This is a genomic window from Myxococcus sp. AM011, assembly GCF_013372595.1.
Taxonomy (GTDB): Bacteria; Myxococcota; Myxococcia; order Myxococcales; family Myxococcaceae; genus Myxococcus; species Myxococcus eversor.
In genome coordinates, this window is the sequence record NZ_JABXEM010000043.1 from 1 (window position 1) to 51775 (window position 51775).

Below are 51775 nucleotides of genomic sequence, written 5' to 3' on the forward strand. Positions count from 1 at the left end.
CCCCCAGCCCCCCGAGCCCCCAAATGGCTGCCTTCATGTCGTGCCTCCTGTTCGATTTTCGATGAACCCCATCCGGGGAACGTGAAGGCGCTCGTGCCGCGGTGCAGCAGCCACGGGACGGAGGCTCCAGGCCCCGAGGGGACGCTCGCCACCCCTGAGCCCATGAGGGCCCAAGGCCCTGCTTGAGACCTGTCCGGGGCGGTGCCCGCCTGCCCGGGCGTGCACAGGTTGAGCGGGCGGATAGACGACCTCTTCAGGAGCACCCCACGCATGCCGACGCAGCAACCGCCGATTCCCGGATTGCCCACGCCACTGCCGCCCACGCGCGAGCCGACACCCAACAACCCGGTGAAGGAGCCCGACCCGAGGACGCCCCAGCGGGAGCCGCCAGGCCGGCAACCGCCCGAGGAGGAGCCTCCTCAGCGCAATCCACCGGAAATCGAGCCGCCGCTCCCGCCGGACATCACCCCTCCGGGCATCCACGACCCACCGCCTCCAGGGCAGCCGGGGGGCATGCCCACCATCATCGCGAGCGACTCCGGCACCAAGGCCCCCTGACCGCCAGGCGGCCGTCCCGCCGGGAGCCCCTCGCGAAGGCGCTCCCGACGGGCGGACCTCGGGAGGCCCTCGCCCCTGCTCGTCCGACGAGCGGTGAGCGGGGCGGACCGATTCTCCCGCGCGCTTCGTGGCCAGCTTTGCCGGGAGAGATGTGCCAGGAGGCAGCAGACAAGGAGCTTCACATGCAAGGCCCTCTGTTCCAGGACCGCTTCACCGCGGGCCGAGTCCTCGCGGAGCGTCTCGCGCATCATGGCCATCGCCCGAACACGCGGGTGTTGGCCCTGCCACGCGGCGGCGTCCCCGTGGGCTACGAGGTGGCACGGATGCTGGGCGCGCCCCTGGATGTGTTCATCGTCCGCAAGCTGGGGACTCCCGGTCACGAGGAGCTCGCGATGGGCGCCATCGCCACCGGCGGCGTGCGCGTGCTCAACCCCGAGGTGATTGACGAGGCGGGCGTCCTCCCGGAGCAGATCGACGAGGTCGCCGAGCGAGAGGGCCTGGAGCTGCGGCGTCGCGAGGCCCACTACCGCCAGGGCAGGCCCGCGCTGGACGTGCGCGGACGCAACGTCATCCTCGTGGACGATGGACTCGCCACCGGCTCCTCCATGCGCGCCGCGGTGACAGCGCTCCGTCAGCTGGGGCCCGCTCGCATCATCGTCGCCGTGCCCGTGGCACCGCTGGAGACGTGCGAGTCGATTGAAGCGCTGGCGGACGAGACGGTGTGCGCGCGGACCCCGGAGCCGTTCTTCGCGGTGGGCCTCTGGTATCGACAATTCGAGCAGACCTCCGACGAAGAGGTGCGGGCCCTGCTGGAGCGCGCGGCGCGCGAGACGGGGATGCACCAGGAGCAGCCGGGTCCCGCGTGAGCCTGGCGGGCGCGGAGGACCCGCCCCCTTGCTCACCGAACGACGGAGGCACCCGTCCCCAGGCCTGGCGGCGCGGTGCCGAGCGCGATTCCGGTTAGGCTCGCGCTCCTCACACCCCCATGCACGAGTTCCCCACCCGTCGTCAGATGCTGCTGGCCGTCCTCATGGCCACCGCGCTCGCCGCCCTCATCGAATGGGCGTGGGCCAGCGCGGATGCGGCGAGTCCCCTTCCCCGCGTCCTCTCCACCGCGGCGCTTGTCATGGCTTGCGCCGGCACGCCCGCGCTGCTGCTCGCGCACGCCCGGGAACGCACCCGCCGCGAGCGCGACGCCGCCCTGCGCAGCGCCGGTGACTCCAGCGCCCTGCGCGACGCCATCATGGACGTCACGCCGGTGGGCTTCGCCTTCTTCGACCGCAACCTGCGCTACATCCACGTCAACGCGGCCCTCGCCGCGATGAACGGCCTGCCCGCGGGCGGACACCTGGGCCGTCACGTGACGGAGGTGATGCCGGCGCTGGGGCGGATGCTCGCGCCGCGGCTCCAACGCGCGCTGGAGACGGACGCGCCCGTCCAGGACACCTGCCTGGAGGTGGAGACTCCCGCCGCGCCGGGCGAGCCCCGCTTCTGGTTCGGCAGCTACTCGCGCGTGCGAGGCGCTGGCGGCGAGGTCCTCGGCGTCATCGCCGCGCTCTCGGAGCTGACCGAGCGCATGCGCGCCGAGCAGAGCCTCCAGGAACACGAGGGCCTCCTCGACGTCCTCACGCGCTCGCTGCCCGACTACCTGTGGGGCGGCAAGCTGCGCGACGGCGCGCTGCGCGAGTTCTACTGCACGCCCGTCATCGAGCGCACCACCGGCTACCCCGCCTCGGCCTTCGCCGAGCCCGGCCCTGGCGGAGGCCCTCCGCCGCTGTGGGCGGAGATGATCCACCCCGAGGACCGCGCTCGCTACCGCGCCCGAATCGAGTCTCTCGCGCCCGGCTCCGAGGTGGAGCTGGAGCACCGCCTCATCTGCGCGGATGGGCGCGTGCGCTGGGTCCGCAGCCGCGCGGCGGCCTCCGCGAAGGACAGCCAGGGCGAGCTGCACGTGGGCTGCGTCGTCACCGACATCACCGACCGCTACCTCGCGGACGAGCTGCGCCAGCGCCTCCACGAGAGCTTCCGTCGCTCCGCCCAGGAGTGGCGCCGCACGTTCGACGCCGTCACCTCGCCGCTCATCGTCCTCGGCGCGGACGGCACCATCCAGCGCCTCAACGCCGCCGCGTGCATCCTCTTCGGCGGGTTGGACCCGTCCGGTCAGCCCCTGTCCACCGTCGCCAGCGAGCCACCGTGGTCCAGCACGCTGCCGCTGGTGGAGGAGCTCCGCCGCACGCATGGCAGCCTCACGCGCGAGGTGAAGGACGCGCGCTCGCGGCGCACGTGGGAGCTGTCCGCCGCGTGGGTGGACGAAGTGGGCGGAGAGGACTCTCGCATCATCGTCGTCGCCACCGAGGTGACGCGCCTGCTGGAGCTGCAGGCCAGCCTGCGCCGCAGCGAGACGATGGCCGCGATGGGCGCCATCGTCGCGGGCGTGGCCCATGAAGTCAGAAACCCGCTCTTCTCCATCTCCGCCGTGGTGGACGCGGTGGAGGCCACCATCGGAGCCCGCACGGAGATGGCCCCGTACCTGGACGTGCTGCGCGGCGAGGTGCGCCGGCTCAACCACCTCACCCAGGAGCTGTTCGAGTATGGCCGCCCCACCCGGGGCGAATGGGTGGAGGGCCCCGTGCGGCCCGTCGTCGAGGAGGCGCTGGCCGCGTGCGCGCTCACCGGAGAGCAGTCCCGCGTGACGGTGACACGGACGCTCGATGAGACCCTGCCGCCGGTGCGCATGGACTCGCGGCGGCTGTTCCACGTCTTCCGCAACGTGGTGGAGAACGCCGTGCAGCACTCGCCCGCGGGCACCACGGTGAAGGTGGCCACCGCGCAGTTGGAGGAGGAGGGCCGCGCCTGGGTGCGCTGCACCGTGAGGGACGGCGGGCCGGGCTTCCGCGAGGAGGACCTGCCCCACGTCTTCGAGCCCTTCTTCAGCAAGCGCCGGGGCGGCACGGGACTGGGGTTGTCCATCGTCCAGCGCATCCTGGAGGAACATCAGGGCGTCATTCGCCTGCGCAACCATCCGGAGGGTGGCGCTGAAGTCACGCTGCTGCTACCAGCGGTGTCCTCGCCTTCCGTCAGCATGCACCTGGACTCTCTCGCCTCATGACTCGAACCCGCATCCTCCTCGTGGACGACGAGCCCGGCGTCCGGCTGGGCATGAGGGGCTACCTCACCGCCCACGGCTTCGACGTGGACGAAGCCCAGAGCCTCGCCGAGGCCCAGGAGGTCTTCCGCACGCACCGCCCCGACGTCGCGGTGGTGGACTACCGACTCACGGACGGCACCGCGCTGGAGCTGCTGCCCCGCCTCAAGGAAATCGACGCGGCCGTGCCGCTCGTCGTCCTCACCGGCCACGGCTCCATCGAGCTGGCCGTCCAGGCCGTCAAGGAAGGCGCCGAGCAGTTCCTCACCAAGCCCGTGGAGCTGGCCGTCCTCAAGGTCGTGCTGGAGCGACTGGTGGCGCAGCGCCGCGAGCGCCAGCGCCTGCGCGCCGACCTGTCCCGCACCGCCCGCGCCACGGTGGACCCCTTCCTGGGCACCAGCGCCGCAATCCAGGGCCTGCGCGCCGAGGCCGAGCGCATGCAGCACAGCGACAGCCCCGTGCTCGTCACCGGTGAGACGGGCAGCGGAAAGAGCGTGCTCGCGCGCTGGTTGCACGAGGGCGGCCCGCGCGCGGACGCGCCCTTCGTGGACCTCAACTGCGCGGCGCTGTCGAAGGACCTGCTGGACTCGGAGCTGTTCGGCCACGAAAAGGGCGCCTTCACCGGCGCGGTGGCCGCGAAGCAGGGTCTGTTGGAAGTGGCGGACCGGGGCACGCTGTTCCTCGACGAGATTGGCGACATGGACCTGGCCGTCCAGCCCAAGCTCCTCAAGGTGTTGGAGGAGAAGCGCTTCCGAAGGCTCGGTGACGTGCGCGACAGGCGCGTCGACGTGCGCCTCATCGCCGCCACGCATCAGGATTTGAACGTCGCCACGCGCGAGAAGCGCTTCCGCAGCGACCTCTACTTCCGCGTCAGCACGCTCATCCTCCACGTGCCCGCCCTGCGCGAGCGCACCGAGGACATCCTCGTGCTGGCCCGCCACTTCCTCGCGGAGATGGCCGGCGCGCGCGGACGGGGCGGCGTGGGACTGCAGCCCGACGCGGAGGCCGCGCTCACGCGCTACCCCTGGCCCGGCAACATCCGCGAGCTGCGCAACGTGCTGGAGCGCGCCGTGCTGCTGTCCGGCGGCGGCCCCCTGTCCCGGGGAGACCTGCGCTTCGAGGCCTCCACCGACGAGGCCCGCGTCGAGGACGACCTGACGCTGGAGGAGCTGGAGCGCCGCCACATCGAACGCGTGCTGCGCCGCGAGAATGGCCACGTCGAGCGCGCCGCCCTCCGCCTCGGAATCCCCCGCTCCTCCCTCTATGAGCGGCTGAAACGTTTGGGAATCAACAGATCTGGATTCCAGAAGTCGGATCCGTGATCTGGAAAACCCCGCCTCCGTTGGGGGGAGGTGGGCCCGCAAGTGCCGGAAAACTCGGCGAGGACGGGTGAAATGGACCCCTGGCCCCTGACTTGCTCACGGCCCGCGCGTGTCCCAGAACCTCCTCATCGTCGACGACGAATCCGCGCTGTGCTGGGTGCTGGGTCAGTTCTTCGCGAGCGCGGGGTATCGCGTGGACTCGGCGCAGGCGCTGGATGAGGCGCTGGGGCTGATGACGACGGGCCGCTACGACCTGGTCATCAGCGACTTGCGGTTGAGCGGCACGCAATCCGAGGAAGGTCTGGTGTTGGCGGATTTCGTGCGCCGCTTCACGCCGGACACGCGGGTGGTGCTGCTCACGGCGTTCGCCTCGCCGGAGCTGACGGCGCGGGCCCGGGAGTTCGGGGTGGACCTGGTGCTCCCCAAGCCGCAGCCCCTGCCCTCGCTGGCTCGCCACGTCTCGCAATTGTTGGCGGCACGTTGATGTGGCCCAGGCCCTTCTGGCACCGTCGGGCCATGCGAGTGCATTTTCACCCCCTCCCTCCCGCCTCTCGCGGGCGGAGCACGAGGACCCTGGCGCGGCGCGCGGCTGACGTCGGAAGTTCCCTGACGCTGGCGCTGCTCGGTGCCCTCCTCCTGACGACGGGCACGGCCCGAGCGCAGGTCCAGGCCTCCCAGGCCATCGACGTGCAGCAGTACAAGCCCGGGCCGGGCGCCTACGACGTGCTCGGCCTGCATGGCGCGCGCGTGGGCAAGCACCTGGATTGGAACCTGGGGCTGTCGGTCAACTACGCGGAGGATCCCCTCAACCTGTTGGATCCGCGTCGCGACGAATTCGTGTATCGCATCGTCGACAGTCAGCTCTCCGTGGACCTGATGGGCGCGGTGGCCCTGTTCGACCGGGTGGAGCTGGGCGTGTCGCTGCCCCTCACCACGACGACGTCGCAGCCCGCGACGGCCATCTCCCCCACGCTGGCGAACGGCGCCGCTGGCACGGGCGTGGGTGACCTGCGGCTGGTGCCGAAGCTGCGACTGCTGTCGACGGAGGGTGGCCTGCACCTGGCCCTCGTCGCCCCGGTGACGCTGCCCACGGCGGGCGCGGCGGACTACCTGGGCGCCAAGGGGCTCACCTTCCAGCCGAGGCTCGCGGCCGAGTGGGTGGGTGACTCGCTGCGCCTGCTGGCGAACGTCGGCGTGAATCTGCGCGGCGAGCAGCAGTTGCGCAACCTGCGCGTGGGCAATGAATTCACATACGGCGTGGGCGCGGAGGTGCCGCTCACGCAGAAGCTGTCCGTCGCCGCGACGCTGGCGGGCGCGCTGGGGCTCAAGGAGTCCAACTCCGAGGAGCGTCCACTGGAGGCGCTCGGCGCGGTGAAGTACCGCGTCACGAAGGAGCTGTCGGCGCACGTGGGCGCGGGACCGGGCCTCACGCGAGGCTACGGGACGCCGGGCTTCCGCCTGCTCGGAGGACTCGCCTGGACTGCCTCGTCGCCCGCGGCCACGTCCCCGTCCCATTGCGTGCTGGGGCCCGAGGACTTCGATGGCTTCCAGGACGACGACAACTGCCTGGACCCGGATGACGACAACGACGGCATCCTGGATGGCCCCGACGTGTGCCCCGGCGAGCCGGAGACGTTCAACGGCTATCAGGACGAGGATGGCTGCCCGGACGCGCTGGACGAGCACACCGCGCCCACGGGCACCGGCTCCACTCCGACGCAGAGCACCCCGCTGACGCTGGCGCCCCCGGCGGTGGACACCGATGGCGACGGGCTCATCGACACCGAGGACCGCTGCCCCATCGAGCCCGAGGACATGGACGGCTTCGAGGACACGGACGGCTGCCCGGACCTGGACAATGACCGCGACGGCGTGCCGGACGCGGTGGATGCCTGCCCGCTGGAAGCAGAGACCATCAACGGCGTGAAGGACGAGGACGGGTGCCCCGACAAGGGCAAGTCCAGCGTGCGGCTGGAAGGCTCGCGCATCGTCATCCTCGAGAAGGTCTACTTCGCCACTGGCAAGGACGTCATCCTGCCCAAGTCGTACAGCCTGCTCGCGCAGGTGTCCGCGGTCCTCAAGGCGAACCCGCAACTGGAGCGGGTGCGCGTGGAGGGACACACGGATGACCAGGGCTCGGACACGAGCAACCTGGACCTGTCCCAGCGCCGCGCGAACAACGTGCGCGAGTTCCTGGTGAAGTCCGGCACCGCGCCGGAGCGCCTGGAGGCGGTGGGTTACGGCGAGGCGAAGCCGGTGGAAAGCAATGCGACGACGCGGGGCCGGGAGAACAACCGCCGCGTCGAGTTCAACATCGTGAAGACCGCCGAGCCCTCGGCGCGAGAGGCCACGCCATGACTCGGACCCTTCCCTGGTTGATGGTGTTCGCCCTGTCGGGCTCCCAAGCCTGGGCCCAGGACGCGGCACAGGGTGACGCGTGCGGCGGCCTGCGCTTCGTCAACGGCCGCATGGAGCTGGGACGCAAGCTGGAGCCGAAGGGGCCCGCGACGGAGGCGTGCTTGAAGCACGTGGCGGAGGCCCTCGCGTCGCGACCCGCCATCCGCTCGGTGACGGTGGCCGCGCGGCTGCCGGACGCGGAGCGATTGGATGGACAGGGCCTCGCGGTGGCGAAGGCCGCGGCGGACGTGCTGGTGTCCGCGGGCGTGGCGCGCACGCGCGTGTCCGCGGTGGCACCTCCGGCGGTACCGGGAGAGCCGGGCCAGCTCCAGCTCGCCTACGTCGAGCGTCCCGCGCAGCCCCGCGTGGCCCAGGTGCGCGCGGCCAGTGGAGAGGTCTCCGCGGGCTCTGGCCCCGACAGTCTGCGGCCCCGAGGCGTGGGGGACTCGCTCTACACGGGGGAGCTGTTCCAGACGAGCAAGGACGCGAGCGCGGAGCTGGAGCTGGCGGACACCAGCCGGGTGCGGGTGACGGCGGACAGCCTGCTGCGCCTGGGTGCCATCGAGCTGGGCGCGAACTCGAAGCGCGTGGTGCGGCTGGAGCTGATGCGCGGCACGGTGGAGACGGTGGCCGCGCCGGGCGGCGAGGGCTCCGTGTTCGAGGTGCGCACGCGAGGCGCGGTGGCAGGCGTGCGGGGAACGCAGTTCCGCGTGTCGGCGCAAGAGGACGGCGGCAGCCGCCTGGAGACGCTCGAGGGCAAGGTGGCGCTGGGCGCGGACCTGGGCGAGGTCGAGGTGGCTGGAGGCCACGGCTCCCGCGTGCTGCCCGGTGCCGCGCCGGAGGCACCCCGGCCGTTGCTTACCGCGCCGCTGCTGAACGGGCCGCGAGGAGGCAGCTTCACCACGCCGCCGAAGCTGGAGTGGTTCACGGTGGCGGGCGCGAAGACGTACCGCGTGGAGCTGGGCCGGACCGCGGACTTCGCCGCGAGCGTGCGCACGTACGAGGCGCAAGGACAGGCGTTCACCGTGCCGACGGACCTCACGGGCAAGTGGTTCTGGCGCGTGCTTCCGGTGGATGCTGATGGTTTCATCGGCTTCCCCTCGAAGATCTTCGCGTTCGACCTCCGCCCCTGAGCCCACTGATGCCTCCGAGCCCCGAGTCACCCGCGCGTGGTGTCCGCCTCCCTCGCCCATCCCCCGCGATGTGGCGAGGACTGGCGGGAGTGGTGGGGCTCGCGCTGGCGGGAGTGACGGCGGTGACGGGGGGCGCGCCAGGGCTGTTCGAGCGCGCGCTGTATGACCAGGCCGTGAGTCGGCTCCTGCCGGGAGTCCCTCGGAGCGCGGACCTGGTGTTGGTGGAGGTGGATGACCGGGCGTTGTCCGCGCTGGGCGAGAGGTGGCCGCTGTCACGCGCGACGTGGGCCCGGGCCTTTCGCGCGATGGCGACCCAGCGTCCCGCGGCGGTGGCGGTGGACGTGGTGTTCGACCAGCCCGGCTCACGTGATGCGCTGGAGTTGGGCGAGGACGTGCTGGGGGCGCTGCGCGACTCGGGCCTCGCGGACCAGCCCGCGGGCGCGGCGCTGGTAGCGGACCTGGAAGCACGGCTGCATGCCCAGGACGGGGATGCCCGGCTGGCGGAGTCGCTCGCGGAGAACGGCACCGTCATCCTGGGCGCCGCCGCGCTCACCGAGGACGTATCGATGATGCCGCCGCTCGTGGACGGGGCGCTCGGCTCGCCGTTGCCGCTGCCCGTGGACTCGCTGCGACTGCAGGCCCTGGAGGTCGCTGGCAGCATCGCCCCGCTGCGGATGGCGGCGCAGGGCAGCGGCACATTGAACATGCTGGTGGACTCGGATGGCGTCATCCGCCGCTATCCCTACGTCGTCGGCGTGGACGGGCACGTCTGGCCCTCCCTGGCCCTCGCCACCGCGCTGCGCCTGATGCCCGAACAGTTCGAGTCGCTGCTGCGTCGGGCGACCGTCGACGACGGCGCGCCGCTGATGCGCCTGCCCGCGCCGGACTGGCTGCCCCGGGTGAGCCTGGCGGATGTGCTCCAGGCGGATCCGCGCTCGGTGGGACTGGACCTGGCGCTGCGAGGCAAGACGCTCTTCGTGGGAGTCACCGCGACGGGGCTCCATGGCCAGAGCACGCTCCCCGGGCAGGTGGCGGTGCCGGGCGTGGAGATTCACGCGTTCGCATTGGACAACCTGCGCGCGGAGCGGATGATGCGCTCGTCGGGGTTCGTGGCGCTGGCGGGCCTGTTGGAGACGGCGGTGGTGGTGCTGCTCTTCGGCTGGCGGTGTCGACGCGCGCGCACGCTGCGCGCCGTGGCCCTGACGGCGCTCGGGTTCGGCGTGCTGCACGTCGGGCTGGTGGGCTGGCTCGCGGCGGACTTCGGCTGGGTACTGCCGTTGATTCCGGCGTGCGTGGGGCTGGGGCTGATGCTGCTGGTGGACTCGGCGGCGCGCACGGAGGAACTGGGCCGTCAGCGGGGCGCGCTGCGTCGCCTCTTCGTCCGCTACCCCCAGGCCGCCCCCGTGCCTCCAGGAGAGTCCCGGTAGGTCCTCCTCCACTGATGACACCCGGGCAACCTGACGGGTGCGGGCCCTGTAACCGGTGAGCCGCCATCCGTGGCAGCATCCGTGAAACATGGCCCGCTATGCCCTCATCGCCGAGCCTGACCCACACCGAGCCGCTGGCCTGCTTGCCCTCGTCGCCGGAGAGGGATTGGAGGGTGTGCTCGCTCGGGATGGCGCGGAGGCGCAGGAGGTGGTGCGACAGCGCAGCGCCCCCGCCCTGCTCCTCACGGACCTGGCGCTGCCGCGTGTGGATGGCTTCTCGCTGTTGACCTGGCTGCGCGAGCGCCAGGACGCGGAAGCCACGCAGGTGGTGGTGGTGACGGCGTTCGACGAGCTGCGCGTGCGGGCGTGGCAGCTCAAGGACACGCTGGGCATCCACTCGCTCTTGAGCCGCCGTGCGCCCGTTGAGGCGGTGCGGGACACCGTGCGTCGCGTCCTCGCGGGCCAGCGGCCCCTGCCCTCCACGCCCGCGGAGAGTTCGACAGACGACGAGCGCCAGCGACTGGAGCGCATCGAAGCGATGCGACTGGTGGACGAGGGCCCGCCCGAGACGGAGCTCCAGGAGCTGGTCACCGAGGTGGCGCAGGCCTTCGCCGTGCCCGTGGCGCTGCTGACGCTGGTGCTGGGAGACCGGCAGTGGTTCAAGGCGCACGTGGGGCTGCCGCATGCGCTCGCGCGAGACAGGGGCACGCCCCGGGATTGGGCCTTCTGTCACCACGTGGTGATGGGCCGCGAGTCGCTGGTCGTCCCGGACGCCACGCGCCATCCCGTGTTTCGAGACAACCCGCTGGTGCGCGACGGCATCGTCGGCAGCTACGCGGGGGCTCCGCTGGTGACGCCGAGTGGAGAAGTCCTGGGCACGTTGTGCGTCATCGACACGCGGCCCCTCGTGCTCGGCACGGAGGACCTGGCCGCGCTGCGCGAGCTTGCCCGACGCGTGGCGGGAGACCTGGAGCTCAAGTCCCGCGCGCGGATGGAGGCTCGGGACCTGGGGCGCTCGCGACAGGAGCCCTCGCGCTCGGAGGTCGCCGCGCTGGCGCACATCCGCGACGCCATCCAAGCGCTCGACGTGGCGACGCTGCTGGTGGCGCCCGGACGGCAACCCTTCGCGGGCAACGCCGCGCTGTCGGAGATGCTGGGCCTGCCGCTAGAGGGCATTCCGAAGCTGACGTTCGACGCCTTCCGTCAACACGTGGCGGGACTGACGGCGGACCCCTCCGGCCGCTCGCTGCTGCTCGACCTCGCGTCGGAGTCCTCACGGGGACTGCACCTGACGCTCTCGCTGGAGCACCCGCGTCCGCGAAGGATTCGCTGGGTGGCCCGGCCCTTCCCCATTCCAGGCGGAATCGCGCAGCTCCTCACGCTCTCCGAGTTGGGGGGCACCTCGCCCCGGGATGACCGTGGGCGGATGCTGCGCGTGGATGCGCTCACGGGGTTGGCCACGCGGCGCGTCGGCGAGGAGCGCCTGCTGCGGGAGATTGGTCGCTGCCGTCGAGACGGCGCGCCGTGCGGTGTCCTCCTGGTGGATTTGGTGGGACTGGGCCGGCTCAACCTGCGGCAGGGCTTCGACGTGGGAGACAGCGCGCTGCGCGACGTGGCGCGGCGGCTGGAGGACGTGGGCGCGCCGACCGGCTTCGCGGTGCGCTGGGAGGGAGGCTCGCTACTCGTGGCGCTGCCGGGCCAGGATGCCGAGGCCACGGAGGCCGTGCGCGCCCGGCTCCATGAGGAGCTCGGGTCCTTCGAGCTCCACAGCGCCGTGGTGGCCGTCGCGGGTGAAGAGGACCCTCGCGAGACGCTGGCCCGAGCCCACGCGGCCCTGGCGCGAGCGAAGGCCGAGTATCGAGCCAGGGCGGGCACCCCGGGCTGAGCCGAGGGACAGGGGAACGGTGTAGAACTCCACCGCATGGCCCCTTCACCCGTGCCCGACCGGCTCCGACTGCCTCTCTCCTTCGATGCGGCGCGACTGCGGGACGAACTGGCGCGACTGCCCGCGGAGACGTGGGTGCCGCACTTCAACACCCGCTATTACGAGGGCGACTGGAGCGGCGTGCCGTTGCGCTCCGTGGGTGGCATGGAGGGACGGCTCTACCCCGACCCCACGGCACGGCAGAGCTACGAGGACACACCGCTGCTCGGGCGCTGCCCCGCGTTTCGCGAGGCGCTCGCGGCGTTCCAATGTCCCATCGGCTCGGCGCGACTGTTGAAGCTCGCGGCGCGGGCGAATATCCGCGAGCACACGGACTACAACCTGGGCTTCGAGGACGGCGAGGTACGCCTCCACATCCCCATCGTCACGCATCCCGACGTGGCCTTCGTCCTCGCGGGCCAGCGCGTGGACCTCCAGCCCGGCGAGTGCTGGTACCTGAACTTCAACCTCCCCCACCGCGTGGACAACTTCGGGGACACGGACCGCGTGCACCTGGTGCTCGACTGCGTGGTGGATGATTGGCTCCGTGAGGTCTTTGCACAGGCCATGGCTCCTGGCGGCGCCCGTGTCGCGTGAGGGCTTCGAGCGCTTCCGCCAGCACGTCCTGGAGGACCTGTCGCTCCAGGAGGCACTGCGAGCTCCAATGGAGGTATCGGCCTTCCTCGCGCTGGCGACCCGCCTGGGCGCGGAGCATGGCTGTCACTTCAGCGCGGAGGAGTTGAAGGACATCATCCGGGATGCGCGCCGGAGCTGGCTCGGAGACTGGGTATGAGCCTCGCGCCGGATGACGCGCGACTGGAGGGCTGGATTCCCGCGCGCATCCGTGTCGATGGGGAGGTGCCTCGCGTCGACTGGTGCCACCTGGGCGACAAGCGCTTCACGGACCCGTTCTTCGACGAGACGCTGGAGCGCAGGCTCCGCAACCCGTTCGCCCTGCTCTTCCGACACCAGACGTCGATGGAGACGCTGGTGGCGCGGCAGGCCGTAAGGCCGGGGTTGCCCCTCAGGGGCCTCGTGTTCCACATGTCCCGCTGTGGGTCGACGCTACTCGCGCAGCTCCTCGCCGCGCTGCCTCGCCACATCGTGCTGTCTGAAGCGAGCCCCGTGGACGTCGTCCTGCGCATGCACCTGCGGCTTCGACACGTCACCGACGCGCAGCGAATCGAGTGGCTTCGCGCGGTCGTCTCGGCGCTCGGTCAGCGGCGGAACCCCGAGGAAGAGGGCGTCTTCCTCAAGCTGGATGCGTGGCACGTACTGGAGCTGCCGCTGCTCCAGCAGGCGTTTCCCGGAGTGCCGTGGCTGTTCCTGTATCGAGACCCGGTGGAGGTCATGGCCTCACATCAGAAGCACCGGGGCGCGCACATGCTGCCCGGAGTGCTGGAGTCAGCGCGCTTCGGCCTGGACGCGGCGCGTCGTTCGGAGTTGTCGCTGGAGGAGTATGGCGCCCGAGTGCTCGCGCGACTCTGCGAAGCGGGGCTGCGGGCATATCGCGAACGCCAGGGGCCCGCGCGACTGCTGAACTACCGTCAGCTCCAGGACAGCGCCGTGTCCCATCTCGTGGACCTCTTCAAGCTGGAGCCAACGGCTTCCGAGTGTGCGCTACTGGCCGACGCCGCAGCGCGCGATGCGAAGAACCCCGTGGTGCCGTTCGAGGATGACACCCAGGACAAGGCCCGGATGGTATCCGACACCTCCCGCACGATGGCCGAGCAATGGGTTCGCGAGGTCTACGACTCACTCGAAGCCGAGCGCCTGCGCGACGCCGCCCCGCCCGACAGTCGTGCTCGTTGAGCGCATCAGACGGATAGGGGTGCTGAAGAGATACACGCGTGTCGCAACCGAAGGGATTGACTGACTCAACATGCTGTCAGTTGAGACCCGCTTCACCGTGGAGGGCGTTCGACTTCGGAGTGTGGGCTGTGCTCAATTGTGTCTGGGACAGACTCGCCGTGCGCCTACGGCGGCTGGCCCATCACCCCCACCACCGGAAAAATCCAATGAAACGGATAGGGATGGTCGTCGCGCTGCTCCTTTGCCTCAGCGAAGCCAACCAGGCGCGAGCCGCTGCCTTGAATTCAGCGGCGTTGCGCGAACGCATCAGCGTGTCGTTGGCCGCCGACAAACGCGAGCTGGCGCTGACTCTGGCGAAGCAGGACGCGGTGCTGCGACGGGACCTCGCCTCTCGCCTGAGTCGTGAGAACCTCGCGGTGGATTTGAAGCAATGGCTGAGCACGGCGTCGGCTCCGGCCTCTGTCTCGGCCGTGGTGGGGCGAGCGGACCTGACCATTCGCCAGCGCAAGGGCCTGGAGCGCGAGCTCGACAGCCTGTTGCAGCTTCGTCTCGCCAGTGCGTCCATGCTGGCGGCGCTGAAGCAAGGCGTTGAGCCCCTCTACGCGTACGAGCCGGATGGGAATGACTCCCAGTGGCGATTCATCGAGGCCTTCGACCGCAGTGGCGGCGTGCATCGCCTCGACGTGCGCCAGATGCCCGACCGACCGGTGCTGGTGGTGGACATCGACTCGCGCAAGGACCTGGCCGCCGGAGTGAAGCTGATGCGAGAGCGCCTCGTGGCCCTCGGCCAGCGTCCCATGCCGTCGCTCCAGGCCGCCAGCGCGTCGGCGACCAGCACGCCGGTGACGATGCTCGACCGCATCTACCTGAACGACGACGAGGAGCCGTGGATCTCCGGCGACGCGGAGGTCTATGCCATCGTCAACGGTGTTGACCCCAGCCGCGACGAGCCGCAATTGGATATCGTCGACATGCCCTATCTGGATACAGACGGGAGGACCTATTCGCCAAACCAGGTCCTGATCTTCTGGGACCGCTACCGCTGGGCGGCGGCGAACGTGATCCTCATGGAGCACGACGACAACACCAACTATCAAGAGCTGGTGAGCTATCTGTTCACGATCGCGAGCCAGATCCTGACGGCCGTGGGCCATCCGGAAATCGCCGCCCTGGTGGGCCTGGGCAGCGAACTGGTGAATCGCATGCCTGGTGAATGGTTCAGCAACGACGATGACTACGTCGATTCGTACTACACCCTGGAGAAGAACCATACTTACACCAACTACGGCGGAGCACGCGGCAACGCGGTGGTGTCTCTGAGACCGTATGAAATCGCGGGCCAGTAGCAGGGCGTAGGCAACGAGAGGCGAGCTGTCGCTGGCGGAGCCCCCTCCTCACCAGGAGACGGGCTCCGGAGACAGCGCCAGCGAGTCGATGCGCGCCATGAACGACACCACCTGATCGCGGTTGGGGAACCCAGACATGGCCCCCAGCCGCATGGTGGCCAGGGCCGCTGTCGCGTGAGCGAAGCGCGCCGCGTCGGTGAGCGAGCGCCGTTCGCCGAGGGCGACACAGAGGGCCGCGGAGAACGCATCCCCCGCGCCCGTGGTGTCCACCCAATCCACGGGCAGGTTCGGCAGCCACAGCTCGCTCCGGGTCCCCAGGAGCAGCGTCCCCTGGGGCGCCGCCACCACGGCCGTGCCCACGCCTCGGCGCAACAGGTTCTCCGCGGCCCTGCGCGCGGAGTCGCGGTCCACGACTTCGAGTCCCGTCAGCACCTCCGCCTCCGCGTCGTTGAGACGAATGACGTGAACCGCCTCCAGCAGCTCTTCCGGCAGGGTGCTGGGCGGCGCGGGGTCCAGGACGACATGCGTGCCGGCGGCGCGAGCGACGTGGACCGCCGCGATGACCGCGCCCAGCGGGACCTCCAGTTGGGCCAGCAGCACATCCGCGCTGGAGATGCGGTCCTCCGCGGCCAGCACATCGGCGACGGTGAGCCGCCGGTTGGCGCCCTCGGCGGAGAGGCTCTGCCTCCGTCCGCCCTCATCCACCATCTCCATGACGACGCCCGTGGAGAAGCCCGGGTCCCTGGCCACGGCGCCAGTCTCCACCCCTTCCCCCACCAACTGCTCCAGCAGCGCGAGCCCCCGGGCATCCATGCCCACGCGGCCCAACAGCGTGGAGCGAGCGCCCAGTCGGGACGCGGCCACGGCGGCGTTGGCGCCCTTTCCGCCCAGGCTCTCCAGGAAGAGATGCCCCTCCACGTTCTCTCCGACGCGCGGGAGCCGAGGCCCCTGGACGAGAAAGTCCGTGTTGATTCCACCGACCACGAGGATGTCAGCCTGTCGACGTGGAGCCATGACTGTCGTCCCCTTCCCCTATCCACCACCCCGGATGGCATCAAGGTACGCATCGAGTCAGGACCGTGTCCTGGCTGCGCGACCTGTCGCTCCAACCCCTGCCTGCCTCCACGAAAAGAGGCGGGCCCCGCAGCCCCGGAGCCCGCCTCGAAGTCATCACCCGCTCAGCGTGCTCAGCAGCCGCGACCGTGCGCCAGCATGAACACATCGTGGTCCGCGCGGTTCACCACGCCATTGCCGTCGATGTCCGCCGTCGCGTTGCCCGCGTTCCAGGCGCTCAGGAACGCCGCGCGGTCCACGCCGTCCACCACGCCATTCGCGTTGAAGTCCGAGGCGCAGAACAGCCGCAGGTTCACCGCCCACGAGCCTGACGCCGTGCCATGCCCCTGCTGGGCATCCACCAGGGCGGAGACGTCGCCCTGGAACGTGTACGGCCCCGCCGGCATCCAGCCCGTCTGCGACAGCGACTCCGTTTCACCCCCGCTGATGTCAATCGACAGCACCGGCGTCCCGCTCTCCATGTTCGCGATGTAGAGCAGGCTCGAGACACCGCCGAAGGGCTGCCCCGAGGTCGACGCCGTCGACGTCGCCGTCGCACGAGCGGTCACCACATAGCGCGCGCGGCGGTTCAGCTCGAACGTCAGGTACATGTCCGCGTTGCCCACGCCCTGCCCGCGCGCGGAGGAGTCGTTCGCCAGGCCCTCGGCGCTGGCGGAGACCGACGCTTCAATCTGCCGGTCGGTGATGCGCGAGGACTGGGCGCCACTGCCCTTCGCATTCACGCGGCTCGGAGAGCCCTCGTACTGGGTGTTCGCATCCAGCGAGATGTTCTCGTTGAAGGGCGCGAAGGCCGTCGTGTTGCGCGAATCCGAGTCCACCACGTGCGTCACCGCATCCACCGCGGAGATGCTCGCGGACACCGAACGGCTGCCCTCAATCGGGGTGATTCGCTGAGCTTCGGCCGACGTGGCGAACATCAAAGGAACGGCTCCAGCCCACAGCAGGGAGAGACGCATCGGGACCTCCAGGGGGTGTGACGAGAAGGTCCGCGACGTTAGGGCGCCTGCCCGACAACCGTCGCAACGAGCAGGTCGCTCCTTCCCCGAAGCTCCAGCTCACCCGCAACCCCCTGAAACTCCTGACGCTTCTCCGCTCGGCCTCCGCCCTACACGCCGCCACGCGCGTTGACACACTGCGTTTTCGCGTGCTACCTACCGGTCGGTAGGTCGTGGATTCGGGAAAACTTACAGTCCATCAAGACGAGGGACATGTGACGACGAGCGGACGGAAGCCGGATGAGGGCGAGCGCTACAAAGCCATCCTGGAGACGGCGGCGCGGCTCATCTGCGAGCGCGGCTACGAAGGCACCTCGATGCAGGAGATCGCCGCCGCGTGCCGGATGACGAAGGCGGGGCTCTACCACCACATCCAGAACAAGGAGCAGCTGCTCTTCGCCATCATGAACTACGGGATGGACCTGTTCGAGGAGCAGGTGCTCTCGCGCGTTCAGGACATCGCGGACCCGGTGGACCGTCTGCGCGCGTGCATGCGCCACAACATCCTTCTGGTGACGCGCGGATGGAGCAAGGAGGTCATCATCATCCTCCACGAGCACGCCACGCTCACCGGTGAAGCGCGCGCGTTCATCGACAACCGCAAGAAGCGCTACGTCGACTTCCTGGAAGAGGCCTTCTCGCAGGCCGCGCAGCAGGGACGCATCCGTCCGGTGGACCCGACCATCGGCGCGTTCTCGTTCCTGGGCATGGTGCTGTGGGTCTACAAGTGGTTCAAGCCCGACGGGCGCCTGTCGGACGAGCAGATCGCCGACGGCATGGTGGACCTCCTCTTCCCGCCCATCGTCGCCGCCGCGGTCGACGGGCAGCCCGGTGTCTCCTCGCTGCGAGTGGTCCCCCGCGCCGCCTCAGGCTCCGGCTCCGGAACGGAGGAGCCGTGAAGACCGCGCGCTGGTGTTCCCTGGAGGAAGCCGTCGCGTCGATTCCCGACGGCGCTTCGCTGGCCACGGGCGGCTTCATGCTCGGCCGCGCCCCCATGGCGCTGGTGATGGAGCTGATTGCCCAGGAGCGTCGCGGGCTGCGCCTCATCTCCCTGCCCAACCCGCTGCCCGCCGAGCTCCTCGTCGCGGGCGGCTGTCTGGCGCACCTGGACATCGCCTTCGGCGCGCTGAGCCTGGAGGGCCGCGTGCGCCCCATGCCCTGCATCAAGCGGGCGATTGAGCAGAACACCCTCTCCTGGCGCGAGCACGACGGGTATCGCGTCGTCCAGCGGCTGCGCGCGGCCTCCATGGGGCTGCCCTTCATCCCCGCGCCGGACGCGGATGTGTCGGGCCTCGCGAGCGCGGAGCCGCCGCGCACCGTGGTGGACCCATTCACCGGTGAGAGCGTCCCGGTGGAGCCCGCGTACTTCCCGGATGTCGCGCTGGTCCACGCGCGAGCGGCGGATGAGCGCGGCAACCTCTTCATCGAGGACCCCACCACGGACCTGCTCGTCGCGGGCGCCGCGCGGCGGGTGATTGCCACGGTGGAGGAGCGCGTGAAGCGCCTGCCTCGCGCGACGATTCCCGGCTTCCAGGTGGACCGCATCGTCCTCGCACCGGGCGGCGCACTGCCCACCGGCTGCACCGGACTGTATCCGCACGACGACGACATGCTGTCGCGCTACCTGGCGCTCGCGGAGACCGGCCGTGAGGCGGAGTTCCTCGCCTCGGTGAAGACGCGGAGGGCGGCATGAGCGCCACGTTCGACCCCACTCCCGCGGAGACCGTGGTTGCCCTGCTCGCGCTCCAGATTGAAGACGGCGCCGTGGTGGCCACGGGCGTCGCCTCGCCGCTCGCCATCCTCGCCATCGCCGTGGCCCGGGCCACCCATGCGCCAGACCTGACGTACCTGGCCTGCGTGGGCTCGTTGGACCCGGACATCTCCACGCTGCTGCCCTCCTCCGAGGACCTGGGCTACCTGGAGGGCCGCTCGGCGGAAATCACCATCCCCGACTTGTTCGACCATGCGCGGCGCGGTCGGGTGGACACCGTCTTCTTCGGCGCGGCCGAGGTGGATGCCATCGGCCGCACCAACATGACGGCCAGCGGAAGCCTCGCGCGACCCCGCACGAAGTTCCCGGGCGTCGCGGGCGCGGCGACGCTGCGGCAGTGGGTGCATCGGCCCGTGCTGCTGGTGCCTCGCCAGTCGCGCCGCAACCTGGTGCCGGAAGTCCAGGTGGCGACGACGCAGGACCCGCGCCGCACGGTGCGCCTCATCTCGGACCTGGGTGTCTTCGAGCTGGGCGCCTCCGGTGCTCGGTTGACGGCTCGCCACCCGTGGGCCACGGCGGAGGACATCGCCGAGCGCACCGGCTTCGAGTTCACCGTGGACGAGGCCCTGCCCGTCACGTCGCTGCCGGATGCCCGCACAATCACAGCCATCCGTGCGTTGGACCCTCGCGGATACCGCGAACAGCTCGTCGGTCGCTGACCCTCGACACCACTCGTGTCTGGAATTGCTCTCGGAGGTATGGAGATGAAGGCTGTTGTTCTGCGCAGTTTCGGTGAAGCCGGGAATTTGAAGATGGAGAACGTCCCGGTACCCACTCCGGGCCGGGGCGAGGTGCTGCTCAAGGTGCACGCATGTGGCGTCTGCTATCACGACGTCATCAACCGCCGAGGCAACCTGCCCCGCACCAGCGTCCCCGCGATTCTCGGCCACGAGGCCGCTGGCGAAGTCGTGGCGGTGGGTCCTGATACGCCAGGCTGGAAGACAGGCGACCGCGCGGCGACGCTGCAAAGGCTGTCATGTGGCGAGTGCGGGCTGTGTCGCAGCGGGCGAAACAGCTTGTGCAAGGGGGACAATCGCTTCTTCGGCGAGGAACTGCCCGGCGGCTACTCGCAGTTCATGGTGGCGCCCGTCGCGGGCCTGGGCCGGGTGCCCGCCTCGCTGCCCTGGGCCGAGGCGGCCACGGTCTGTTGCACCACGGGCACGGCGGTTCACACGCTGCGCACGCGGGGCAAGGTGCGGGCGGGTGAAACAGTGCTCATCACCGGCGCCAGTGGTGGCGTGGGCATGTCCGCCGTGCAGCTCGCCAGGCTGGATGGCGCGCGCGTCATCGCGGTGACGTCCGGCGAAGCCAAGGTGAAGCCGCTGCGGGATGCGGGTGCGGATGAGGTCATCCTCTCGAAAGGATTGGATTTCGCGGCGGAGGTGCGCAAGCGAACCAGCGGTGCGGGCGTGGACCTGGTGGTTGAAATCGTGGGCAGCGCCACCTTTGACCAATCATTGAAATGCATCGCACCCGGCGGCCGGCTCGTCGTGGTGGGCAACCTCGAATCGGGACTCGTGCAAATCAATCCCGGGCTTGTCATTGTCAAAGAGCTGGAGATCATCGGCGCGTACGCCACGAACCAGGCGGAGCTGGATGAGGCGCTCCGGCTGACCGCCACCGGTGGAGTGCGACAGTTCGTCACGGACACGGTGCCGCTGGCTGAAGCGGCCCGGGCCCATTTCCGGCTGGAAAACCGAGAAGTGGCGGGCCGGCTGGTGCTGGTCCCCCCCGAAGCCTGAGCAGCCGTCGAGACAGCAACCGGGGTTTGAGGCACGAATTGGAAGCGAGGAGTCTCATGAAGAAACGGGTTGGAATCGAAGCGCTGGCGGTGGCCGTGCCGTCCCGATACGTCGACATCGAGGACCTGGCGCGCGCGCGCGGAGTGGACCCCGCCAAGTTCACCGCGGGCCTGGGCGCGAAGGAGATGGCCGTCACGGACCCCGGCGAGGACACGGTGTCCCTGGCCGCGACGGCGGCGGCGCGGCTCATCCAGCAGCAGGGCGTGGACACGTCCCGCATCGGCATGCTGGTGGTGGGCACGGAGACAGGCATCGACCACTCGAAGCCGGTGGCCTCGCACGTCCAGGGCCTGCTGAAGCTGCCGCGCACCATGCGCACGTATGACACGCAGCACGCCTGCTACGGCGGCACCGCGGGGCTGATGGCCGCGACGGAGTGGATTGCCTCCGGCGCGGGCGCGGGCAAGGTGGCCATCGTCGTGTGCTCGGACATCGCGCGCTACGGCCTGAACACGGCGGGCGAGCCGACCCAGGGCGGCGGCGCTGTGGCGCTGCTCGTCTCCGAGCAGCCGGACCTCCTCGCGCTGGACCTGGGCCTCAACGGCACGTGCACCATGGATGTCTACGACTTCTGGCGGCCCATCGGCCGACGGGAGGCGCTGGTGGACGGGCACTATTCCATCAACTGCTATCTGGAAGCCCTGTCGGGTGCGTACCGGGGCTGGCGCGAGAAGGCGCTGGAGCACGGGCTGGTGCGCTGGTCGGGCGCCCTGCCCGGCGAGCAGCTCGCGCGAATCGCCTACCACGTGCCCTTCTGCAAGATGGCTCGCAAGGCGCACACCCAGCTTCGCCTCTGTGATTTGGAGGACGCGGTGGGTCCTGGGCCCGGCACGCCGGAGGCTCGCGACGAGGTGGCGAAGTCCGCGGCCAGCTACGACGCGCAGGTGGCCTCGTCGCTGGGGCTCAACGCGCGCATCGGCAACGTGTACACGGCGTCGCTGTACCTGGCGGTGGCGGGGCTGCTGCATCGCGAGGGCGCGCAGCTCGCGTCCCAGCGCATCGGCCTGCTGTCCTATGGCAGCGGCTGCATGGCGGAGTTCTTCTCCGGCGTCGTCGGGGAGAAGGCGGCGGAGCGGATGGCGCGCGCGGACCTGGACGGCGTGCTGGCCCGGCGCGAGCGCGTCTCCATCGAGGAGTACGAGCGGCTGATGAAGCTGCCCTCGGACGCTCCCGAGGCGAAGACGCCCGCGCCGGGGACGTTCCGGCTCGCGGAGATTCGCGACCACAAGCGCCTGTATGTCGAGGGCGGCGCGCTCTGACGGAGGCACCGTGACGGCGGGCCCCGGGCACACGACTCCCGGGGCCGCCGGCTCAGGGCGTGAACTCCTCCACGCCTCCCGACACACGTTGTCCCCGGTGCCACACACCCATGATGCGGTGGAGGTCCTGGATGTTTTCGGCCGGGTTTCCCTCCACGACGATGAAGTCCGCGCGCTTTCCGGCAGCGAGCGTGCCCCGGTCCTGGAGCTTCAGCAGCGCGGCCGCATCCCGCGTCGCATGGGTCAGCGCCGCGAGCGGTGGGAGTCCCGCCCGCACCATCAGCTCCAGCTCACGGTGCTCCGCGAACCCGGGGATGCGCAGGAGCGTTCAGCCCTCGACATCGCCCCTCGGTGGACCCTCGCGGCGCAAAGGCCCAGGTGCCTTGCATTCTCCCCTGCGCCCCCGAGCACGCCCCGCTACCTTCGCCGTTCCAGCAGACAGGAGCCAACACATGACGCAGATGACCTACCGTCGCCTTGGCCGCTCCGGCCTCACCGTCTCCGCCGTGGGATTGGGCTGCAACAACTTCGGCATGCGCATCGACGCGAAGCAGACGCGCGCCGTCGTCGATGCCGCCATCGACGCGGGCATCACCCTGTTCGATACCTCCGACTCGTATGGCACCTCGGAGGAGCTGCTCGGAGAAGCCTTGGGCACCCGCCGCCGGGACATCATCCTGGCCACCAAATTCGGCAGCGACGTGAAGGGTGAGAACGGCGCGGACTGGGGCGCGCGCGGCTCGCGGCGCTACATCCGGCGCGCCATCGAACGCTCCCTGCGGCGCCTGCGCACGGACTGGATTGACCTCTACCAGCTCCACTGGCCCGACCCCGCCACGCCGATTGAAGAGACGCTGGGCGCGCTCACCGAGCTGGTCCGCGAGGGCAAGGTCCGCTACCTCGGCTCGTCGAACCTCCAGGGCTGGCAGGTGACGGACGCGGAGTGGACGTCCCGCACGCGCGGCCTGGAGCGCTTCATCAGCGCCCAGAATGAGTACAGCCTGATTGGCCGGGGCGTCGAGCAGGACCTGGTGCCCGCGCTGCAGCACCACGGCATCGGCCTGCTCCCCTACTTCCCGCTCGCCAGCGGGCTGCTCACCGGCAAGTACAAGCGCGGCGCGGCGGCTGGGGAGAACACCCGCGTGAAGCACTGGAACATGGGCGGGCTGCTCACCGACGCCACGTTCGACGCCGTCGAGCGCCTGGAGGCCTTCGCTCGCGAGCGCTCCGTCTCCCTCATCGACGTGGCCATCGGCGGGCTCGCCTCGCGCCCCACCGTGGGCTCCGTCATCGCGGGCGCCACCTCCGCCGAGCAGGTCAAGACGAACGCCAGGGCCGGCACGTGGACGCCCACCGCCGAGGACCTCGCCGCGCTCGAGAAGGTCCTCCCGCGCGGACGCGGCATCAGCGTCAACGACGTGCTGTACAAGTAGCCCGCTGCCTGGAGGGACCGCGGGCTACAGCTTGATGACCTCGGTCCCCCGGCGCGGCAGGCTCACCCGGAACTCGGTGTAGGGGCTCGAGCCCGACTCCACCTCCACCTGTCCGTGATGGGCCTGGATGATTTGATGGACGATGTAGAGCCCCAGGCCCAGGCCGCCCGTGCGGCCTCGCCGCTGGGCTCCGCCCCGGAACGGGTCGAAGAGGTGGGCCTGGATGGCCGGCGGAATCACGCCCAGGTTCTTCACCGTGAGGCTCACCGCGTCCGCGTGCGTCCCATCCAACCGGAGCTGCACGGGCGCGCTCGTGTCCCCGTGCTGAATCGCGTTGCCGATGAGATTGGAGGCCACCTGCGCCAGCCGGTCCGAGTCCCAGTCCCCCACCAGGTCTCCCTCCAGGATGACCTCGATGGGAGGCTTGGGCGTGGCGGACTGGTGCTCCTGCACCATGCGCTGGACCAACACACCGAAGTCCGTCTCCCCGCGCCGCAGGGGGATTCCGCCCGCGAGCCGGGCGCGCGCCAGGTCCAGCACGTCCTCGATCATCCGGCCCATGCGCTTGCCACTCGCCAGCATGCGGCCCGCCGTCTTCTTCACGGCCTCGTCCTCGGAGCGCCGCTGGAGCAGGTCGGCCGCCGTGAGGATGGCGCTCAGGGGATTGCGCAGGTCATGCCCCAGCACCGCGGTGAACATCTCGTTGAGCCGCAGCGTCTCCGACAGCTCATCGAGCTGACGCGCGAGCTGCTGCTTCTGCCGGTGGAGCTGGAAGAAGACCTCCGCCTTGTTGCGCAGGACGAGCGGCTCCAGCGGCTTGTAGAGGAAGTCGACGGCACCGGTGTCGTAGCCCTTGAAGAGCCGTCGCTTGTCGCTGGAGCCCGCCGTCACGAAGATGATGGGGATGTGCCGGGTGCGCTCCATGCCCCGCATCAACTCCGCCAGCTCGAACCCGTCCATCTCCGGCATCTGCACGTCGAGGAACGCCAGCGCGACGTCGTCGTGCTCGAGCAGCAACTCGAGCGCGGCGCCACCCGAGCGCGCCTGGAGCACCTCCACGTCATCGCTGCGCAGCAGCGCCGCGAGCGCGATGAGGTTCTCCTCCAGGTCATCCACGAGCAGGCACTTCACCCGCGGCGCCGCATCCACTGTTTCCTTCCCGGGAGCGTTCAAGACGTCTACCCCTTCTGGAAGATGCGGTCGTCCCGGGAAACCACCGAGAACGCCGCTTCATGCTGGGAAAAGCGCAGGGACTCGCGGGCGCCCAGGCCCAGAAACCCCTTGCGACACAGAGAATCCTTGAACAAACCCAACACCCTCTCCTGAAGCTCCCGGTCGAAGTAGATGAGCACGTTGCGACAGGAGAGAAACTGGACCTCGGCGAACACGCTGTCGGTGGCCAGGCTGTGGTCCGAGAACACCACGTGCTTCTTGAGGGACCTGTCGAACACGGCATTGCCATACGCCGCCGTGTAGTAGTCCGACAGCGAGCTACGAGCCCCGGAGGCGATGTGGTTCTGCGTGAAGGTGGCGATGCGGTCCACCGGATACACCCCCGCCTCCGCCTTCTGGAGCGCGCCCGGGTTGATGTCCGTCGCGTAGATGAGCGTGCGCTCCAGCAACCCTTCCTCCCGCAGGAGGATGGCCAGCGAGTACACCTCCTCGCCGGTGCTGCACCCCGCCACCCAGAGCTTGAGGGACGGGTACGTGCTCAAGAGCGGCACGACGGACTCGCGCAGCGTGCGGAAGTACGTCGGGTCCCTGAACATCTCGCTCACCTGCACCGTGAGGTAGTCGAGCAGGGACGGGAAGATGAGCGGCTCGTGCAGCAGCCGGTCCTGGAGCTGCGACAGCGTCCGACAGCCGAAGTTCTCCGCCGCCAGTTGCAGGCGCCGCTGCATCGACACCGTCGCGTACTGCCGGAAGTCGTAGTGGTACTTCAGGTAGATGGCGTCGAGCAGGAGCTTCAGCTCGATGTCCTGGGCTTGGGAGTCCATGTGTGAAGCGATGACCTACGCCTTGGGCATCCAGACGCGGATGAGCGAGAGGAGCTTCTCCACGTCCAGCGGCTTGGCGATGTAGTCGTTCGCCCCCGCGGCCAGACACTTCTCCTGGTCGTCACGCATGGCCTTCGCCGTCAGCGCGATGATGGGCAGCTTCTGCCACTCGCTCCGCTTGCGAATCTCCCGCATGGCGGTGAGTCCATCCATCTCCGGCATCATGATGTCCATCAGGACCAGGTCCACGCCTTGCGACACCTGGGCCATGCTGTTCGCCAGCCGCTCCAGGGCCTCCCTGCCGTTGCGGGCGATCTCCACCTTCGCGCCCCGGGGCTCCAGCACGCTGGAGAGGGCGAAGATGTTCCGCACGTCGTCCTCCACCACGAGGATGCGCCGGCCATCCAGCGCCGCTTCGCGATCTCTCGCCACCTGCAACATGCGCTGCCGTTCCGGCGGCAGCTTGGACTCCACCTGGTGCAGGAAGAGCGAGACTTCGTCCAGGAGCCGCTCGGGCGAGCGCGCGCCCTTGATGATGATGGACTTGGAGTAGCGCCGCAGTCGCTGCTCCTCCTCGCGCGTGAGCGAGCGCCCCGTGTAGACGATGACGGGCGGGAAGGAGACCGTCTCCAGCTCCGCCATCTGCTCCAGCAACTCGTAGCCGCTGAGGTCCGGCAGGTTGAGGTCCATCACCATGCAGCCGAAGGTGTTCTGCTTGAGCAGCTCCAGCGCCTCGGTCGCCGTGGCCACCCCGTCGATGCGCACGTCCTCGCTCTCGAGCAGCTTCTCGATGCTCTCGCGCTGCCGGGTGTCGTCCTCCACGACGAGCACGCGCTGCACTCCCGGAGTCATCCGCGTCTCCAGCTTCCGCACGGCCTCCATGAGCTGCTCGCGCTTCACCGGCTTCACCGCGTAGCCCACCGCGCCGCGCTCCAGCGCCTCGCGCGAGGCGTCCGTCACGGAGATGACGTGCACGGGGATGTGCCGCGTCCTCGGGTCTCGCTTGAGCTGATCCAACACCATCAACCCGGACTGGTCCGGCAGGTTCATGTCCAGCAGGATGGCGCTCGGCTGGTAGGCGACGGCGGCCTCATACGCCACGCCGCCCCGGTCCGTCGCGACGCAGAGGAAGCCCAGCTCCCGCGCCAGGTCCCGCAGAATCTCCGCGAAGCGCGCGTCGTCCTCCACCACGAGGATGAGCCTCGCCCCTGGGACGAGCCGCTCCCGGTCATCCTCGATGGGCGAGTGGAGCGTCCTCATCGGCGCGTCCACGAAGTCCGGTGCCGGCAGCTTCGCCACGGCCTGGGCGGCCCGCTCCGTCGGCGTGGGGGCGACGAGCTCGCGCTTGGGGGACGCGGGCATGGGCGCGGAGGAGGCGGCGGAGAGCGCCACCGGCACCGTCACGGTGAAGGTGCTGCCCTGCCCCGGCTCGCTCATCACCGACACGTCGCCGCCCAAGAGGCGCGCCAGGTCGCGGGAGATCGACAGGCCCAGTCCAGAGCCGCCGTACTTGCGATGGGTGCTGCCATCCGCCTGACGGAAGGCCTCGAAGATGAGGCCCTGCAGGTGCGCGGGGATGCCGATACCCGTGTCCCGCACGGAGAAGGAGAGCAGCCCCGGGCCCGCGGGCGAGACGTGCAGCGACACCTCGCCCTTCTCCGTGAACTTCAGCGCGTTGGCGAGCAGGTTCCTGATGACCTGGCCCAGCCGCTGGGGGTCCGTCTCCAGCGACTCCGCGCTGGCCGGGTCCACCTTCGTGGAGAAGCCAATCTGCTTCTCGCGCGCCAGCACGTGGAAGGAGCGCGACACGTTCTCCACGAAGCGCGCGACGCTGACGACCTCGGGCTCTATCTCCACCTTGCCCGCCTCGATGCGGGACAGGTCCAGGATGTCGTTGATGAGCGCGAGCAGATCGTTGCCCGCCGACGTAATCGTCTGAGCGAACTTCACCTGCTCCTCGGTGAGGTTGCCCGTCTTGTTGTCGGCCAGCAGCTTCGCGAGGATGAGCGAGCTGTTGAGCGGCGTGCGCAGCTCATGGCTCATGTTGGCCAGGAACTCCGACTTGTAGCGGCTGGTGCGCTCCAGCTCCGTCGCCTTCTCCGTCAGCTCCGTCTGCGCCATGGTGAGCGAGTCGCGCTGCCGCTCCAGCAACTGCGTCTGCGTCTCCAATTGCGCGTTGGTCTGCTCCAGCTCCGCCTGCTGCTGCTCCAGGCGGCCCTGCGAGTCGCGCAGCACGCGGCTCTGCTCTTCAATCTCCTCGTTGGAGGCGCGCAGCTCCTCCTGCTGGGCCTGCAGCTCCTCGGACTGGCGGCGCGTCTCCTCCAACAACTGCTCCAGGCGCGTGCGGTCATTAGCCGAGCGCACCGCCATGCCGACGGACTCCGACACCCGTTGGAGCAGCTCCAGGTCCGATGCATGCACCGGGTGGAGGAAGCCCAGCTCCACCACCGCGTTCACCCTGCCGTCCACCACCGTGGGCACCACCAGCAGGTGCTTGGGCTTGCCTTGCCCCAGGCTGGAGTTGATGGGCAGGTAGCCCTCCGGGACATCGCGCAGGTGGAAGACGCGGTTCTCCTTGATGGCCTGCCCCACCAGTCCGTCACCGGGCCGCGCCTGCGCGCTCGGGTCCAGGAACGAGGGCGGCAGCGCATAGCCCCCGAAGCGGTGGAAGTGCTCCACGCTGTCCGCCAGGTAGATGGCTCCCACCTGGGCATCCAGGTACCGGGCGAGGAACTGGAGGACCTGGTCCCCGAGCTGCTCCAACCGGGGGCCACCTTGAATGCGCGTGGCCAGCAGCGTCTGGCCTTCCTGCATCCAGGCCTGGATGGAGCGCGCCCGGAAGTCCCGCGACGTCATGAACGCGGAGATGCCCACCAGCACCAGCAGCAAGGCGGAGCCCAGCCAGGTGACGACGAGCGACATCGTCGCTGTGCTCTGGAAGGCGCCGCTGCGGTCCGCCAGCAGCCGCCGCTCCTCGTTCTCCATCTGCTCGACGAGCAGGCGCATCCGGTTCATCAGCTCGATGCCTTCGTTGGTGCGCACCCGCGTGAGCGCGGCCTCGGACTGACCCGCCGTCTTGAAGTCGATGGTCGCCTGGAGCTCGGCGAGCTTCGCCTCGACGAGTGGCTTCAGGGCTTCCAGGCGCTGGAGCTGGGAGTCGTTGTCGGACACGAGCTCCCGGATGCGCTCGAGCTGCGCGGGGAGCGCGCGACTGGCGCTGGCGTACGGCTCCAGGTAGGTGCGCTCGCCCGTCAGCAGGAAGCCTCGCTGCCCCGTCTCCGCGTCCTTCAGCGTGGACAGCAGCGTCTTCATCCGCTCGCTGACCTCCATCGTGTGACGGACGAGCTCCGCGGCGCCCGAGTGCGACTCGAGCGAGCGGTAGGACAGGACGGCGATGGCGAAGATGGCGAGCGCGGCGACGATGAAGCCCGCGAACGTCCCGGGCGGAAGCGGCGGTCCGAAGCGCGAGGCGCGCGTGGGCCTGGCCTCGACGGGGGGCTGAGTCTGGAGAACACCTGTCATGAAGAGCGCGTCCAGGGCTGGGGGGCGAGACGCAACGCCGCTCACCTACCATGGCCTCCCAGCCACTTCGTGTTCACCCGGATGCGCCTGCGCACGCGATGTCGGTTTGTTTACGTTGTGCGACACCACCGGGCACACGGGCCCGGTCCGCATCGACTCCGGGTGTTTGCCGCTGTCGCACCCCGTGCAGCCGGGCGTCCCCGCGGTCGTTTCTCTGGACGCCTTGGGACTGGCATAGGCTGCGGGCCGATGAAACTCACCCAGCTGCGTGTCTCCGGCTTCCACTCGCTCCGAGACGTCGACCTGCGCCCGCCCAGCTTGTGTGTGCTGGTGGACACCGAGGAGACGGCGACGCGGGACATCGCCGCGCTGCTCACGCTGATACAGGCGATCTCGGAAGGAAGACTTCAACAGCACCTGCGCGCGTCCGGTGTGCTCGACGGCCTCCAGTCGACACAACCCCTGCGCGTGGAGCTGGACTTCGTCGACAACCAGTATGGCGTGGAGCTGCAAAGGCGGACGGACGGCGCCTGGCAGGTGACGTGGGAGTCGGTGGAGCTCAACGCCGGCGTGTCGGTCCTCCTCGTCGACCCGGACCGCAACGCGCCCCGGGCGGAGGCCTCCTTGCCCGAGTTCGCGCCGCGAGAGCCCTCCCCCAAGCACCCCGACGGGCTCGGTTCGTATGAGCAGGAAGGCTGGTACGTGGGCTACCTGGTGGCGAACTGGCTGTGGTGGATGCGGTGCTTCCTGCGCGACATCCAGTTCGACGACGGCCCGCGCCTGGACGCGCCGACCCTGCACTTCCGCGTGGAGCCCTCCAGGGACCCGCCTCCGAACGCCATCTGGGAACAGGTCCAGGCCGCGCATACCGCCGCGCGCCTGTCCCAGGTCGTGCTCTGCACGCCTTCGGAGTCACTGGCGGAGTCCTTCGACCTCCGCGAGGTCATCCGCGTGGACATGCACGAAGGAGCCGCGCGCTTCACGCCCCTCGCCCCCTCGTAGTCCACCTGAGCCGAAGCGGAGCCCAGCCCTCATGGCGTGAAGCGCCAGACCCGCAGCGCGCCATCCCGTCCGCCCGTGGCCACGAGGTTCCCCCCGGGCCCCCAGGACACGGCCGAGACGGTGTTGTCATGGAAGCCGATGACGGTGGCCGGCAGCGACGGCACGCTCGTGTCCCACACGAAGACCTGCCCGCCTGACCCACCTCCCGCGACGCGGCGCCCGTCCTCGCTCCAGGCGAGTGTCTCCGGCGAGAACGCGAACGGCGTCTGCGCGAGCTGCCTCCCCGTGGAGACCTCCCACAGGGACAAGCCTGGACGCCCACCGAAAGCGAGCTTCGTTCCATCCGGGCTCAAGGCCACGGCCAGCGACGTCATGTCCGCGACGGAAGCGACCGACGTGAGGACCTGCGTCACCGGATCCCACACGTCCCAGCTCTTGTCGAAGTAGGCGACCACGAGCCTTCCTTCCGGAGTCCACGCGACTGACAACACCTGCCGCGAGCCGTCCGGAAAGCGGAACAGCTCCGCGCCGCTCTGCACGTGGTGGACCCGGATGACACCGCGATGGGAGGCGACGGTGGTGACACCCATGGCGCTCGCCACGCGGACGCCATCGGGACTCGGCGCGACCTGGTAGACCTCGAGGGCCGGAGTCGTTTCCCGCCGGATGGGGAGCTGCGCGAGCGTCCCGTCGTCCGCGTTCCAGGCGTTGATGACCCCGTCGTCGCCCCCGGTGAACAGCCGCGTGCCGGCGGTGTTCCACGCCAGCGCGCGCACCGCCTGCCCGCCATGGCCATCGAGGGTCCTGAGCGAATCACCCGCGCGATTCCAGAGCCGCACCCGGCCCTCGTCACCGCTGGAGGCCAGCACCTCACCCGAGGAGCGCCACGCCGCCGCCCGGACCGTGTAGCGGTGCGACAGGACCTCGCGCCGGCTGTAGGACGCCTCACCCGAGTCCACCGTGAAGACGTCCAGCGTCTCCGGCAGGTCATCCACCACGACGAACTGGAGCTTCGTCGGATGGAAGCGAAACGCGTCATAGCCTTGCGCGTTGGGGTCCGTGGTCACCTGGCTGGCGTCCACCACCACTGCGCCCGTGCCCGCATCGAGCACGAACAAACTGCGCGCCGCGGACCCCGCCACGCCGAGCCAGCGTCCATCCGCGCTCCAGTCCACCTGGGTCGCCAGTCCCCAGGCTCCCGCATGGGTGGCCTCCACGCGATAGCCCGCGGTCGAGTACACCTTCACCTCGCCTTGGAAGCCCGCCGCGAAGCGAGTGCCATCCGGGCTCCAGGCGAAGCCCGCCGCGTCCGGCAGCAGCTCCTCCGGCCCTTGCGTGCCCACGACATGGAACTCCACCCACCGCGAGAGGATGCCCACCTGCATCGCGATGCGGACGCCGTCAGGGCTCCACGCCAGCCGACGCACCTTGTCCACCGCCGTCAGCGTCTGGCCCGCGCGCGCTCCGGTGGTGGGATTCCAGAAGTGGACCTCCTTGCTCGCATCCGTCGCCGTGGCCAGCCGTGTGCCGTCGGGACTCCACGCCAGCGCCCGCACGTTGCCGGCCTGCACGGTCCACTCATGAAGCGTGACGCCCGTCACCGCATCCAGCACGGCCACGCTGCCCGTCGACAGCCCCACGGCCACGACCGCTCCGCTCCCGGGCTTCCACGCCACCGAGGAGAAGCGCGCGGGCGCCACCGCCGCCGTCTGGCGCTTGACGCGGCCCTGCGTCGCATCCCAGACGCGCAGCATGCCCGGCGTCGACACACTCCCATCCACGGCGGCGAGCAACGTGCCATCCGGACTCCACTCCGGCGACGTCGGCAACTGCGCCCCCGTGCGCTGCCAGGACAACGCCGTGTCGAGGGCTGGCGCGAAGCGCACCGTGACGACCTTGTCGGCGTCGAGCAGCAGCTCACAGCTCCGGCCCGTCCCCGTACACGCGGAGGTGCCCAGCAGTTGCCAGCCCGAAGCGGGCACGGCCTCCAGCGTGAGCCTCGTCCCGGCGGAGTGCCGGACGGAGCAGGTGCCAGGGCAGTCCACACCCGAGGGCGTGCTCGTCACGCGCCCCTGCCCCACGACCTCCACCTGGAGCCCCCGGTTCCCGTCGGGTGGCGGCTCGCCGACGATGAAGGAGAGCTGGGGAGACCACGCGCCCACCGTGGTGGCCGTGTCCACCGCGCGGCATCGTGCCTGATAGGTGCCCTCCCGGGAGATGGGCACGTCCACGCCGGACGTCGTCCCGCTGTCGACCTCTGGAGACTGGGGCAGCGTTCCACCCTGCCCCCAATCGAAGACATAGACGAGCCGGTCTCCATCCGGGTCGTCCGCCGTGCAGCGCAAGCGCACCGGCACCCCGGGCGCCACCTGCGCGTTCTCTATCTGGAGCAGGGCCACTCCGGGAGCACGCGACGAGGGGCCCGGCGGCTTGTCGTCGGAGGTACACGCACCCAGGACACAGGTCAGGACGAGGGAGGCGAAGCGGGCGACGCGCAGGGAAACGAGACGCGAAGTCATGGGCATTCTCCCGCGCGTCCCGGCCCCCCAGATGCGCGTGAGGACCTTCCCTAATCTTCCACTCACGCGGTGTCAAAGCCTGACTGCCGCCCGCCCCGGAGAAGTCCTCTCCGGGAAACCATTGGCTGGCAGCCTCACGAGAAGTTTCCCACGAGCACCGCGACGAGGCTGTCATTGCGTGGTCATGTGGGGGCCCGACTCACGCCAGTCCTTGCTGACGGGAGCCTCCAGCGCCCTTGAAGTAGTCGGCGAGCTTGCCGCTCTCCGGCGACGCGCTGGGACTGCTCATGGCCACGGCGGGCTTGGGGCCGGTGACGACCTCCACGGCCTTCTTGAAGATGAGGGGCAGCGCGGCACCGAGCACCAGGTACTGCCGCATGGGAATCTCTCCGTCCCCCGCGAACCAGGCCCCCACCGCGACGCCCGAGCCGACAATCATCAAGGCGGTGATGACCCAATAGGGGGCGGACTTCATGAGCGCCTTGTAGCGCCCCGTGCCCAGGTGTTCCCGCAGTCCGTACCAGTGCAGCAGCTCTTGCAGCGCGCTGCCCAGCATTCCAATGAGGATGATTTGAATGGCGCTCATGTCGGCCCTCCCGAGGTCTGGTCTCCAAGTGGCAGGAGTCCTCTCCGCCGGAATGTGACCTGGAGCAGCCGGGCGCGCGGCCACCCCTCCGTTCGTCAGCCCTGGCGGGCACATCGCCTGGCACAGCTGGCACACGTGTGCCAGGCACCGAAGCCCGTGTGTCTCAGTCCTTTCAGGTGTTTGCCTTTGAGCGGCCTGGGGGAATGCGCGGCATTCGCGTTGCACATGCGGTCCTGGGCACCAAGACGGTGCTTCTCGTGAAAAAGGACCCGCTGAACATGAAGAAGACTTCACTTCGCGCGTTGTTCTCCGCGCTGCTGCCCGCGCTCCTGCTGGCCCCCTTTGCCTCGGCCGTCGCCGCCGAGCGCATGACCTCCACCTTCGCCTGCTTCCAGAGCACCGAGGACCGGCCCGAGGCGGACTTCGACGGGACGTCGCATGGCGTGCGCAACCGGTCGGAGGGCATCAACTGGCAGTGGATCGACCTGCGCTGCCCCGTCGTGACGGACGCGACGTTCGCGATGAACAACATCTATCAGGTCAACGTCCAGGGGTTCGACGGCCACAGCAGCCACGACGTCTATGCGATGGCCTGCACTTCCTGGAAGTGGGCCACGGGAGGCCGCTGCGGCAACTCCGTGCGCAGCGCGGCAACGGGCTACTACAACGTGACCATGACGAGCGGCTCGGGCGTGGACGCGCTGTACTACTGGCGGACGGCGCCGTGGGACTATCCCTACGTCCTCATCCAGCTCCCGGGCCGTGGCGACGTCGGGTTCACCTCGTCGGTGGGCTACACCCTCTACACGCCGTGAGCTGAGGGCCAGGCCATGAAGAATCGCACCGTCCCCTTCCTTTCCGGACGCGTGCTCCTCGCGCTGGCGGCATGTGCCGTCGGCGCGGCGGGAGCCACGCTCACCCTCCGCTCCACTTCCGCGGTGAGTCTCTCCGACGCGGCACCGCCCGCGGTCCGTGAGGAAGCCACCGTGCGACCTTCTCCGCCGGCCCCGAAGGATCCCGCCGAGGAGCAGCGGCGGGTGCTCGCCGAATACGCGGGTGAGCTCCAGCGACACGAGCTGGAGCCCATCCAACCCGGCTGGGCCGTCCCCACCGCGACGGGCCTCCGCGCCGACCTGGACACATTGCGCACGCGCCGCCCGTTCTCCGTGCTGGGCGTCGATTGCAGGACACGCACCTGTGTCATGACGCTGGAGTGGTCCAACTACGAGCGGGCCACGGAGACAGCAACGGCCCTGCTGCACCACCGCTTCGTGGTGCCATGTGCTCGCACGGTCCTGATGCCGGAGCCCCCCCAGCGGGACAAGCCCTACCGCACGCAGGTGCTGCTCGACTGCATGAGCGGGTGACGACCGCTGGGAGTCAGGCGCGCTACGCTGGGGGAGTCGGGAGCCAACACGCCATACTCCCCTGGCGCCGTCTCAGGAGTACAGCCCTTGACCGCCCAGATCACCGACACGGTCCTCTATCGTGAGCAGACCTTCAGCCTCACCGGGGTGAAAGGCACCGAGCTCTTCATCCCGGGGCGACATGGCCTCAAGCCGGTGGCGCAGTCGACCGCGTGCTTGCGCGGCTTCTTCTGCGGATACCGCGTCACCGAGGAAGGACTGTTCCTCGAGAGGCTCCATGTCGGAGTACACCCGGACGACACGCAGACGGTCCGGGACGGGCAAGGTGCGCCCTTGTTCGGCGATGCGCCCCGGTATGACCCGACGAACGACGAGTGCGCCGTGTACGAGCCGACGCGTGCACGAGTCCCCTTCACGGGGAGCCTGTTGATCGGCACCGACTTCATCCGCGAGCTGGCGGTCCACATGGGCTTCGCGCCCGCCTGGAAGTTGCGTGAGGTCCACGAGCTGACGTTCGAGGAGGGACACCTGACGAGTGCGCGGGACCACTCCAAGGCGATGGCCCACACCCGGGACCAACGCCTCGGCCACCCGCTCAGCCCGGGGTCGTCCGCCAGTCCTCAGGAGATCGAGGCGTGGATCGAATCGACCTTCCAGCAGGACTACGAGTAGCGCGCTCCCCTGAATTCACTCCACCGTGGGCGACGGCGCGTTCACGGGCTCCGGCGGCTCGATGGCCGGGCGGACGATGAGCTGGTCGATGGACGGCCGCTGGCGCCGCTCGAAGGGCGCGAGCTTCACGGCCCGCCCCGTGCGCGCGGACTCCTGGAGCGCGACAATCACCCGCAGGTCCGCCAGCCCCTCCCAGCCCGACGGCTCCGGCTCGCGGTTCTCCAGTATGCACTTCGAGAAGTAGAGCAGCTCCGGCGCGAACTGGTCCTGCTTCTCGAACGTCCGCTCCTCCGTCTTCCCATCGACGGTGATGAAGTGCTTGCGCTCGGAGTCGTACCCGAACCCCGGGTCCGCGCGCAGGTCACCCTTCTCGCAAACGACCCGGTAGCTGGAGACCGCCGACGCGGCATGGCTGATTCCGAACTGGCCCATCCGCCCCTCGGAGAAGCGCAGCAGCGCGAACGCCGTGCCGTCGACGCCCTTGAAGCGCGCGTCCGGGTCCTCTTGCGTGAAGCACACCACCTCCGTGGGCTCGGCCCCGAAGAGGTAGCGCGCGGCGTTGATGGGATACGGCCCCTCGTCGAGCAAGGCCCCGCCTCCCACGTCGGCACGCGTGCGGATGTCACCCGAGCGCGCCTGCTGCGTCATCACCGCGGAGAACATCCGAGCCTCGCCCAGCTTGCCCGAGCGCAACAGCTCGATGGCTCGCAGGTTCGCCTCCTCGAAGTGGAGCCGGTAGGCGACCATCAACCGGACGTCGTGCTCGTCCGCGACGCGAATCATCGCCTCGCAGTCCTCCACCGTCGTCGCCATCGGCTTCTCGCACAACACATGCAACCCCGCCCGGGCGGAGCGCTCGGTGAACTCGCGGTGCAACGTGTTGGGCAGCACGATGTAGACAGCGTCGACCTCCGCATCCCGGCAGACCTGCTCGAAGTCCTCGTAGCCCGCGCGGTGTTCAACACCGTACTGCTCACGCAGCGCCTCACGCTTCGTTCGGTCCGACGAGAAGATGGCCACCAGCTCGGAATTCTCTCCCGCGTTCTGGAATGCCGGGAGGATGGCCACCTGCGCGAGATTCCCCGCGCCCACCACCGCATAACGAATCCGCCGCGAGCCACGCTGAGCCATGGGCATACCTCCTCTGGAGGACACGCTGTGCGCCAGGGCGCGGGGCCACAAGTCCCCGACGAGGCTCCACGCTTTCCGCACGCCTGGTGGGTGGGCGGAACGACGACCAGGACACCGTGACGAAGACGCGGTGAGGGAAGAAAACGGGGCCATGCCGTTCAGCGAAGGCAGGCCTCGGATTTCGCGGCCCGGCTCCGCCGCTCGGGAGTGCCGTCTGTCGCTTTCGCACCTCCTTCCCCTGGACGACCCATGCTTGGAAACACGCGGTTGACCCTTGTCCTCTCCGTCGTCATGGCGGCGAGCCTCTTCGGCTGCCAGAGCGCCGAGCCCCCCGTGAGTCAGGAGCCCTCGGCGGAGGAGCGCGTCGTCACCTACGGCCACGGTGCCTTCCTCGGCGAGGGCGGAAAGGTCCTGACGGCCGACCTTGGACTGGTGCGGCGCACCCAGCAGGAGTTCCTGGAGATGCTGCGGCGACAGGCCCTGGAGAAAGGCGGCCTCGACCTCGACGGTCCGCGCAAGGTCATCACCAGCCAGGTGGACGACGAGGTCCTCGCCAACGCGCTGTACATCGACTGGCTGAACGACACCCTGCGCACCGAGGACTTCACGCGCATCCGCGCCCTCAACGGGGCCCTGCGCACGCACTACCTCAAGCATCTGAGCACGTCGAAGGTGGAGCGAGCCGAGCAGCACGAGACGAAGGGCGTGGGCGCCGACGTCGCGCGGAAGCTGGAGGCGCAGGGCATCAAGACCTTCTCCATCACCGAGAACAGCGGTGACGCCTACATCCGCGAGTGTGCCGCCGCGGGCGTCCCCATTCCTCCGCCCATGTTCTCCGCGGGCTGGGTCAACCGAGGCGTCATCGACGACGAGTTCATCAGCACCTCCGAGAAGGCGGAGCTGATGCACTACACCAGCACCAAGCCGCCGGGTGTCTGTCTCGCGCTGCCCCGCTATCTGCGCGACGACAAGTCCATCGACCTGCTCGGCGTCATCTGCCTCGGCACGCTCAGCAACAAGGCGTGCTTCTGGGACAACCCCGCGAGCAAGACCTTCATCCGGGGCGTGCAGGTGGACATCAAGGACTTCGTCGGAGGCTATGCCCTCGAAGCCAACGGCCAGGGCACCTGCTCGGACTGCCACGCGGGCGAGAATCCCTTCATCGTCCACCCCGAGAAGCCTCCCTTCATCGGCTTGGACCTGTTCGGGACGGGCTGGTACGAGCCCATCGTCCATCCGAACTGGCCGCAGAACCCGGGCCCTTCTTATCTGCTGGAGGCGGTGTCCTCCGAGGGCCGCTGCGACACCTGCCACCGCGCGGGCGGCTCCGGTCGCCGCTTCCCCGCGCTCTCCAAGGAGCTGCCCGGCTACTGCGCTGTCGTCCTCGAGACGGCGGTGAGCCCTCCGCTGCCCGGGACGATGCCGCCGTACGGCGCGGACCGCTCTCAGTACACCGCGCACGTGGATGCGCTGCGCAAGGCCTGCAAGGCGCCGAAGCCGACAGGCGCGACGGTGCCGGGCAACATCCCGGATGACACGGGCTATCTCTCGCCGCCCGTGGTCATCGACCCGCTGTATGCCTGTGCGACGCAGGTCGCGGTGCGCGGCGCGGTGCTCGACGCGAAGGTGACGCTGACCATCAACGGCACCGACGTGGGCTCGCTCATCGCGCGAAATCCCGACCACGAGGTGTTCAACGTTCCCGCGCTGGTCGTCGGCGACAAAGTCACGGCCCGGCAGGAGAGCGGCGCGGCGGTCTCCGGCCCTTCACCGGAGATCAAGGTCCGCGACCACAAGGTCGACTACCCCGCGGGCCTGCCCGCGCCCGTCATCGACCCGACGCTCATCTACGAGTGCGCGGAGGTCATCTCCGTGCGCCACGTCCCGGGCGCGAAGCTCACCGTCACGGTGAACGGCGGCTCGGCCGTCTCGTCGTCGACCAGCACCGACTGGACAGCCATCCGCCCGGGCAAGACGCCCTTCGTCGTGGGCGACGAGTACAAGGCGGTCATCGGCCTGTGCGGCGACAAGAGCCCGGAGTCCGCGCCCCAGAAGGCCGTGAAGGCGCCCGCGAGCATCCCCGCGCCCTCCTTCGACCCGCCGCAGACCTTCGCCGGCCAGCAGTTGGTGAGCCTGGGCTCGCTGACCAACGGCGCACGGACGAGCATCGACGTGCTGGGCGTGGGCTCCGCGGGCGGCTTCTCCACGCCCATCTCCTGGTTCCCGAACTACGACTTCGCCACGCCCCTGGGCCGGGCCCTGAACTCCGGCGAGGTCCTGGTCGCGCAGCAGAAGCTCTGCCAGGCGGGCCCGCCGAACCAGACGCCTCCGGCGGGGAGCTGCAAGGAGCTGCAAGCGCCGCGCATCCTCCAGCCGCTCGCGGGCACCAACTTCGTCATCGTGTTGCAAGCCATCCCCGGCGCGCGCATCCGCGTCTACGACAGCAGCAACAAGGAGATTGGCGACGGCAGCGGCAACGTCATCCTGCTGAGCCGGAACCTGGTGGCCACGGACATCCTCACGGTGGTCCAACAGGTCGGCAAGTGCACCAGCAGCACCGCCTACCGCATCAGCGTGCGCGGCGGGTAGTCACCCTTCGGAACGTGGGAGGCTCGGGTCTCGCCAGGCAACGGGCGTGGGCCGAGCCTCCCTGCTTCCCCGCCGAAAGCGCCGGGCAAGGCTCCTCTCTCCACGGGGGCATCCGTACCCTAGCCAGAACTGGCACCGAGGGGAGAGCAAGCCAATGCGTGAGCAAGGCCAAGCCAGGGCGGCCATCAACCAGGCGACCAGGGACTCGGAGAAGGGCGATACGCTCGAGCCCATCATCGGGACGACGCGGCCTGGCTGAGTCCCTCGCGTCACATTCCACGGAGGAGACGTCATGGCGGACACACCGATTGCCGTCACCGGCTGCACGGGCCGGCTCGGGGGACGCATCGCCCGTCGGCTCGCGGACCAGGGAGTCGCTCAACGACTCATCGTCCGCGACGCGAAGCGGGCCCCTTCCCTGCCCGGGGCCGAGGTCCACGTCGCGACGTATCGGGACCGGGACGCGCTCTCCCGCGCGCTGGAGGGCGTCCAGACGGCGCTCTTCGTGTCCGCGAAGGAGGCTCCGACGCGGCTGGAGGAGCACTTCGCGTTCATCGAGACAGCGGCGGCGGTGGGCGTGGAGACGCTCGTCTACACGTCGTTCTACGGGGCGGCCCCGAACGCGACCTTCACGTTCGCCAGGGACCACTGGGCCACCGAACAGCGCCTGCGCGAGCAGCGCTTCTCCTCGGTGATGCTGCGCGACAACCTCTACCTGGACTTCCTCCCGATGATGGCCGGGGATGACGGGGTGATTCGAGGCCCCGCGGGCAATGGCCGCGTCGCCGCCGTGGCGCAGGAGGACATCGCCGACGTCGCCACGGCCGTGCTGCTGAATGCGCGGGAGCACCGGGGCCGCACGTACTCGCTGACCGGCCCTCAATCACTGACGCTCGAAGAGGTCGCCGCCGTGCTCAGTCGCAAGCTGGGGCGCCCCATCCGCTACCACGCGGAGAGCATCGAAGAGGCCTATCGCTCTCGTGCCCGCTACGGCGCGGAGCCGTGGCAGGTGGACGCGTGGGTGAGCACGTACACGGCCATCGCGGCGGGCGAGCTGTCGGAGGTGACGACCGACGTGGAGCGGCTCGCGGGACATGCGCCCACGCGACTGGAGGACCTGCCTGTGACGTAGGGCTACTTCGCGGGCTTGTGAGCCTTCACCACCTTCCGCAGCTCCTCGGTGATGCGTTCGAACTTGCCCACCTCGTCGAAGCCCTCGCAGGTGGGGCGGTGCTCGACCTCCTTCGCGCCAGGGCTCGGGATGCCCCAGAGTCTCGTGCAGTCACAGCGCAGCCCGGCGAGCAGCTTGCGTCCCTTCTTCGCGCGCAGCTCCGCGACCCAGCACGAATCCGCGCAGCCACATGAGCGGTACTCCAACACCTGGGATTTGTCCTCCCAGTCGAGCGTGTAGAGCGAGTGGTCCGCCACCACACGACCTGGAAGCACCAGGAGGGCGAAACCCACCAGACCTGGCCACGACACGGCACTCCGCTGCTTCATGGTCCGCCCTCGGCCTCTCAGCGCGCCCGGGAGCGGGCACGCACGGGTCTGAAGCATAGCCCCTCGGGCTGTCGCGGCTCAGCGCCGAGGTGCGGGTGGGAAGCCGTGGTGCTTCGCCAGCCAGACGACGAGCAGCGTGGGCACCAGCAGGATGACCAGCAGCCAGGGGAACGCGGTGGCGCCCAGCGTCTCCAGAAGGACGCCTCCGGCGATGCCACCGCCCGCGATGGCGATGTTCCAGGCGGTGACGATCATCGACTGGGCGACGTCCGCGGCCTCCCCCGCCGACTTCGCGGAGGCGGTCTGGAAGAGCGTGGCGGCTCCGCCATAGGCCAGCCCCCAGATTGCCACCCCCACGTAGACCACGGCGGGAGTGCTCCCCCACAAGCCGAGCGCGAACGACACTCCCAGGAGCAGCGCGGTGCTGACGAGCACCAGCTCGCGCAGCCACCGGTCAATCAACACACCGATGACCCAGATGGCGACGAGCGCGAACACGCCAAAGACAAGCAGGACGACGTCGATGTCCTTCGTCATGCCCGCCGGTGCGAGGAAGGGCGCGATATAGGTATAGGGGACGTTGTGCGCGAGCACGAAGGCGAGCGTGGCGAACAACACGGACCGGATGCCCGGCAGCATGAAGACCTTCGAAATCGACAGGTGACGCTCCCCTCGCTGGCCTGGGAAGTCCGGGAGCCGGGCGAACACCCAGCCCACGAGCAGGAGGGACAGGACGCTCATGATGCCGAAGGTGACGCGCCACCCGACGGCGGCGCCCAGGAAGGTCCCCGCCGGGATTCCGAGCGAGAGCGCCAGCGGAATCCCCACCATGGCGACCGCCATCGCCCTGCCCTGCTGGTGCTCCGGCACCATCCGCGCCGCGTAGCCCGCGACGAGCGCCCACAAGAGTCCCGCGAACATGCCGGCGAAGAACCGCGCGCCAAGCGTCAGCACGAAGTTCGTCGACACCGCCGTCACGGTGTTGACGACGGCGAAGCCCAGGATGGCGAGGAGCAACACTGGCCGCCGTCTCAAGCCCTGCGTCGCGGCCGTCAGCGGTATCGCTGTCAGCAGCGTGCCCAGTGCGTAGAGCGTGACGAACTGGCCGACCAGCGCCTCCGAGACTTGAAGGTCCGCGCTCATCCTCGGCAACAGGCCCGCGGGCAGCGCCTCCGTGAGCACGGTGATGAAGGCCGCCATGGCCAGGGCGAGCAGCCCGGCGATGGGCAACCGCTCGGACTTCTCGGGCGTGTCGTCAGTGGAATGGAGCGCGGGCGCCGCCTGGGCGCGGGTCGGGGTCGTGGAAGTCATGAAGGCCGCCAGTCAGCGAAGGGGAAGGACGGGTGACCTGCGCCCTCGGGCGAGGCGACGCCCGTCGACGTCGATGGCGGAGACAATAGATTCGGTGGCCACTCACGACCATCGGGCTACAGTTCCGAGCACATCGGACAGAACTGTCCGCAATCGAGGTGTGACGCATGGACAGCCTGGGTTCGCTCAATGCCTTCGTGCAGGCCGCTGACGCGCGCAGCTTCACGCTCGCGGGGCGGCAGTTGGGGGTGTCTTCATCGGCGATTGGCAAGGCCATCGCGCGACTGGAGGAGCGGCTGGGCGTGCGCCTCTTCCACCGTTCCACGCGCACCATCACCCTGACGCCGGAGGGCTCGCTGTTCCTGGAGCGCTGCCGCCGCATCTTCTGTGAAATCGAGGCCGCGGAGCTGGAGCTGGCGCAGACCCAGGGCGCGCCGCGAGGCAGGCTGCGCGTCAGCATGCCCATCGTCGGAATGCTGATGATGCCCACGCTGAGCGCCTTCATGCGCGCGTATCCCGATATCGAATTGGACCTCGACTTCTCGGATCGGCTCGTCGACGTGATTGACGAGGGCTTCGACGGCGTGGTCCGCGCGGGCGAGGTGAGCGACTCCCGGCTGATGGCGCGTGTGCTGGGCACCTTCCGGCTCACGCTCGTCGGCTCGCCGGACTATCTGGCACGGAAGGGAACGCCGCGAAAGCCCGAGGACCTGAAGTCCCACGCGTGCCTGCACCACCGCTTCGCGAGCAACGGCAAGCTGGAGCGCTGGCCCCTGCGACGAGGGCGCAAGGAGCTGGAGCTGCCGACGACAGCGATCGTGAACACCATCGAACCGCTCATCTTCATGGCCGAGCAGGGACTTGGCATCACCTGCCTCCCGGACTTCGCCATCCGCCGGCAGCTCGCGGACGGCTCGCTCGTGACGGTGCTGGAGCAGCACAGCCAGCACCAGGGAACGTTCCGGATGCTGTGGCCGTCCAGTCGCTACCTGTCTCCCAAGCTGCGAGTCTTCGTGGACTTCATGGCGAAGCACCTCTTCGCCGGCAGTCGCTAGACTGGCTCGACATGCGCACTGATGAGACGACGTTGCAGCGACTTCGCGAGCGGCTCCAAGCGGGCGCCTGGCGCCACATCGTGGTGCTCACCGGCGCGGGTATCTCCGTGGCCTCGGGCCTGCCCACGTACCGGGGACCTGGTGGCCTGTGGACACGGCCTGGAATGGAAGAGGTTCCGGACGCGGAGCTGTTCGCGAGAGCGCCTTCGCGCATCTGGAAGCTCTTTGGTTCGCTGCGGGGACTCGTGCGAGACGCTCAGCCGAACGCGGCGCACCTCGCGCTCGCGGACTGGGCACGCGGGCTCTCGGAGGACCAGCGCTTCACGCTCCTGACGCAGAACGTGGACGGGCTCCACACCCGCGCGGGCAGTCAGGAGGTGGTGGAACTGCACGGCTCGCTCTTGCGCACCTGCTGTTCCCAGCCGACGTGCACGCAGAGCCCCTTCGAGGACATGTCACAGCCCGACGAGGCCCCGCCGTGTTCCGTGTGCGGTCACCCTCTCCGCCCCGACGTCACGCTTTTTGGAGAACCTCTCCCCGTCGACGCGGAGTGGACGGCCAAGAAGGCGCTGCGCGACTGTGACCTCTTCCTCGCCATCGGAACGTCTGGGAGCGTCGCACCGGCGGCCAACTTCGTCCGGGGCGCGAAGTACGCGGGAGCCTGGACGCTCCTCATCAACCTCACACCCATGGAGCCTCGCCATCCTGACTTCGACGTCGAGGTCCTCGGGCACGCCGAGAAGATCCTCCCCGCTATACTCGGACACACTTGAATGAATTGCTCCCTTCCATTGTGTCTTTCACTTGTCCTGCTGACGGCCTGTGCCAGCAGCCCGAGCCGCTCCGGCCGTGGAGACCTGCGTCTAGACACGGACACCGCCGCGCGTCTTCGCCACGCCGCTGCGATGACGAGGAGCGCGACAGGCTCCGCCGCTACCCAGGAAGTGGCCTCGCAACTCGCCCGGCTCGCCCCGGTCATGCGTGTCTTGCTGAAGCAGGACAATGCAGTCGGTGAACTCGAGGAGCAGCTCGTGGAATGCGCCATCCAGGCGGAGCGCCAGATAAATGCCCACTTCTTCGGTGACCGCCCACCGACACGGAACGAATGTCTCGAAGCAGTAGATGTAGACACGTGTGGAAAGCCCGTCACCCGCGCCATGCGCCTGGGACAACAAAAGCACGCGCTCGCCCCCGAATGTGCTCGCGAGGTACTCGCCTCACTGTGGCCCGAGCCGTTCAGCATCGAGCAGCGCTATCGCTATTATCCCCATGCCCTGCTCCTTGAGACCGTAGGCCGGGAGGAGGAGGCACGCCTTCTTGCCCAGGGCTGCGGTCATGAACTCTGGCGCACCATCAAGCCAGATATCGTTCTGCACGCGAATCGCGACCTGCTGCGGTCCGCAGTCACCCTTGACTTCAAGTTCCCCTGCCCGGACACGAATCTTCCACAGTGGACGCGCTATGGCGCCAACAGCGCCTATGCCGGAAAGGGTCAGGGCGAAGTCTATGAAGCAGCCCTGGGCGGAGAGGCCGTGATTGTCTCCCCGCGCGTGGGCGTGGTGCTTCGATGAGCGAGAACATCCCAGTCATCCGTCTCCGGACAAAGAGTGGAGTGCTGGTGGCTCGCGACGGAGTGGTTCTCTCCTTCTTCATCCATCGCAATCATGAGGACGTAGCCCCCGCCATCTGGCGCGCCCTGCGGACCTACGTTCGAGCCATCCCTCCCAACTCCCTGAACTGGTATTCGTCTGATGACGGAGACATGGTTCCACTGGACGATCAAGGGTGGGAGCACAATCGCAAACAACTGCTTGAACGTTCGTGGGGAACGGCCTGGGTCGTCGAGCTGTTCGAGAATGCAAGCGAGGCCGGTGGCTACCAGTTCGACTATCACGGGAGACGCATTGATGAGCGCTCCTGGCCTACCCCCCAGAATCCAGCCACGAGCGTGGCCTTTACGTTCCCCACAGAATACCTGCGGGCCCATGGCCCCGAACATCTGCGTGCCCTGGCGCTCGAAATCGCCCGGGAGTTGCCCTTCAGCTTCGGCTACGCGAGCCTCGCGTTCGTCTCGCCACATGGCGCCTGGTATGCGGCCCGGGCGGAGCTCCTCGATCTCCTCACGCGATATATGGGCCTGGACCTCTACCATGTCGGGGAAACCAGCACTGTCATCGGGGCGCAGGCGAGAGGGGCCTACTGGCTCACCTTCCTGGGGCAGCCGTTGCTCGGGCAGCTCGGCGGCATTGAGCGACTGCGGAGAGAGTTGGCATTCCCGGGGGTGTCCCTGTTGCCCCTCCCCGAGGAGCGGCTGTTGATTTCCCTGGGGGAATGGCCGGATGCCCTCGACACGAAAGCAGAGGGCATCCCTCCGCAGTACCCCGCGCTGGCATATCTGCTGAAGCCCTTCCTCTATGAGGAACGCTCCGGTGGGTTCTCCTTGGACAAGGACCAGATGAATCGGTGGCTCCGTCGCCTCTGCCCATGAGACAACTGGTCCCATGCCTGCGGGCAACCAAATCGTATTAGAATGGCAGGCATGAACTGTCTGGGTCTTCGCGCAGCACTGTCATGGATGGCCGCCGCCCTGCTCCTCACCGCGTGTGGAGGCAGGGACGCCACGGGAGAATGTCGAGGCAAACACCTGGGCGTGTCCGTGAACTGGCCCATCGATGGCGAGGCCTCCGTTTTCGTGGACCTCAACATCGGCGACACGGTGTTCTTGACCTACCTCCCGCGCGGTCATGCGGGCCTGAAGACCTTTGGCGCGGAGATCAACCTGCTCGATGGAGAGAGCAGCACCTCGCGAACGGTGGCGCTCATCAACAGGGAGCTCCGCCTTGAACCGGAGGACAACCCGCTGGTGGTCAACTGGGAGGGCACCCGGGACACCGCGTCGGAGTCCGGGAAGGGTTTCCACGCGGAGACTGGAGTGCCGGCGAGGGGCTCCGTGACGATTGACGTGGTGGACGACGAGCACGCCGCCGGGCGCTTCGTCTACCACTATGAGAATGGCGACGAGCTGACCTGCACCTTCGACGCGCCGACGCCAGAAGCCGCCGAAGGCATCTGGGGCGGTGGCGGCGACGGGGATGATGACGACGACTGAAGAGACTCGAAGCCAGGCGGATTGAATCAACGACCGCCGCCGACGCCATGCGCTGGGTGGGACGAGCGGTCGTCCCGGATGTCTCCAGAGGCGCGGGCTCCGCGCATCACTCCCACGCCGACATGGGGCCCAGGTTGAGGACCTGCTCGAAGCCACGCTCCTTCAGCAGCTTCTCGGCGCGGGCACTGCGGCCTCCACTGCGACAGTAGATGACCACGGGCTTCGCCGGAGCGCCCAGCTCCTCGAGTCGCTGGGACAAGTCATCCACGGGGATGTTCACCGCCCCCGGAAGGTGACCGGCGGCGAACTCCTCGGGCGTGCGGACATCCACCAGCGTGGCTCCGTCGTCGACCCAACGGTGGGCTTCGTCACGAACCGGCCGCTGCTGGCTCGCACAAGCCCCCAGGAGGACACCCGCGAGGACGGCCGCGACAACGAGCGTGGACTTCATGGACGAATCTCCGAGGAATGGGGTTTCAGTGAAGTGAAAGCCACGAGGGCGCACGAACGATTCAGGACCTTCGCGCGAGCCCCTTCTCCCACGAATCGTCCCGCGAGCGTGCCTGCTTGATTCCACACAGAGCGGGCGGACATGTGGCTCGTCTGAAATGCCCCAGGAGCAGGGAGCGTACCCCTTGCCTCCTCGGCTGCCGTGTCGTGCCCGAGCAGGTCGCATCCTGAAACGGGGCGAGCGTGAATCCTCAGTGCCCCTTCACGACTCGCAGGGACAGGAGGCTTCGACATGATCTTCCGCCAGCTCTTCGATTCCGAGTCCTCGACCTACACCTATCTCCTGGGAGACGAGTCGACCGGTCAGGCGGTCCTCATCGACGCCGTGCTGGAGCAGGTCGACCGGGACCTGCAACTGGTGCGCGAGCTGGGCCTCACGCTGACCCACGTCTTCGACACCCACGTGCATGCCGACCACGTCACCGCCTCCGGTCATCTGCGGGAGCAGACGCGGTGCAAGGTGGTGGGTGGTGAACAAGGCGCCACGTGCGCCGACGTCCAGGTCCGCCACGGGGACCACGTGCGCATCGGCCAGCTCGACTTCCGGGTGCTCGCGACTCCGGGCCACACGGACGACAGCGTCAGCTACCTGCTGGGAGACCGCGTCTTCACCGGAGATGCCCTGCTGATACGCGGCAACGGCCGCACCGACTTCCAGAACGGGGACCCCAGCCAGCTCTATGACAGCCTCACGCGAGTCCTCTTCGGGCTCCCGGATTCGACGCTCGTCTACCCCGCCCATGACTACAAGGGCCGCACCGTGACGAGCATCGGCGAGGAGAAGCGGCACAACCCCCGCGTGGCCGGGAAGAGTCGCGACGAGTTCATCCACATCATGGAGCACCTCGACCTTCCCAAGCCGAAGAAGCTCGACGTGGCCGTTCCCGCCAACCGCGCCTGCGGACTCACGTCGCCAGGAGCGGCGGACACGGATTCACATCTCCATTCCTAGCGTTCAGGGAAGTGGAATCAGGCCCCCGGTACACGCGCGTGCGAGGACCTCGCGGGGCGCAGGTGCACCGGCGGCCCCTCGGGGGCGGGAAGAATCCACGCCTTGGGACCCAGGCCATCCTCCTCCTTCGACAGGTCCACCGTCGGGTCCACCAACGGCTCCGACATCCGACCGTTCAAGGACACGCGGACATCCGCGCGGACCTCCACCGGATGCTGGGTGGTCGCCTCGAAGTCCCGGGCGATACGGTGGGCCAGTTGCAGGATGAGGTCCGGCTGCACCGCCATCTCCCGCTCCTGGAGCCGCGTGAGGTACTGGCTGGGCGACACATGCCACTCACGTCCGGTGACGCTGTCGCGCACCATGAACGTCGCGCTCCCATTCTTCTCCCGCGTCATCACCCGCCACGAGAAGCGCATCCCCTGCTCGTGCCAGAGCACGTTGCCACCGTACGCGTGGGTCCTCAGCGGGAGCACCACCTGGAGGCACGCGTAGACGACCGCCACGCCGAGCACCACGCGGCCCTTCCAACCCGGTGCCCTGCCCTCCCCGACCACGGGCACACTCACGGAGACAGGACTCCGCCGCACCCTGGCGAGGAGCGTGCGCGGCCACGACGGGTCGAAGAACACCAGCGCCCCGGTCACCATGATGAAGGGGAACATCCCGATGGGGAACAGCGCCGACGTCGCGGCGTGGAACCCCACCACCACGACGTACGCGAACGGCCGCGTGCGGCGCCACATCAGGAACAACACGATGGTGCTGTCGAACAACATCCCGCCCCACGCCGCCGCATACGCCACCCAGCGCTCGTCCAGGAGCGGGCCCACCCACGGCAGCCCTGTCCGGGCGGACAGCCAGATGTTGAGCGGCTGCGCGTGCACCAGCCAGTCGGTGGTGACCTTGGCCAGCCCCGCGTACACGTAGACGATGGACACCTGGAAGCGCAGCAGCACCGTGCACCACGCCGGCAGCCAGTCCTGGCGAAGCTCCGGCCGGCGCCACGCGTCCACGGAGAACGCCCGATGCGCGGGCACGAAGCTCATCAGCGCCAGCAGCAGGCTCACCAGGTAGTAGTGGTTGAGGTAGTTCGTCACGTCGAGCAGCTGCACGTAGGCGAACACCCCGAACAGCAGCACCACCGTCACCCGGTAGAACAGCCCCACCATCAACAACGTCCCCAGCACGCCCAGCGCCACGAAGAGCGCGGGCATCCACTCACTGGGGAGGACCGGTACCCAACCGAATCCCCAATAGGTGAAGCGGACCCGGGGCTGCGCGAACAGGACGCCCACCCAGCCATAGGCCAGGAAGCGCACCGACGACACGGTGATGAGCAGCCCCAGCGCCACCCGGAACACCGCCATCGCGGCGATGTCCCGAGGCGCCAGGAGCCACGCCCAGACCCGTGCCATCCTTGGGTGCGCGGACGTCACGTCGCCAGCGGCCACGTCAGTCATTGTCTCCCTCGAGGCCCGCGGGAGGCTCCAGGTCCAGCGTGGAGATGAAGTCTGTCTTCAGCACGTCCGTGACGCCCTTGAAGGCGTTGTAGACCGCCTGCACGGAGGCCTTGTCCTGAGCCAGCGCCTGCCGCAGGTCCTCCTCCTCCACGGCGGCCAGCGAGGCCTCGGCCTCCACCACTTCCTGCCGCATCCGCGTGGCCACGCCCTCCGCGCCCACCTTCACCAACACGTCGTCGAAGCCCGTCCCGGAGAAGTCCGGGCCGCAGCCGTCCACGATGCGGCGGAAGCCCACCAGGTTCAGGTGGAGGTTCTTCTTCGAGCGGCCCGCGAACTGCGACTCCAACAGCTCCGGACACGTGTCGGAAGAGCAGTCGCGCAGCCCCAGCGGACGCGCCAGCTTCTGATCCTTGCCCTCGCGCTCCACGTAGAAGAGAGCGTCACTCATCGCGTTGAGCGCCACCTGGGTCGTCGGGTACACCGTGTTGCCCGCGCCCGCCGTCGCCAGCGTCTTCAGGAAGTTGCCACCCTCCGCCGCCCACGCATCCACCAGCGCCTGCGCGCGCGTGCTCACGTCCGCCCCGACGACCGCCGCGTAGGCCCGCTTGCGCGCCGCGCGCTCATCCGCCGACAGCGCGGCCCACGTCCCCTGCGCCACGATGGCCGAGTTCGCTCCGCACGCCGTCTCCGCCCCCTCGTAGAACAGCAGGTACTCCAGCGCGAGGAACCCGCGCCGCGTCACCAGGCTGGTGGAGAAGCTGGGGGACTCGTAGCTCTTGGAGACGAGCTGCTCTTCGATGGAGCAGCGGCTGTACAGGGGGAATGAGTAGATGTTGTCGCGAATCTCCCCGCCCCCCGGGCTGATGCGCGGCGCCGCCGGCCCCACCTGCATCGGCTCCAGCACCTGCCAGACGTCCATCGCCTCATGGAACGCCGTGCGCGCCGCGGCCAGCGTCGTCGCGTCCGAGGTGTCCCGCAACGTCGCGGTCGCCGCCTGAAGCGCCGCGGCCTTGGGCTGGAACTCCCGCGCCTCCCCCAGGATGCACTCGCCCGTGGCGCTCAACAGCTGCGCGCGCACGTCCGTGCCATCCACGGGCGGAGGATCCACCGGCTTGGGCCTGCTGTCGCTGCACGACACACACAGCAACACGGTGAATGCCAAGGCCCTCGCTCCCAACCAGGAGGGCACATCGAGTCGGGTCCGGGAGATGTTCATGCCTCCCGCATTACCAATCACTTTTGAGACTGACAATCATTCTCGATATCTTGACTTGGAGAAACGCACGGCCTAGGGAATGGCCGCCTTCCTCCGCCGAATATGAGAATAACTCTCATATTCAATTGGACCGACCGGGATTGAACATGTCGAACCAGACGAGAACCCCCCGCTTCAAGAAGCTTCTACCTACCCTGCTGGTCATGGGCCTGACGGCGACCTGGATGGGGGGCTGCGGCGACGACGACGAGGAGCCCACCCCGACGCCCATCCCCGACGCGGGCACCCAGACGGACGCGGGCACCGACGCGGGCACCACTCCTGACTCCGGGACGCCGACGGACGCTGGCACCGTCACGCCCGACACGGACCTGGCGTTCGTGCGGCTCAACGCCAACGGGACGGTGGACAACACCTTCGGCGCGAGCGGCAACGGCATCTCCCGGTTGAACCTGAGCACGGCCAACGGCTCGGTGCGTGACTCCATGTGGAGCATCACCCGCGACGCGCAGGACCGCCTGGTGGTGTTCGCGACCAAGAAGGCGGAAGGCACGCGCACGGACTCCGACCGCGCCATCGTCCGCCTCACCGCCAACGGCGCGCTGGACGAGACGTTCAACGCCAACCCCGGCGCCAACTCGCGCAAGGGCTTCTACGGGCTGGATATCGGCGGGTTGGGTGACTCCGCGCGCCACGGCATGGTGCAGGCGGACGGGAAGATCGTCTCCGCGGGCTACCTGTCTCAGCCCTCGGGCGTTGGCGCGCAGTCCGCCAACCGCATCGTGATGCTGCGCCTGGATGAGTCGGGCACGGTGGACAGCACCTTCGGCTCCAAGGGCGTGCTGAACTCGGCGCCCTTCGCCACGAACGACGCGACCCGCGAGTGGGGCATCTCGGAGGCCTACGCCGCCGTGCGCCAGTCCACGGGTTCCTACGTCACCACCGGCTATGGCCGCGCGGCGGGCGTGTCCGGCAACACGGTGGACCTCATCTCCTTCCGCTACAGCGCGGCGGGCGTGCTGGACCCGACGTACGGCACGAACGGCTCGTTCATCCTGGACCTGGCTGGCGACAATGACCGCGGCCGTGACGCGGTGGCGCTGAAGGACGACCGCACGTTCATGGTGGGCAGTGGGACTCCGACGACGAGCAACATCGACGCCATGGCGGTGCTGCTGACCGCGGACGGCCAGCCGGCGGCGGCGGACGGCTTCAACGAGGGCGTGAAGCTCTACTCCTTCGACCGTCCGGACGAGGCCTTCTTCAACGTGGCGCGGGCCGACGTCGGCACCGAGGAATACGTGGCGGCCTCGGGCTACCGCGCGGGTGGCGGACAGGACGACGACGCCATCCTGCTCATCCGCAACATCACCACGGGCGCGGAGTTCGCGGCGCCGGTGCCCTTCTCCGAGACGGAGAATGACCGCGCCTGGGGCGTGGCGTTCAGCCCCGAGGGCAAGGTGTACGCGACGGGCTTCGTCACCGAGGGCGGCGACAACCGCTTCGCCGTCGCTCGCTTCAACCTGGATGGCACGCGCGACACCACCTTCGGCACCGGTGGCATCGTCACGGTGAACATCATCGCCGGCAAGCTGGATGAGGCGGCGCGCGGCCTCGCGGTGCAGTCCGACGGCAAGATCGTCATCGCGGGTGCGGCCGAATCGCAGTAGGCATCCACGCGGTTGACGGCGGTCGACCTGGGCCTGCGGGGGAAGAGCGCTCCCCGCCGGCCCGGTCGCTCGCCGCGCACTTCAGCACGTTCCACCGGGAGTCTTCGTCGTCATGGGTGCACCGACCTTCGCTGTCGCAGTGGTCTCCTTCATCGTCTCCTCGTCGGCCGTGGCCCAGACGCCCCCGACACCCGAGCAGTCCCCTC

At 69.0% G+C, this 51775-nt stretch carries 46 protein-coding genes; 32 read left to right on the forward strand and 14 right to left on the reverse strand.

All coding sequences use genetic code 11. The annotated features are described in order from the left end of the window. Window positions 1–270 precede the first annotated feature (270 nt). The 13 genes from HUW62_RS11690 (at window position 271) to HUW62_RS11750 (ending at window position 15064) form a co-directional block, all read left to right on the forward strand. Window positions 271–558: a hypothetical protein gene (locus tag HUW62_RS11690; RefSeq protein WP_240356248.1), complete on the forward strand. Its 288-nt coding sequence runs from the start codon at window positions 271–273 to the stop codon at window positions 556–558. Window positions 559–740: 182 nt separating this feature from the next. Further along, window positions 741–1424: a phosphoribosyltransferase gene (locus tag HUW62_RS11695; RefSeq protein ID WP_176434461.1), complete on the forward strand. Its 684-nt coding sequence runs from the start codon at window positions 741–743 to the stop codon at window positions 1422–1424. Between the two features lie 119 nt (window positions 1425–1543). Then, window positions 1544–3667, forward strand: coding sequence for a PAS domain-containing protein (locus HUW62_RS11700; protein ID WP_176434462.1), 2124 nt, complete (start codon window positions 1544–1546; stop codon window positions 3665–3667). After that, complete coding sequence (locus tag HUW62_RS11705; RefSeq protein ID WP_176434463.1) at window positions 3664–5025, forward strand: sigma-54 dependent transcriptional regulator; 1362 nt, start codon at window positions 3664–3666, stop codon at window positions 5023–5025. The genes HUW62_RS11700 and HUW62_RS11705 overlap by 4 nt, the downstream gene beginning before the upstream one ends. Window positions 5026–5134: 109 nt before the next feature. Beyond that, a complete protein-coding gene (locus HUW62_RS11710) occupies window positions 5135–5509 on the forward strand; it encodes a response regulator (protein ID WP_163864513.1) in 375 nt (124 codons plus the stop codon). 32 nt (window positions 5510–5541) lie between these two features. After that, on the forward strand, window positions 5542–7383 hold the full coding sequence (locus HUW62_RS11715) for an OmpA family protein (RefSeq protein WP_255203381.1): 1842 nt from the start codon (window positions 5542–5544) through the stop codon (window positions 7381–7383). Then, window positions 7380–8555, forward strand: coding sequence for a FecR domain-containing protein (locus tag HUW62_RS11720; protein WP_176434465.1), 1176 nt, complete (start codon window positions 7380–7382; stop codon window positions 8553–8555). The genes HUW62_RS11715 and HUW62_RS11720 overlap by 4 nt, the downstream gene beginning before the upstream one ends. Window positions 8556–8644: 89 nt before the next feature. Continuing rightward, entirely contained in the window at window positions 8645–9982 is a 1338-nt protein-coding gene (locus HUW62_RS11725; protein WP_368670390.1) for a CHASE2 domain-containing protein, read from the forward strand. An 88-nt stretch (window positions 9983–10070) separates the two neighbouring features. Next, window positions 10071–11867: a diguanylate cyclase gene (locus HUW62_RS11730; protein WP_176434467.1), complete on the forward strand. Its 1797-nt coding sequence runs from the start codon at window positions 10071–10073 to the stop codon at window positions 11865–11867. Window positions 11868–11903: 36 nt separating this feature from the next. Next, window positions 11904–12503, forward strand: coding sequence for an aspartyl/asparaginyl beta-hydroxylase domain-containing protein (locus HUW62_RS11735; protein WP_176434468.1), 600 nt, complete (start codon window positions 11904–11906; stop codon window positions 12501–12503). Continuing rightward, entirely contained in the window at window positions 12493–12699 is a 207-nt protein-coding gene (locus tag HUW62_RS11740; RefSeq protein WP_176434469.1) for a Nif11-like leader peptide family natural product precursor, read from the forward strand. The genes HUW62_RS11735 and HUW62_RS11740 overlap by 11 nt, the downstream gene beginning before the upstream one ends. After that, complete coding sequence (locus HUW62_RS11745; protein ID WP_176434470.1) at window positions 12696–13718, forward strand: sulfotransferase family protein; 1023 nt, start codon at window positions 12696–12698, stop codon at window positions 13716–13718. The genes HUW62_RS11740 and HUW62_RS11745 overlap by 4 nt, the downstream gene beginning before the upstream one ends. 221 nt (window positions 13719–13939) lie before the next feature. Further along, a complete protein-coding gene (locus HUW62_RS11750; RefSeq protein ID WP_255203382.1) occupies window positions 13940–15064 on the forward strand; it encodes a DUF3103 domain-containing protein in 1125 nt (374 codons plus the stop codon). Window positions 15065–15112: 48 nt separating this feature from the next. On the opposite strand, the gene HUW62_RS11755 is transcribed toward HUW62_RS11750, so the two are convergent. Together HUW62_RS11755 and HUW62_RS11760 are read right to left on the reverse strand one after the other, a co-directional pair. Beyond that, on the reverse strand, window positions 15113–16078 hold the full coding sequence (locus HUW62_RS11755) for a ribokinase (RefSeq protein WP_176434472.1): 966 nt from the start codon (window positions 16076–16078) through the stop codon (window positions 15113–15115). Window positions 16079–16251: 173 nt separating this feature from the next. Further along, on the reverse strand, window positions 16252–17094 hold the full coding sequence (locus HUW62_RS11760) for a GC-type dockerin domain-anchored protein (RefSeq protein ID WP_176434473.1): 843 nt from the start codon (window positions 17092–17094) through the stop codon (window positions 16252–16254). Between the two features lie 254 nt (window positions 17095–17348). On the opposite strand from HUW62_RS11760, the gene HUW62_RS11765 reads away from it, so the two are divergent. From HUW62_RS11765 to HUW62_RS11785, 5 genes are read left to right on the forward strand one after another with little or no spacing between them, the layout of a single operon-like run. Continuing rightward, window positions 17349–18032: a TetR family transcriptional regulator gene (locus tag HUW62_RS11765; protein WP_176434474.1), complete on the forward strand. Its 684-nt coding sequence runs from the start codon at window positions 17349–17351 to the stop codon at window positions 18030–18032. After that, complete coding sequence (locus HUW62_RS11770; RefSeq protein ID WP_176434475.1) at window positions 18029–18826, forward strand: malonate decarboxylase subunit alpha; 798 nt, start codon at window positions 18029–18031, stop codon at window positions 18824–18826. Before HUW62_RS11765 ends, HUW62_RS11770 begins: the two co-directional genes overlap by 4 nt. Then, window positions 18823–19563, forward strand: a complete 741-nt coding sequence (locus HUW62_RS11775) for a CoA-transferase subunit beta (protein WP_163864492.1) — start codon at window positions 18823–18825, stop codon at window positions 19561–19563. Before HUW62_RS11770 ends, HUW62_RS11775 begins: the two co-directional genes overlap by 4 nt. Window positions 19564–19608: 45 nt before the next feature. Next, on the forward strand, window positions 19609–20646 hold the full coding sequence (locus HUW62_RS11780) for an alcohol dehydrogenase catalytic domain-containing protein (RefSeq protein WP_163864491.1): 1038 nt from the start codon (window positions 19609–19611) through the stop codon (window positions 20644–20646). A gap of 56 nt (window positions 20647–20702) precedes the next feature. Next, complete coding sequence (locus HUW62_RS11785) at window positions 20703–21965, forward strand: hydroxymethylglutaryl-CoA synthase family protein (protein WP_176434476.1); 1263 nt, start codon at window positions 20703–20705, stop codon at window positions 21963–21965. 52 nt (window positions 21966–22017) lie between these two features. Here the strand turns inward: HUW62_RS11785 and HUW62_RS11790 are convergent, their stop codons facing one another. Continuing rightward, a complete protein-coding gene (locus HUW62_RS11790) occupies window positions 22018–22245 on the reverse strand; it encodes an amidohydrolase family protein (RefSeq protein WP_176434477.1) in 228 nt (75 codons plus the stop codon). 172 nt (window positions 22246–22417) lie between these two features. Here HUW62_RS11790 and HUW62_RS11795 point away from each other — a divergent pair, with 172 nt between their 5' ends. Next, entirely contained in the window at window positions 22418–23398 is a 981-nt protein-coding gene (locus tag HUW62_RS11795; protein ID WP_176434478.1) for an aldo/keto reductase, read from the forward strand. Between the two features lie 24 nt (window positions 23399–23422). Here HUW62_RS11795 and HUW62_RS11800 read toward each other — a convergent pair whose 3' ends face one another. Genes HUW62_RS11800 through HUW62_RS11810 form a run of 3 tightly spaced genes read right to left on the reverse strand, consistent with a single transcriptional unit; the run spans window position 23423 to window position 28917 of the window. After that, window positions 23423–24571, reverse strand: coding sequence for a hybrid sensor histidine kinase/response regulator (locus HUW62_RS11800; protein WP_217911275.1), 1149 nt, complete (start codon window positions 24569–24571; stop codon window positions 23423–23425). Between the two features lie 5 nt (window positions 24572–24576). Continuing rightward, entirely contained in the window at window positions 24577–25395 is an 819-nt protein-coding gene (locus HUW62_RS11805; RefSeq protein WP_176434479.1) for a protein-glutamate O-methyltransferase CheR, read from the reverse strand. 15 nt (window positions 25396–25410) lie between these two features. Further along, window positions 25411–28917 carry a response regulator gene (locus tag HUW62_RS11810; RefSeq protein ID WP_176434480.1) on the reverse strand — a complete coding sequence of 1169 codons (3507 nt, stop codon included), beginning with the start codon at window positions 28915–28917 and terminating at the stop codon, window positions 25411–25413. 249 nt (window positions 28918–29166) lie between these two features. On the opposite strand from HUW62_RS11810, the gene HUW62_RS11815 reads away from it, so the two are divergent. Next, window positions 29167–29919, forward strand: a complete 753-nt coding sequence (locus HUW62_RS11815) for a hypothetical protein (RefSeq protein WP_163864486.1) — start codon at window positions 29167–29169, stop codon at window positions 29917–29919. A 29-nt stretch (window positions 29920–29948) separates the two neighbouring features. Here HUW62_RS11815 and HUW62_RS11820 read toward each other — a convergent pair whose 3' ends face one another. Together HUW62_RS11820 and HUW62_RS11825 are read right to left on the reverse strand one after the other, a co-directional pair. Further along, window positions 29949–32438: a WD40 repeat domain-containing protein gene (locus HUW62_RS11820; RefSeq protein WP_176434481.1), complete on the reverse strand. Its 2490-nt coding sequence runs from the start codon at window positions 32436–32438 to the stop codon at window positions 29949–29951. Window positions 32439–32637: 199 nt separating this feature from the next. Continuing rightward, the gene (locus HUW62_RS11825) at window positions 32638–33024 is read right to left on the reverse strand and encodes a hypothetical protein (protein ID WP_176434482.1); all 387 of its coding nucleotides are present in this window, start codon (window positions 33022–33024) and stop codon (window positions 32638–32640) included. Window positions 33025–33302: 278 nt separating this feature from the next. On the opposite strand from HUW62_RS11825, the gene HUW62_RS11830 reads away from it, so the two are divergent. The 3 genes from HUW62_RS11830 to HUW62_RS11840 all read left to right on the forward strand — a co-directional run bounded on the left by HUW62_RS11830 (window position 33303) and on the right by HUW62_RS11840 (window position 35063). Beyond that, complete coding sequence (locus HUW62_RS11830) at window positions 33303–33839, forward strand: hypothetical protein (protein ID WP_163864483.1); 537 nt, start codon at window positions 33303–33305, stop codon at window positions 33837–33839. A gap of 15 nt (window positions 33840–33854) precedes the next feature. Then, complete coding sequence (locus HUW62_RS11835; protein ID WP_176434483.1) at window positions 33855–34391, forward strand: hypothetical protein; 537 nt, start codon at window positions 33855–33857, stop codon at window positions 34389–34391. An 87-nt stretch (window positions 34392–34478) separates the two neighbouring features. Beyond that, window positions 34479–35063, forward strand: coding sequence for a hypothetical protein (locus HUW62_RS11840; RefSeq protein WP_176434484.1), 585 nt, complete (start codon window positions 34479–34481; stop codon window positions 35061–35063). Between the two features lie 15 nt (window positions 35064–35078). Here HUW62_RS11840 and HUW62_RS11845 read toward each other — a convergent pair whose 3' ends face one another. Then, on the reverse strand, window positions 35079–36194 hold the full coding sequence (locus HUW62_RS11845; protein ID WP_176434485.1) for a Gfo/Idh/MocA family protein: 1116 nt from the start codon (window positions 36192–36194) through the stop codon (window positions 35079–35081). Between the two features lie 249 nt (window positions 36195–36443). Here HUW62_RS11845 and HUW62_RS11850 point away from each other — a divergent pair, with 249 nt between their 5' ends. Both HUW62_RS11850 and HUW62_RS11855 read left to right on the forward strand, forming a co-directional pair. Further along, window positions 36444–38783, forward strand: a complete 2340-nt coding sequence (locus HUW62_RS11850) for a hypothetical protein (protein ID WP_163864479.1) — start codon at window positions 36444–36446, stop codon at window positions 38781–38783. 292 nt (window positions 38784–39075) lie between these two features. Continuing rightward, window positions 39076–39915, forward strand: a complete 840-nt coding sequence (locus tag HUW62_RS11855; RefSeq protein ID WP_163864478.1) for an SDR family oxidoreductase — start codon at window positions 39076–39078, stop codon at window positions 39913–39915. A gap of 2 nt (window positions 39916–39917) precedes the next feature. On the opposite strand, the gene HUW62_RS11860 is transcribed toward HUW62_RS11855, so the two are convergent. Together HUW62_RS11860 and HUW62_RS11865 are read right to left on the reverse strand one after the other, a co-directional pair. Beyond that, window positions 39918–40283 carry a hypothetical protein gene (locus HUW62_RS11860; RefSeq protein WP_176434486.1) on the reverse strand — a complete coding sequence of 122 codons (366 nt, stop codon included), beginning with the start codon at window positions 40281–40283 and terminating at the stop codon, window positions 39918–39920. 78 nt (window positions 40284–40361) lie between these two features. Beyond that, a complete protein-coding gene (locus tag HUW62_RS11865; RefSeq protein WP_176434487.1) occupies window positions 40362–41594 on the reverse strand; it encodes an MFS transporter in 1233 nt (410 codons plus the stop codon). A gap of 167 nt (window positions 41595–41761) precedes the next feature. Between HUW62_RS11865 and HUW62_RS11870 the strand changes: the two genes are divergently transcribed. The 5 genes from HUW62_RS11870 to HUW62_RS11890 all read left to right on the forward strand — a co-directional run bounded on the left by HUW62_RS11870 (window position 41762) and on the right by HUW62_RS11890 (window position 45758). Next, entirely contained in the window at window positions 41762–42649 is an 888-nt protein-coding gene (locus HUW62_RS11870; protein WP_176434488.1) for a LysR family transcriptional regulator, read from the forward strand. An 11-nt stretch (window positions 42650–42660) separates the two neighbouring features. Then, a complete protein-coding gene (locus HUW62_RS11875) occupies window positions 42661–43422 on the forward strand; it encodes an NAD-dependent deacylase (protein WP_163864474.1) in 762 nt (253 codons plus the stop codon). 204 nt (window positions 43423–43626) lie between these two features. Continuing rightward, window positions 43627–44220, forward strand: a complete 594-nt coding sequence (locus HUW62_RS11880; protein WP_255203383.1) for a hypothetical protein — start codon at window positions 43627–43629, stop codon at window positions 44218–44220. After that, a complete protein-coding gene (locus tag HUW62_RS11885) occupies window positions 44217–45137 on the forward strand; it encodes a type VI immunity family protein (RefSeq protein ID WP_176434490.1) in 921 nt (306 codons plus the stop codon). Before HUW62_RS11880 ends, HUW62_RS11885 begins: the two co-directional genes overlap by 4 nt. Window positions 45138–45224: 87 nt before the next feature. Continuing rightward, window positions 45225–45758 (forward strand): hypothetical protein, encoded by a 534-nt coding sequence (locus tag HUW62_RS11890; protein WP_163864739.1) that lies wholly within the window; start codon window positions 45225–45227, stop codon window positions 45756–45758. A gap of 106 nt (window positions 45759–45864) precedes the next feature. Here the strand turns inward: HUW62_RS11890 and HUW62_RS11895 are convergent, their stop codons facing one another. Continuing rightward, window positions 45865–46209 carry a rhodanese-like domain-containing protein gene (locus tag HUW62_RS11895; RefSeq protein ID WP_163864471.1) on the reverse strand — a complete coding sequence of 115 codons (345 nt, stop codon included), beginning with the start codon at window positions 46207–46209 and terminating at the stop codon, window positions 45865–45867. Between the two features lie 291 nt (window positions 46210–46500). On the opposite strand from HUW62_RS11895, the gene HUW62_RS11900 reads away from it, so the two are divergent. Next, a complete protein-coding gene (locus HUW62_RS11900) occupies window positions 46501–47220 on the forward strand; it encodes an MBL fold metallo-hydrolase (RefSeq protein ID WP_176434491.1) in 720 nt (239 codons plus the stop codon). A 17-nt stretch (window positions 47221–47237) separates the two neighbouring features. On the opposite strand, the gene HUW62_RS11905 is transcribed toward HUW62_RS11900, so the two are convergent. Both HUW62_RS11905 and HUW62_RS11910 read right to left on the reverse strand, forming a co-directional pair. Further along, a complete protein-coding gene (locus HUW62_RS11905) occupies window positions 47238–48683 on the reverse strand; it encodes an HTTM domain-containing protein (protein ID WP_176434492.1) in 1446 nt (481 codons plus the stop codon). Beyond that, complete coding sequence (locus HUW62_RS11910) at window positions 48676–49899, reverse strand: imelysin family protein (protein ID WP_176434493.1); 1224 nt, start codon at window positions 49897–49899, stop codon at window positions 48676–48678. Before HUW62_RS11910 ends, HUW62_RS11905 begins: the two co-directional genes overlap by 8 nt. 146 nt (window positions 49900–50045) lie before the next feature. Between HUW62_RS11910 and HUW62_RS11915 the strand changes: the two genes are divergently transcribed. Then, window positions 50046–51569 carry a hypothetical protein gene (locus tag HUW62_RS11915; protein ID WP_255203384.1) on the forward strand — a complete coding sequence of 508 codons (1524 nt, stop codon included), beginning with the start codon at window positions 50046–50048 and terminating at the stop codon, window positions 51567–51569. Window positions 51570–51775 lie beyond the last annotated feature (206 nt).

Bases quoted from the DNA above. Each gene is read 5' to 3' on its own strand.
- HUW62_RS11690 (WP_240356248.1), top strand. From the start codon at position 271: ATGCCGACGCAGCAACCGCCGATTCCCGGATTGCCCACGCCACTGCCG.
- HUW62_RS11695 (WP_176434461.1), top strand. From the start codon at position 741: ATGCAAGGCCCTCTGTTCCAGGACCGCTTCACCGCGGGCCGAGTCCTC.
- HUW62_RS11700 (WP_176434462.1), top strand. From the start codon at position 1,544: ATGCACGAGTTCCCCACCCGTCGTCAGATGCTGCTGGCCGTCCTCATG.
- HUW62_RS11705 (WP_176434463.1), top strand. From the start codon at position 3,664: ATGACTCGAACCCGCATCCTCCTCGTGGACGACGAGCCCGGCGTCCGG.
- HUW62_RS11715 (WP_255203381.1), top strand. From the start codon at position 5,542: ATGCGAGTGCATTTTCACCCCCTCCCTCCCGCCTCTCGCGGGCGGAGC.
- HUW62_RS11720 (WP_176434465.1), top strand. From the start codon at position 7,380: ATGACTCGGACCCTTCCCTGGTTGATGGTGTTCGCCCTGTCGGGCTCC.
- HUW62_RS11730 (WP_176434467.1), top strand. From the start codon at position 10,071: ATGGCCCGCTATGCCCTCATCGCCGAGCCTGACCCACACCGAGCCGCT.
- HUW62_RS11735 (WP_176434468.1), top strand. From the start codon at position 11,904: ATGGCCCCTTCACCCGTGCCCGACCGGCTCCGACTGCCTCTCTCCTTC.
- HUW62_RS11745 (WP_176434470.1), top strand. From the start codon at position 12,696: ATGAGCCTCGCGCCGGATGACGCGCGACTGGAGGGCTGGATTCCCGCG.
- HUW62_RS11750 (WP_255203382.1), top strand. From the start codon at position 13,940: ATGGTCGTCGCGCTGCTCCTTTGCCTCAGCGAAGCCAACCAGGCGCGA.
- HUW62_RS11755 (WP_176434472.1), bottom strand. From the start codon at position 16,078: ATGGCTCCACGTCGACAGGCTGACATCCTCGTGGTCGGTGGAATCAAC.
- HUW62_RS11760 (WP_176434473.1), bottom strand. From the start codon at position 17,094: ATGCGTCTCTCCCTGCTGTGGGCTGGAGCCGTTCCTTTGATGTTCGCC.
- HUW62_RS11775 (WP_163864492.1), top strand. From the start codon at position 18,823: ATGAGCGCCACGTTCGACCCCACTCCCGCGGAGACCGTGGTTGCCCTG.
- HUW62_RS11780 (WP_163864491.1), top strand. From the start codon at position 19,609: ATGAAGGCTGTTGTTCTGCGCAGTTTCGGTGAAGCCGGGAATTTGAAG.
- HUW62_RS11785 (WP_176434476.1), top strand. From the start codon at position 20,703: ATGAAGAAACGGGTTGGAATCGAAGCGCTGGCGGTGGCCGTGCCGTCC.
- HUW62_RS11790 (WP_176434477.1), bottom strand. From the start codon at position 22,245: ATGGTGCGGGCGGGACTCCCACCGCTCGCGGCGCTGACCCATGCGACG.
- HUW62_RS11795 (WP_176434478.1), top strand. From the start codon at position 22,418: ATGACGCAGATGACCTACCGTCGCCTTGGCCGCTCCGGCCTCACCGTC.
- HUW62_RS11805 (WP_176434479.1), bottom strand. From the start codon at position 25,395: ATGGACTCCCAAGCCCAGGACATCGAGCTGAAGCTCCTGCTCGACGCC.
- HUW62_RS11810 (WP_176434480.1), bottom strand. From the start codon at position 28,917: ATGACAGGTGTTCTCCAGACTCAGCCCCCCGTCGAGGCCAGGCCCACG.
- HUW62_RS11815 (WP_163864486.1), top strand. From the start codon at position 29,167: ATGAAACTCACCCAGCTGCGTGTCTCCGGCTTCCACTCGCTCCGAGAC.
- HUW62_RS11820 (WP_176434481.1), bottom strand. From the start codon at position 32,438: ATGACTTCGCGTCTCGTTTCCCTGCGCGTCGCCCGCTTCGCCTCCCTC.
- HUW62_RS11825 (WP_176434482.1), bottom strand. From the start codon at position 33,024: ATGAGCGCCATTCAAATCATCCTCATTGGAATGCTGGGCAGCGCGCTG.
- HUW62_RS11830 (WP_163864483.1), top strand. From the start codon at position 33,303: ATGAAGAAGACTTCACTTCGCGCGTTGTTCTCCGCGCTGCTGCCCGCG.
- HUW62_RS11835 (WP_176434483.1), top strand. From the start codon at position 33,855: ATGAAGAATCGCACCGTCCCCTTCCTTTCCGGACGCGTGCTCCTCGCG.
- HUW62_RS11845 (WP_176434485.1), bottom strand. From the start codon at position 36,194: ATGGCTCAGCGTGGCTCGCGGCGGATTCGTTATGCGGTGGTGGGCGCG.
- HUW62_RS11850 (WP_163864479.1), top strand. From the start codon at position 36,444: ATGCTTGGAAACACGCGGTTGACCCTTGTCCTCTCCGTCGTCATGGCG.
- HUW62_RS11855 (WP_163864478.1), top strand. From the start codon at position 39,076: ATGGCGGACACACCGATTGCCGTCACCGGCTGCACGGGCCGGCTCGGG.
- HUW62_RS11860 (WP_176434486.1), bottom strand. From the start codon at position 40,283: ATGAAGCAGCGGAGTGCCGTGTCGTGGCCAGGTCTGGTGGGTTTCGCC.
- HUW62_RS11865 (WP_176434487.1), bottom strand. From the start codon at position 41,594: ATGACTTCCACGACCCCGACCCGCGCCCAGGCGGCGCCCGCGCTCCAT.
- HUW62_RS11870 (WP_176434488.1), top strand. From the start codon at position 41,762: ATGGACAGCCTGGGTTCGCTCAATGCCTTCGTGCAGGCCGCTGACGCG.
- HUW62_RS11875 (WP_163864474.1), top strand. From the start codon at position 42,661: ATGCGCACTGATGAGACGACGTTGCAGCGACTTCGCGAGCGGCTCCAA.
- HUW62_RS11880 (WP_255203383.1), top strand. From the start codon at position 43,627: ATGCGTGTCTTGCTGAAGCAGGACAATGCAGTCGGTGAACTCGAGGAG.
- HUW62_RS11885 (WP_176434490.1), top strand. From the start codon at position 44,217: ATGAGCGAGAACATCCCAGTCATCCGTCTCCGGACAAAGAGTGGAGTG.
- HUW62_RS11890 (WP_163864739.1), top strand. From the start codon at position 45,225: ATGGCCGCCGCCCTGCTCCTCACCGCGTGTGGAGGCAGGGACGCCACG.
- HUW62_RS11895 (WP_163864471.1), bottom strand. From the start codon at position 46,209: ATGAAGTCCACGCTCGTTGTCGCGGCCGTCCTCGCGGGTGTCCTCCTG.
- HUW62_RS11900 (WP_176434491.1), top strand. From the start codon at position 46,501: ATGATCTTCCGCCAGCTCTTCGATTCCGAGTCCTCGACCTACACCTAT.
- HUW62_RS11905 (WP_176434492.1), bottom strand. From the start codon at position 48,683: ATGACTGACGTGGCCGCTGGCGACGTGACGTCCGCGCACCCAAGGATG.
- HUW62_RS11910 (WP_176434493.1), bottom strand. From the start codon at position 49,899: ATGAACATCTCCCGGACCCGACTCGATGTGCCCTCCTGGTTGGGAGCG.
- HUW62_RS11915 (WP_255203384.1), top strand. From the start codon at position 50,046: ATGTCGAACCAGACGAGAACCCCCCGCTTCAAGAAGCTTCTACCTACC.